The organism is Paenibacillus sp. B01 (assembly GCF_009649995.1).
GTDB lineage: Bacteria > Bacillota > Bacilli > Paenibacillales > Paenibacillaceae > Paenibacillus_O > Paenibacillus_O pasadenensis.
The window spans coordinates 4,885,172-4,942,134 of the sequence record NZ_CP045802.1 but is presented as its reverse complement, the minus strand read 5'-3'; the positions used below and the strand labels follow the sequence as shown (position 1 = coordinate 4,942,134).

The following is a 56,963-nucleotide window of genomic DNA, read 5'->3' as shown; positions in this document are numbered from 1 at the left end:
AGCCCAACCGCCCTCCGCTCGGCATCCTGCCCGTCGGCACGACCAACGACTTCGCGCGGGCGCTCGGCATCCCGCGCAACCTGGAGTACGCGTGCGAGCTCATCACCCGCCAGTACAGCCGCCCGATCGACGTCGGCCGCGCCGGCAAGAAGTATTTCATCAACATCGCCGGCGGCGGCTCGCTCACCGAGCTCACCTACGAGGTGCCGAGCAAGCTCAAGACGATGATCGGGCAGCTCGCCTATTATATGAAGGGTCTCGAGAAGATGACCCGCCTGCGGCCGATGGAGCTGCGCATCGAGGGCGACGGCATCGAGGACATCCACGAGGAGATCATGCTGTTCCTCATCTGCAACAGCAACTCCGTCGGAGGCTTCGAGAAGCTCGCCCCGGCGGCGACGCTCGACGACGGCCTGTTCGAGGTGCTCGTGCTCAAGAAGTGCAACCTGGCCGAGTTCATCCGCATCGTCACGCTCGCGCTGCGCGGCGAGCATTTCAACGACTCGCACATCCTGCACTTCAAGACGAACCGCCTCACCGTCACGACGCCGGACTACGCCCAGCTCAACCTCGACGGCGAGTACGGCGGCACGCTGCCGTGCACGTTCACCGTGCTGCCCTCGCATCTGAACATCTTCGTCGACGAGGAAGGGAAGACGCATTATTGAGGCGGCGCTGGCTTCGGGCGCGGCACAGCTAGGCAGCTGGGCGGCTCCGCCCGCCGGCTTCGCCGAGTCCGGCGAAGCCGCTGAGTCCGGCGAGTCCGCCGAGTCGGCTGAGTCCGTCGAATCCGCTGAGTCCTGCGAGTCGGCTGAGTCTGGCGAGTCGGCTGAGTCCGTCGAGTTCGCTGAGTCCGTCGAGTCCGTCGAGTCCGCTGGGTCCAGCGAGTCCGCTGAGTCCGCCGGCTTCGCCGGCTCTCTGCGGCGCAGAACGCAGGCGCAGTTGAACCGGCCATAGTTCTTGAGCTTGAGCTGCTAGCGCCTGCGCTCTAACGACGAGTCAGCTCGTTAGAAGCCCCTTTTGAGGGAACGCCGATTTCTTACGACTCCTGAGCTTGTTAGACGCGTGCGGAAGCCCGTTTTTCCCATTTTCAACCCTAATTCGTCACTCTAACAGCATCATTCGTCGTTAAAATGGGAAGAGCTCGAAAAAGGGGCCGCTAACGACACCACGAATCATTAGCACCATGAAAGCTCGAAGCTCGACTCCAATTTCAACGGCTTGCACGCGTCCTCGCCTCCTTAGGCGCCGGGCTGCCTGCAAGCCTTTACTACGCATAGAGAACGGATGAACGAATGATGAAACCTACCGTACCGGTCGGAAAGAACGAAACGGTCACGCTTGACATCACCGGCCTGACGCATGAAGGCGAGGGCGTCGGCCGCGCCGACGGCTTCACCCTGTTCGTGCAGGGCGCGCTGCCCGGCGAGCGCGTGAAGGCCAAGGTGCTCAAGGTCAAGAAGACGTACGGCTATGCCAAGCCGATCGAGTGGCTGCAGAGCAGTCCGGACCGCGTCGACGCGCCGTGCCCGATCTACAAGCAATGCGGCGGCTGCCAGCTTCAGCATCTCAGCTACGAGGCGCAGCTCGTCTGGAAGCGGCAGCATGTCGTCGATACGCTGGAGCGGATCGGCAAGCTGTACGTTCAGGGCGAGGGTGAGCGTTCGGCCGGAGCTGCGGCCGGCGGAGCCGGGGGTGAAGCAGGCGAGGGCGGATCGAGCGCTGATGCAAGTGCAGCCGGAGCAGGCGAGAGCGGAGCGGATTGGGCGGAGGTTGGAAATGGCGGCATCGTCGTCCATCCGACAATCGGCATGGACGAGCCGTGGCGCTACCGCAACAAGGCCCAGGTGCCGATCGGCATGGCGATGGCCGACCTGGAGAACGGCGCGGCCGGCAGCCTGATCGGCGGCTTTTACGCCCGCGGGTCGCACCGCATCGTCGACATGGACGCCTGCCTTATTCAGCATGAGCACAACGACGAGGCGGTGCGCCAGGTCAAGGCGATCGGCAACCGCGTCGGCATCTCCGCTTACGACGAGGCGACCGGGCGGGGCATCCTGCGCCATGTCGTCGTGCGGACGGGCTTCGTCACCGGCGAGATGATGGTCGTGCTCGTGACCAACGGGCCGCGCATCCCGCGCGTCGAGGACTGGATCGCGGGCATCCGCGAGGCGCTGCCGCAGGTGAAGAGCATCGTGCAGAACGTCAACAAGCGGCAGACGAACGTCATCTTCGGCGACGAGACGCGCACGCTGTGGGGCAGCGACGTCATCTACGACGAGCTGGACGGCATCCGCTTCGCCATCTCGGCGCGGTCGTTCTACCAGGTCAACCCGGCGCAGACTCTGCGCTTGTACCAGTCTGCGGTCGACTATGCCGGCCTGACCGGCCGCGAGAACGTCATCGACGCCTACTGCGGCATCGGCACGATCTCGCTGTTTCTGGCTCGTCGGGCGGGGCATGTGTACGGGGTGGAGATCGTGCCGGAGGCGATCGAGGACGCGAAGCGCAACGCCGAGCTGAACGGCATCGGCAACGCCTCTTTCGAGGCGGGACCGGCCGAGGTCGTCATTCCTCGCTGGCGCTCGGAGGGCATCCGGCCCGACGTCATCGTCGTCGATCCCCCGCGCAAAGGCTGCGACGAGCAGCTGCTCGACACGATCCTGGCGATGCAGCCGGAGCGCGTCGTCTACGTGTCCTGCAACCCGGCCACTCTGGCGCGGGATCTGCAGGTGCTGGAGGCGGGCGGATATCGGACGGTGGAAGTTCAGCCGGTGGATATGTTCCCGCATACGAGTCATGTGGAATGCGTGGCTTTGTTGGTGCAAGATTGAACAGGGGATGAGATCCCTTGTCCTGATTGAGTTTTTCTGAATGATACAGCATTTTGAAAGTTGTGATACAGGGGTCGAAAATTCCCCTTGATGTAAAATTGATGTAAAAGTCGAACCCAAAAGAACCTAGAGACGCTGGGATATCCCGAGCGTCTCTTCGGCGTCATTGTGCTGTTTTTATTGTGAAAAGCGAATCGAACTTATCCACAGCAGCTTGTAGCGGCTATTGGAAGTGCATGCCATAAATATTCATGGTTGTCGTAATGCTTCCGCCACCGAGTCGTTCCGAAATGATCTTGGCGTGGACACCCCTTGGTTAATCAGCAGTGTGGCGGACTTATGTTGAAGATCATGGAATCGGATATACCGAAGTTAGTTATTTTGGACAAATTGCCTGGACTATTGATACGAACGTTCATGATGAGTGTACATTCGCATGGGAGAATAGAAAAAACCATTCACCGTCACTCTAGGCATCCCCCATGTCACTCCCGTTCCTTGACTCTGTAGGCGTAGTATTCATCGATTTTTGAACATCATTCACAGGATTTCGTTTGATGATTCTCTAAAGCCATGAGGTTTGAAATCAAATGTGTCTATTCATTCTTATATGCTATAATGAATTATATTTTTTAGGAGGGGATATTTTCAGAGATTTGATAATAAGTTAAGTGTAATAAAAATCTGTAAACCGACGGTGATCAAGAATGGCGCAAAAGTATCAACCTATTTATGAGGCATTAATAGCTGGAAAAAAACCGGATGAAAGTCTTTGGATTGAGTTATTATCCCATTGTCGTTTTGAAGTTTGTAGAAGAATTAAATTCCACAACTTCGGCTTTCTTGAAAACGAAGATGATATTGACCGTCTCGTGCATGATTTTGGGTATGCGATTGCTAGGTCGATTCACCGATATGATTCGGAGAGAGCGACTTTCAAGACGTATATTAATGGCATTATTGATAACATGGTAATTGAGGCGTCGAAGCAGTTCAATAAGAGGAAAAGAGAAAAAAGTCTTGAAATCTTCCATTACTTCAATTCGGACGAATGGAAAAACAATTCTGAGAGCCATTCTATTCTTAAAGAAGAGGTTGAAGAATTGAATGAAATTCTTAAGCAGCTCACTACTCAGCAATATAATATCGTGAAGTTAAGACTGATAGAAAATTTATCTGTTGAAGAAACGGCTTTGCAACTAGGAATCTCAACAAAGATAGTAAGTAATCGACTCAATAAAGCCAAGGAGCGTATTAAAGCTCTTAAAGAACAGAATATTAATTCCCTCAAACATTGAACACAATGACATGGAAGAGGCTCTATCAAAAGAGCCTCCCTCCAAGTCATACTATAGATGAACGTTAAAGTATGCTTAGTATAAGATTTTTTAACTAGAATTTACTTTTAACAAATAGGTGATTACTCATGTTAATCGAAAATATGAACAGGTTTAAAGATATTTTGTTTAATAGACCTTCTACAGATCCGAGATACCTGGCACGATTATGTGTTTCAGAAGTAAAATATGAAAATAATCAGGACAATCAGGATAATTATCAATCAAATTGGTTTCAAGATAGAGAGGTCTTAAGTTTTGGAGAGTTACTGAGTGCATATATTGATTTAAATAAATTGACATTAAAAGAGTTTGCGCAACAAATCCAAGTTAATTTGGATGAGTTATTTGCAATATTAGATGATGAGAAACTTCCTTGGGAACTTGATTTGAATCTTCATCAACGTATCTTAGATGTATGCAGTTTTAAAAAAGAATTGTTTATCGAAACAATTAAAAAGCAGAGATTAAATTATGATAACTATTTGATTGGGACAAAAAATATGTCAGTAGCAGCAAGAGCTGATGCTGGTCTTGATGAGGAAGAAAGAAAAGAACAACTTTCAATTGCAAGAGATAAACTATGTGAAGATCGCTCAGAAAGAAGAAAGACAAGTTTCTTACATCAATACCAACAGCTGAAATAGCAAAGAAAATGCCGCCTAAAACAGGCGGCATTTTTTCTAAAATAATTTATTTATTAAATTGTGGGTCTGAAGACCAATCCACATGGACTGTTCACTTACCTCAAAGTGTTTTGCAAGTTCTTTTGGATTCTTTATTTGTTGTAAAGTGCTCTTCAACAAAAATCCTGGTATAAGCAAACCGGAAGCAAATGCGTTTTCCTCCTCCTCAATTGGTTTATCCGAATTTCCCCCTACATATGAGGAGTATTCCGTCCACTTGCGTACCCGTGATTTAATACGATATGTCCCAGCTCATGTGCTAATGTGAATCGTCCTCGTTGATGGCCCTGTGTGGAATTAATCATGATTTCTTTGCTATCCAAGTCTACGATTGCGCTGATCGATGGATCCAGCTCTAGCTCAATTATCTCAATTTGATATTTGCTGGTGATAATTTCCTTCACCTGTATTGGGGGATTGCCCCCGTACATCTTTGCAATTTTTTCACCGAGATTTCGAGCAGCTACTGTTTCCGATTTTTTATGCTCAGGCTGAAATTCAAACACGATAGATCCTCCAAACTTTTTCTAGTTTCACAGGGGAGATTCTTGGCGATCTGCTAATAGGTTATTGAACGCGAAAACGAGAGGAGGATGTCATCATGATATAGACGAGTTACTTCAGCTACCGCCGATCCCAGGACCATTCTCGGTAGTACAAAAAGTCCCTTAACTCAGCGTTAAAGGACCTCTCGGCAGGATCGGGCATAACTGGACTATCTTCTTACCAACGACATTTGGCGATGGGTGTTGGTAAGAAAGGAATCGATGCCTTGGCTTGTTATGATTAAGGCATTAATTCTACGTTCATGGGCTCGATTCCTGCTAATTTCCAAAAAAAATTATTGGAGGGTTCAACATGCAGGAAGAGAAGAAAGAACACCAAGTTCAAATTTATCTAAATTCTAGACCCCGTATTGTGGACAAGGAGAAGCTTTCGTTCAGAGATGTCATAGTTTTGTACTACGGTTCCTATGACGAAAATCCGAATGTCGCTTATACGGTTTCGCACAAACGCAATGAGCACACCCCATCCGTTTCGATGGTCGATGGTGATGAGGTTCAGGTTAAAGAGGGGATGATGTTCAGTGTCTCAAAAACTGATAAATCATAGCCCTGATTTAACGCGGTTGAAAGACGAAGGGTACGCCATCGAATTAAAGCATGGGTTTGCGTTGGTTCATGATGTACCTTACGTAAACGCTCAGCAGGAGGTAAGATTCGGGACTCTAGTCTCGGATCTTAACCTTACAGGGGATGTTACGACCACGCCCAATACTCACGTGATCTACTTTATTGGGATGCAGCCTTGCAAGAAGGACGGATCTGTAATTTCCTCTATCGAGCATGGGACTTCGATAAATCAAAAGCTGGCTGAGGGACTGGTTGTTAATCACTCCTTTTCTAACAAACCACCCGAGGGCTATGCGAACTACTATGAGAAGTTCACTCGGAACATTGAAATCCTTATGACCCCAGCACAATCGATGGATCACTCTGTTGATCCCCGAACCCGAAGAGTTTTTGAGTCGCATGACGATCAAAACTTTCATTACTTGGATACTAATTCCAGTAGGGTGAAAATTACCACTGTAGGGGATAAATTGCGCCATCTAAAGATTGGGATTATCGGACTTGGAGGAACAGGTTCCTATATTTTGGACTTTGTTTCCAAAACTCCTGTAGCTGAGATCCACCTGTACGATGGGGATGTTTTCTCGCAACATAATGCATTTCGAGCTCCTGGTGCTCCATCGATTACGCAATTATATGCACGAAACAGTAAGGTCGATTATTTTCTGGGTATTTATCAAAACATGCGTAAAAACATTTTTACGCATAGTGAATACTTAGACGATACGAACCTTGACCGTATTCTGGCCATGGACTTTGTGTTTATAGCGGTGGATAATGGCGCGATAAAACGAAAAATCATCGACAAGTTAACCGCTCATCAGAAGCCATTTATTGATGTGGGTATTGGCCTTCAAGTGGAAGAAGATTTGTTAGTTGGCGATGCGCGCGTTACAACTGCAATACCTGGAAAGTCTGAGCATGTTTATGATCGTATCTCGTTTGCTGATGGTGGGGAGGATGCCTACTCAACAAATATTCAGATCGCTGAACTGAACGCTTTAAATGCCGCCATGGCTGTAATTAAGTGGAAAAAGCATTATGGTTTTTATTTCGACTACACTATGGCGAACAACCAGGTGTATAATATTGCCAGTGGGGATATGACAAATGCCGACATCTTTAAAGCCTAAGACCCACTTTAGGAAAGTTTTCGCAACGACGATACCGGATACGCTTGAAAGCAATACGCTTTACATTAGTATGCTTTACAATACGGTTCTACACAAATGTGCTTGTGGATGTGGAGAAGAAGTCTCTACGCCATTGTCACCGTCTGGCTGGAAGATTTCCTAGAATGGGGAGACCGTTACACTGTATCCATCGATCGGTAACTGGTCGTATAGGTGCAAATCGCATTATTGGATTCGGGATAGTCAGGTTGTATGGGCCGCGGACTGGTCTCAGAATCAAATTAACGAGTCTCGAAAATTTGACGAACAGATTAAGCAGAATAAACATAAGGGCAGTGTGGAAAATAAAGCTCATGCCGAACAGGTGCCGAAGCGAACATGGCTGAAGCAATTCTTCAAGAGATTCTTCCAATAATGGAGTAGCACCAGTATGGTGTAAATGCTTTTTCTGTCAGCACTGAAGAATAGATTCCGAATCAAACGGCCGATGGTATGGATGATACCCATAAATATGAGGATTGGAGGGGCGCAATGAATCTCCTGGAGCAAATTCATGACGTTGTGACATCAAAGCAGAGTGCGAAAACCAAAGCCCGATTAAACGTCATTCGTCTGGAGAGCGACATACGCTCGCGGGTGGCAGATTACTATGAGCAAGGTGGATACACCGCGTTTGCAGCTGCGATAAAAACGTTAGAAGCACAAGGGGCGATACAACCGTTCAAGGGATCGGCCGTTAATGGCAGAACGCCCGCCCTTCCTTTACAATACTGGGTTCTCCCTCGGAACATCGAGCCGTCGTGGGATTCGTTGCAGATAATGAAGCTTAGTGACCATCTCCAGTTTGGGTTTTACAGACGGTATCCTGAATGGCAGACGTCTGACGAGTGGCACCGCATTGAGAGTGTCCATGCCTTTTTGCAATCGGCTGAGGAGCGGCAGTGGGTGAGCGTGGAAGAGCGAAGTTTGGAACTCTTTGGACACGAAAAGTATCTTTCGGAACCAGAGGGCAGCCAGTTTCTATCTCGCCTAGGCATCGACCATAGTGCCCTAAAAGCAAAACGTTGGGGTGAACCCTTTGTAATGTGGCTTAGGCCGGGTACATCACCGCATGAGATACGTGAGGTGCTGATCGTGGAAAACCTCTCGTTTTTCCACACCGTCGTCATGCTTCAAAGAAGGGGGTGTCTGAATTTGAGCGATCAGCCCGACATTATCATCTACGGCGAAGGGAAGAAGATCGAGCGTAGTTTTTCGTTTTTTTATGAACTTTTTCCGGTAGACCGCTCTTATTCGTTTCGGTATGTGGGGGATATGGACCCTGAAGGGTACGGTATCCTATATCGTCTTCACTACGGGTATCCCGAAGCGGGCGTATTGCCTGCCGCTGAAATCTATGAAGCTATGGCGCAGTTTCATCAGCATACGGTGTCGTGTGAGACCCAGACAAAGGACGAACGCTACCTGGCTTTTATGCTTCAGCACGTGACCCCTGACAGCCGAGCGGCTTCCTCTATGCGGGCATGTTGGGCGATGAATAAGCGAATCCCGCAGGAAGTGCTCACGGTGGAGACGTGGCGGAAAGGAACAGTCGGATGAACGAGGCATGGGATGGATTTGGCCAGCGTATGAGGCGGCTTAATCCCTTTTTTCTGCTAGGCAGCGGCATGGATTTAGGCGCGGCGCTCACCCCATATTTACAAGGAATTTTGTTCCGCATGATTTTAGAAATCTTCTATCGAGAGCTGAACGATCGTGAGGACAGACGCCGCAAGGAAATTGAAGTCATAGCGTCAGATGTCTTGCGCGAAATGGGGTTGACGGCGACGGACCAACAAATCGCGCGTCTTGTAGGTGGGCTGTTGTATCAAGGTCCTGAGCAGCTTAACAAGCCGTTTGAATCACCGTACTTTAATGAAGTGACTAGGGAGTGGGAAAAAACAGAGTTTCGATATGTCACAATGGACGAGCTGTTCACCGACCTGCAGTCAGGTGGGTCGATTGTGTACAAGCTGACTGACGAAGCTCAGGAAATGATTTTTATGAGCCGCGAAATCTCGGAAGAGTTTTCGATCACGATCGAGCAACTCTATAGCATCCAGCTTATCCGTAATGGAAATTATAAAAAGGCGACACGAAGCCTCGATATGCTTCTTAGCCGCGTCAGGCGACTCATCGCGGAGGAGGAAAGCTTTCAACGCGAAGTGGCAAACAACCCTAAAGTGCTGCTCTTCTCAGAGAACCTTCAGCGGGAAGAGAGAAAAGATGCAATCGAAAAACAATTTGACCAGGAGAAAAAAGAGTTCCGCAATATTTTGGGGCTGATCGATAAACTCGAACACAATCAGGATCGATTGGAGGAGAAAGACGATCTGAGCTTGCTTAGGGATAAAGTAGAATATACGCGCCAGATACACGACCGATTTGCGCGGCTTGTCATTCAAAGTATCTCCACCGAAATGCGTCTGAAAGCCGAAAATCCAGCCCTGTTTTGGGATAGAATGGCCTTGTCGTTCTCCGAACACATTTATCAGAATTGGATTCAGAAAGAAGGCGTTTATAACTTCGCGGCCATTGATCAACTGCTTGAACCGCTTTTTTCTCCGATAAATGAGTTTATGCTGCCACTCGATTGGGTGTGGGAAGAGCAGGAGGTTCTCTCGGAACTGGAGAAACCTGTAGAAGACGTTGACGAGGAAGAGGAGGAGGATCTCCTTCGGAAGCGAGTACTTAACTGGGATGCGATCGTATATGCTTGGGAGCCAGTCTTCGACCAGCTACTGGAAGATGGTGTCTTTACCCTGCGCGAGCTCACCGACCTCCCTGCATATGTACAGGAGCGGTGGCTGAGCGACCGGGAGACGCGGGAGCTGTGGATGATGTTCGGTAAAGAGCCGCTACGAATCGAGGTACTTCGCAACAAGACCTTTGAAGATGAACGAGAGATTCTCATCCATCACTTGATGCAAAAAAGCAACCGTTTCAAGGTGCTTGAAGGCAGTCTGATTTACACGGATTATGACCCGACGGAGAAACCACTTCGCTGGAATGGTATGAAAATTACACCCTTTTCACTGAAGTTAAAGGAGAATGCTTGAATGGATATTGAATCCATGAAAAAAGCCTCAGCCGTCTATTTTCATATGCTTAAGAAGAAAATGATCGAGGATAGTGATGAGCTCTATAATATGTACTTTGAGCCGACTGTGCGGGAGAGCGTCCGCATGCTGGCAGACCAGTCGGGCACCCAGGTCATTGAAGCCCATAAACGCCTCCATTTGATCGCTAAAGCGGGCGGTTCGGTATTTGCAACAAACTTTACGCACCTGCGCAGCAGGCACAAGGACATCGAGAATAAGAAACATTTTTACGCAGTATCCATCGTGATCATGGCTTTTATGGCAGAAATTGACCGCAATCAGGCTGCCAAGATCAAGACGAGGCGAGAAGGCGTGACCTTCTTTATGATCGAGCGGGCGGTCACATCGCTCATGGATCAATGGGAAGTGAAAATCGCCCAAGACAGTATGGCAGAAAAGCGTAGTGGTCTAGCCATGCGTGATATGGTCACTCTCTGGAAGAACCTGGAGCCGGAATCCGAGCGTGGGGTGTTTACGCGACCGAACAAAAAGACACGAATGGGCCTCATTAAGACGGCCTTCAAGTTGTTAGAGGACGAGGGGCTTGTTTACATAGCAGATCGGGACCAGCCAGGCATTAAGGCATTCCCCAGCTTGGAGTTGTTTGATCGTCTAGAGTATTTGTACGGCGACCAGGATCGGTACGAGGAGATCAAATCGATAGTTGCAAGGCAGGAGGAGTCGTATGCCTAGGTGGAACCGCGGCCGCATCACGGGCCTGAAATATGAGAACATGAAAAAACAGTACGAAGATATGGTGTTCGAATTCAACAATGGAGAAGAAGCGGTCCATACGCTTATTTCACTCATAAACGGGGGTGGAAAAGGCGTATTACTACAGGCTTTTTTTCAGTTGATGAAGCCTGGTACTGCATGGGGAGCGACCGAAAATCGGTTGTACCAGCAGTTTTTCTTTAATGAGAAAGAAAAATTTCAAGCGTACCCATTTCACATCGTCATGGAATGGGAGCTTGACGGGAACGATCGTCGGTACCTAATTACAGGCGGTGTATTCTCAGCGGAACGTCAGGCGACAAAGTCGGAAGATGAAAATGATTATGACATCAAGCCGAAGTTTCTATTATATGTAAAAGAAGTCGAGATTGATGACACAGGCTTGTTTGAATTTTTGCCGCTTTATGACGGTGGGCAAGCGATTAGTATGGATGTGCTGGAGAAGTGGCTGAAGGAGCAGGGCTTTGCTACATTTGAACGTGTAGCCAAGTATCACGAGGTGCTCAAAAGCTACGGTATCGACAAAAAAGATTGGGATACATTGAAAGAGATCAACAAAAATGAAGGCGGTGTCGGAGCCTATTTCGAAGGGGCTACTGATGATTACTCGCTCTTCCGCACCAAAATAGTGCCAATGATCAGTAAACGTCTTCAGCAGCAGGACAGCGGCCAGGATGATTTGGTGGAAATCTTTAAAAGTCAGGCAAGCATCGCAAAAAACCTGCCTATATTGCTCTCCCGTGAAAGTGCCTTTAAGGAGTTTCTGGCTGAGTTGGCGCCCCTTCAGCAGGAGGTCGGAAAAGGCGTTGAACTAGAGAAGCAGCAGACGGAGCACGAAAAAAGCGGTCAGCGTCTGCTTGCAGCCATTCGCCATGTGATAACAGGGCTTAATGATACGCTTGCCATTATGCAACAGCGCCTCGACGAAACTGGAAAATCCCTGCGTCAGCTGGCGTACGAAAAAGATAACCTCTACTATGCAAGGTTGGCACGCGAGGTGCAGGCGTTGCGAGTAAAAATGGTGGAAAACGAAGATCGACTCTCGGCGCTGGTGACGCGGAAAGAGGATATTGATTCGCAATATAAACACGTTGAGCTTTCCATTAAGTATAGGTATTGGGAGAAGGCGCAGCAGGCATTCGCGGAGGTTTGCCAGCGTATCGAGATGCTTGAAAACAGCGAGAGTGCGCGCGAGATTAAGGAACAGATGGATCAAGTCGCAATGGCTGCAGCAGAGCAATGGAAGATACTGGAGATTCATCTACAGGACGAGATCAACCGCTATGCTGCGCTTGAACAGAGACTCTTAGAAAATGAGAAGGCACAGGAAGAGCAGCGGGAGAAGCAGCGCACTAAATTGTCGCGACTAGAAATTGAACAAGAACGGCTTAACGATGAGAGTGCGACCTATGAAAGCAAAAAGAGAGCCTTTGTAAGCCGTTACGGTGAAGAGGTGGCCTACCAGATCGACAAGGCCCTGCAGCTATATCAGGAACGGAAGAAAGATACGGTGGACCTCATCGAGGAGAAAATGGTAAAGCTTACGGATACAGATGCCGCGATACTGGCAAACACCGCAGGACTTGCTTCTGCGGAAGAACGGTGTAAAGCCCTAGACGAGGAATGCGAGGCGCTGGCGGCAAAAATCCCCGAGCAGGAGCAAAAGGAACGGCAATTGCTTGACCGCGTGGCCACCTGGTTACAAGATCACGTGGAAACTGCAAGTCGTCTATCGGTGGAGCACACAGAAGAGCGGATCGCACGGCTGCTCACACATTATAAAAAGGACCTTGAATCCGCCAAGCATGCGCTGTGGCAGAAACAGATCGCCGTTTCCCTGAACGGCAAAGATTTCTGGATTGCGAACCCTGACCTGAAACGAATTTATGAGCGCCTCTCGGCCCATATGGATGTTTTTTATGGTACGCAGTTTTTACGTACGCTCAATGATAAGCAGCGTGAAGAGGAGCTCGCAAAACATCCGCTCTTGCCGTTTGGCCTTGTTGTTTTCAGCCAGGACTGGAAACGCACACGCTTGGAAGACGAACTGGCGGCAATGGATTTGCAGTCACCTGTACCGCTGTTCCTTCGGGAAGAGATGAAAGAGTCCGGGAGTGCTTCCTATGTACTAGTTAGTGGGCAGGCAGCCACACTCTCATTACACCTAGCGGCATACACGCGATACAAGGAAGGTGTGGAAGGGGAATGGCAGGCGGCGGCGTCGCATGTCAACGAGTTGGAGCGTTCGATCGCAGAGATCGAAGGGATCAATCGCGATTTGGTACTCCTTTTAAGTCATGACCTCGCCGACGAAATTTCATCGCAGCTCCAAGCGATGGAAGAAGTGCTCGAAGACCTGCGTCTTGAGCGGCAACGATACACGTCTCGTGAAGGTGACTTGCAGGAGATAAAACGAAAAATTAGCTACGACCTGGCGCGCCTTCAGCAGGAGGCGGCCAACTACGACGAAGTTTTACGGAACTTAAACGCCTTTCAGGAAGAATGGCGGTATCATGAGGTGCGTTGCGCCCGGTTAGCAGAGTTGGATATCGAGATTTCGAAGGCAAGGTCTGCGCTGCAAGCTACGGGCATGGTGGTCGAAACGCTGCACGGCGAGATTAACCAATGGAAACAGGCATACTGGGAATGGTCCAGGGATGTAAAGCAAAAGCTGGAGCAGTTAGCAATCGCTGTTCCTAATGCGGCATTTCCCGCACCAAAAACGAATGTAGACGCTACCGACGTCTCCGCGCCAACCCTTCGGGATGATGTCTTTCAGAAGGTTCTCGAATATGCTTCGCAGTTTAAACAATTGAACAGCAGCCGTGAAGAACAGAATACAGAGCTCGCGAAACTGAGTGTGGACCGTGGTCATAAGGAACAGAAGCTTATGGAGATGGTCGCCCAAATAGAAATGCTTACGCCTCAGTGGAGGGAAGCACAAATCCTCACCGAACCGCTCGAAGTGCTGGAAGGAAGGCAATCCAATCTTTCACTCCTACGTTACGAGCAAGACCGACTCATCTCGAATGTGGAAAAAAGTCTAACTGCCGAAAAAGCTAAGATGGAAGCAAAATGCGAGATGATGGAAGACCATGAACGAAAGATCGTAGAGAATCACGCACAGGCGGCACAGGCGTGGGATGAACTTGATCTAGATCAGAAAGAACGCGAAATAGTTGCTCGCAAATCCCAGGCAACGGAGCGTATGCGCATTCTGAATGAGCAAAAGACGGATGCGGAAGGACGAAAAACCGCGCTTGGGCAAAATGAGGCATCTCTCGCCTCGCACGTTGATGCAGATGGTATAACCTTCGGCGAGGACGATCTCCAAGCGGCTGAATATCAGGCGGGAAAAGCGGCAAGTGAGTGGCGTCAGGCACGCGTTGGATTAGTGAGCGAGCTTGATGGGCAACGTAAGCGCATCGGACGCAAGATAACGGCCATACAGGAATTAATCGAAGAGCGATCGTGGGATGCGCAACTCAAAAAAGGGCTTATCGGCTCATTTTCCCATGTCGAGGGCAAACGGTGCGACATAATATTGGATACAATGGAAGGCATGATCCGCTTCTGCGAAAAATCGATGACGGATCTCGAACGGGATAAGGCGCAAGCCCTGCAGGCCCAGAGCTATTGGGCGAACCGTGCCGCGATGAAGATCGTTTCGCTTTCCGATGCGATCAGGCATATGATAGCGAAGATGTCGGTCAAGAACGATTTCGGCATTTATCCGCTTGCGAAGTTAGAGGAGGACATCCTGCCGCGTCGGCCCGAGGATGTGGAACCGTTGTTAAAAGAGCATTTTGTGGATGCCATTGATAAGATCATCAAGCAGTTTGATGTGATTGACGACCACAACAAGAAGCTAAATGATGAAATCAAAAAGCTTGTGGGAGACGAGGAAATCCTGTTTGTCGGCCTGCGCCGCCGATACCCAACGCTGTTAGTGTATAACATGAATACCGAGAACGCGTTGACCTACAGCAGGCCACGACGGGAACATTACAAAACGTGGAAAACGATTAATGAGGGTTCAGCTACCACGGCGGATGGCAGCGGGGGTCAAAAGCTAGCAGCGCGAACGGTGATCATGATGATGTTACTTTCTATGAAAAATGATACAGACCAGTACTGGATGACTATGGTGTGCGACAACCCGCTCGGTCAGGCTGTTTCAGCGCATGTCCTCGATCCTATCTTCGAAGTCGCCAAAAAACTGAAATTCCAGCTGATTTTTGTGACGCCGCCCGAACTGGTGAAGACAGAAGTCAGCAAGCGGTTCCCTGTGTATTACAAGTTGGATTTCAGGGAACAGCGAGGGAAAGAATACTTGCAGCAGCAGGTCCAGTACAGCTACCGGATGTACGAAAAGAACCAAGTCATATAACGACTTGGTTCTTTTTAATACTTCTATACGCCATATTAACAGTGGTATGAACAATCGCTTCATGTATCCTCGAGGATTTTAGCCAAATCGAGTAGAGTCAGAACATATCGCAAATTTGATGCTGAACCATACCGTCAATTTGCTCTGTTGCAAGTTGGGTTTTTGTGCCTCAAATATGTGAGCGATTATTGTTCAATGAACCGAAGACGTCCTGGAATTCCTAGTCTTCTTCGTTATTGTCTTTGTGCTGTTTTAGGTATAAAGAATGATTCGAATTTATCAGCAGCTGCTTGGTCGGCAGTCCGGAGAGCGTGGCCGTAAATGTTCATCGTTGTGGTAATGCATCCGTGCCCGAGCCGTTCCGAAATGATTTTGGCATGAACGCCTTGATTAATTAAAATCGTAGCTGAGGTATGCCGAAGATCATGGAATCGGATGTAACGAAACCCGTTTTTCTTAACGAACTGCCGAAACCATAGATAGGGTCGCTCATGATGGAACGGTTGTCCGTCCGGATGGGAGAACATAAAGAACCAATTGCCGCCGCGCCATGCATCGCCAATATCATTTCGTTCTTGCATTCTGTATTCGTAATATTCCCTGAGTTCTTTTAGCATGGAACTGGGCAAAGCAACTTTGCGGATAGATTTCTTAGTTTTAGGCTGCTTCACGACGACTTCGCCTTTCAGAGCATGAATCATACTTTGTGAAACATCCAAAACTCCTGTGTTGAAATCAAGGTGTTTCCATTCAAGGCCGAGTAACTCGCTCCGTCGCAAACCGGATGTAAGGGCTAAAGTAATCATAACTCTCCAGTGGTACGGTTCAGACTGTAACGCTCGAAGCATCTTTTCTACTTCCGCTCCATCATAAGGGATAATCTCCTTTGAGAAGACTTTTGGTTTTTGCACATCATCGACTGGGTTTCGCTTAATTATTCTCCATTCAACTGCGCGTTTGAGAATGTTTTTTAAGATGCGGTGCTGAATTTCAATTGTTCCAGAAGCCAACCCTCCGTTTTTTTTTATCGCCGCGGCTGCCGTCCTTTTCAAGTTGATCAAGAAAGTTCAAGATGTGTAGGGTAATCTTCAGGAACGTTTGAAAAATAAGCCATGCCTGAATCGAATGTGAAAAAATTTGACGACAAACAGACGGCGTCAAGCTTTCTTCCCCGTTAACCAATAGAGCCCCAAAAAAACAACCCCTAGCGCTTGAACAAATATGTTCAAGTCTAGGGGCTGTTTTTTGTATTCCTGAAAGATAAATACGAATCCATTAACGTGGCTATTGGGAACCAAGCTGGGTAGCTTTTCAAAAACAATTTTACAATTGCTCCTGTGCGAATCAGGTCGATTCGCACGCAAATCATGCCGTATGGTGCCCGATTTGAACCTCAAAATGAAAGGGTTAGTAGAGGGCCTTATTTTACTCCCATATTGCTACCCAAAGTCGGTTTGAGGGGATGAATCTTGAAGTCGGATTTGTTGAGGTACAGTATGCAAATTGCGATGTTGAGGCAGTTATTGACACTTCCTTGATAAGTGAACAAGAATTCATTTTGATTAAAAATAGAATAATGCGAGACTATGGTATTTATCCTGAAGCTCTCCGCAGGCAGCGAGCCTGCAGGGGGCTTTTTGGCGCGATGCCTACGATGCAGCAGCAGCGCGTCAAGAAACTCGGCCGCGCCGACCGTTATTCCGAGCGCCTGAGGCAGGCTGCCTGTCGCATCCTCGGCCATCCAATCATTGACAAAAAAACCCTTGCCCTTTATCCTGAAACTAATCATATTAGTTTCTAATTCGGAGGTGGGACATAGTCATGGAAGCGATCAAAATGATCAACCTGGGCGTTCGTTTCTTTTTGGAGCTGGCTTTGCTCGCGGCGTTGGGAATCTGGGGGTTCCAGACGGGCTTCGGCTCGCTGGTCCGATGGCTGCTGGGCATCGGGGCCCCGCTCCTGACCGCTGTCGTCTGGGGCGCGTTCCTCTCGCCGAAGGCTTCGATTCCGCTCGACTGGACGGTCAAGCTCGCGATGGAGCTCCTTCTGTTCGGTCTGGGCGCGCTCGCGCTTTGGGCGGCCAGCCGGCCGACATGGGCGGTTGCGATCCTCGTCATCTGGGCGATCAACCGGATTCTCTTAGCCGTCTGGGAGCAGTAGGCGGGCCTTCGGTCCGCTTTGACGGCCAGACTCTGGAATGACCTTACAAAAAAGGGTTGACGAACCGACCTATCCCGCCTACTATTAGTAATTATTACAATCATATAGTAATATTTACGCATAAGAAGGGGGCGCCATGAATCGGGAAATCGAGTTCGTCAAGCTGAGTCCGACGCAGAACATGACCATCCTCATCCGCTCCCCGCTGCCGCCGGAAGCCCGACCGGCCGTGGCTGCGCGCATGATGGCCTATGACAGCGTGCATGCGGAGCAGGTCGGATTCATCGAAAAGCCGGAGCGGAGCGAGGCGGATGCGAGGCTTCGCATGGCGGGCGGCGAATTCTGCGGCAATGCCTGCATGGCGCTGGCCGCTCTCGTAGCTCGGGAGCGGAAGGTGAATTCGGATGCGGCGCTTGAGCTCCGCCTGGAGGCATCGGGGGCGGAGGGGCTCGTCCGCTGCGAGGCGAGCCGGATCGGCGAGAGCTATCGCTGCCGAGTCGAGATGCCGCCGCCGCTCAAGGTGGAATCCCGGACGGTGGCGATCGGAGGCCGATCGTATGCGATGGGGCTGGTCCAGTATGCCGCGTCGACGCATCTTTTGCTGGAGGTCGACCGCTTCGACGAGGACGTGCGGGGCCGAGCGGCCGAGCTTGCGCGGCTGCTCGGCGCGGTGCTCGACGCCAAGCTGGTCGGCATCCTGCTGTATCGGGGTGATACGGCGGAGATGCAGCCCTTGATCCATGTGCCGGAGGTCGGCAGCCTCGTTTGGGAGAGAGGCTGCGGGTCGGGTGCCGCCTCGCTTGGAGCCTACCTGAGCTGGAAGCAGGGCAGGCGCGTCGAGCTGGAGGTCCGGCAGCCGGGCGGAGCGATCAAGGCGCGGGCCGTTTGGACAGGCGGGGAAGGCTGCGCGCTGGATATCGAGGGCTCGGTGGACATTGTCGCCAGCGGTACGGCCTATGTAGCGTTTTGAACGACTCTAGGCATGAAGGAAGGGAGAGGATTCAATGATCGTCGGAACCGATTTGGAAAAGACGCTGGCCGAATTCGCGGAGGCGTTCGCCCGGCTGACGGCCGCTTACGACGGCTCGGGGGCTCATGCCGCCGACCTGCAGGAGCAGATCGACCGCTACTCGGAGCTGATCCTGGAGCCGGCCAGCGAGCCGCTCTGGGAGGCGCACGAGCAGCGCTCGCCGGAAGAAGCCGAGCGGCTGGCGGACGTGCTGCGCCACCGCTCGGCGCTGGCCGTCGCGCAGATGGAGAAGCATCGCGCGCTGCGGCTGCTGGAGGGCGAGGAGAGTCCGGCCGCCTATTTCCGCAACATCGAGTCCTGCATCGAGGAGGAGTTCGGTCATTTCGCGGTGACGCCCGAGTCCAAGGTGCTGATGGTCGGCTCCGGCTCGTTCCCGATGACTCCGCTGCTGATCGCGCGCCGCACCGGCGCCGAGGTGCTGGGCGTGGACATCGACGCCGAGGCGGTGGAGCTGGGCCGCCAGGTGGCGCGCAAGCTCGGCCCGGAGCTGCCGATCCGGATCGAGCATGGACAAGCGCATGAGCAGCGCGGCCTGGAGGAGGTGACGCATCTGATCTTCAGCTCGACGATTCCGGTGAAGTACGACCTGCTGGAGCGGCTGCATCCGCTCACCTCTCCGCGTGCGACAGCGGCGATGCGGTACGGCGACGGCTTCAAGTCGCTGTTCAACTACCCGATGCGCCAGGCCGCGGACAGCCGCTGGCTGCTGGCGGGCCGCGCGCTGCGGCCCGACCGGATTTTCGACATCGCCCTTTATACCAAGGATAGCGGCATGCCGGGAGGCGGACGATGAGCGCGCTCGGCCGGGTGCTCGTGCTCGGAACGGGGCCGGCCGCCGTGCAGCTGGCCGTGCTGTTCCGCCAGCGGCTGCAGGCGCCGGTCGGAATGGCCGGCAGGCGCTCGCTGCGGTCGGAGCCGTTTTTCGCCGCGGCGCAGCGGCAGGACCGACGGCTGCGCGCCGAGGTCCAGAACCGGCTGCATGAGCGGCTGGCTGGCGAATGCGCGCTGGAGTCGCTTCATGCCGGCATTGGCTCGGTCGAAGGGAGCTGGGACACGGCCGTGCTGGCCGTGACGGCCGATGCGTACGCCTCCGTGCTGGAGCAGCTGCCGGCAGAGGTGCGGAGCGGGCTGCGCCGGGTCGTGCTCGTCTCCCCGACGTTCGGCTCGGCGGGGCTCGTGCGCCAGCTGCTGAAGCGGCTGCGTGCGGCGCAGACGCGCGATGGCGGATCGGCGGCGGCCGATCCGGAGATCATCAGCTTCTCGACCTACTTGGGAGATACGCGGTGGTCGGCGGGCGGGCCGTCGGCCGCCGTGCTTACGACCGGCGTGAAGCGAAAGGTGTATGCCGGCTCCACGCAGGGGCGGACGGAGGCGCTGGACGCGCTCTGCGCCGCCTGGGCCGAGGCGGGCGTGAGGATCGAGACGCTCTCTTCGCCGCTCGAGGCGGAGACGCGCAATATCTCGCTGTACGTCCATCCGCCGCTGTTTTTCAACGCCTTTTCGCTGGATGCCGTGTTCGGCCGCGCGCAGTCGCCCGTCTACGTCTACAAGCTGTTTCCGGAAGGTCCGATTACGCCCGCGCTGATCCGCGACCTGCATGCGGCCTGGCTGGAGATCGGCGCGATTTGCGAGGCGTTGTCCGTGCCGCGCGTCAATCTGTTGAAATTCATGACCGACGACTGCTATCCGGTGCGGCCGGAAAGCTTGTCGCGGCTCGAGCTGGACCGCTTCCCGGAGCTGGACGCGGTGCATCAGCAGTATCTGCTCTACGTGCGTTACGCGTCGCTGCTCATTGATCCCTATTCGTCGCCCGACGAACAGGGACGCTACTTCGACTTCTCGGCCGTTCCGATCCGGCGCCTCTTCGTCGACGCCGACGGCCGCTGGGAGCTGCCGCGGATGCCCAAGGAGGACGTCTACCGCACGCGCATCCTGCAGGGCATCGCCCGCCGGCTCGGCGTCCGGACGCCGACGGTCGACCGCTTCCTTTCCCTGTTCGACGAGCGGCTGGCCGATGCCCGGCAGGAGCTGGAGGGACAGCCGCTGTCCGAGGCGCTCCTCGGCTGCGACGGCCGCGATCAGCTCGAGCTGATCGTCCAGGATCTGCCCGCGGCAGCCGCCTCGGGAACGGGCGCGCCATCCGCTCCACAAGCCTGATTTCATTCACCCATCCAGGAGGAACCATGAATCTTATAACGAGCAAGAGAAGAACCCACACATCAAATTCCGGATTCCGCGCCGCCCGTTGGCTGGCCGTCCCGGCCGCCGCGCTGATGCTGCTCGCAGCGGGCTGCGGAGTCTCAGAGGACAAAGCCGATCCGGGCGCGCGGGAAATCGTGTACGCGACGGCCAAGGACATCAACGACATGAACCCGCATCTCTACCCGGGCTCCATGGCGGCGCAAGGCATGATCTACGAATCTCTGATCGAAAAGACGGAGAGCGGCTTCGCGCCGCTGCTCGCGGAATCGTGGGAGGTGTCGGACGACGGCCTCGCCTACACGTTCCATCTGCGTCAAGGCGTGACATTCCATGACGGCGCTCCTTTCAACGCGGAGGCGGTGAAGAAGAACATCGACGCGGTGCAGGCGAACGCCGAGCGCCACGCCTGGATCAAGCTGTCGGCCAAGCTCAAGCAGGTCGAAGTCCTGGACGAGCATACGGTGCGGCTGGAGCTGTCCGAGCCGTACGCGCCGACGCTGCTGGAGCTGTCGATGACGCGGCCGTACGTGTTCCTTTCCCCGAACGACTTCAAGGATGGCGGGACGAAGGACGGCGTGCAGGGACATGACGGCACGGGGCCGTACCGCCTGGCCGAGCAGAAGCAGGACCAGTACGCGGTGTTCGAGGCCAACGAGGACTATTGGGCTGGGGCGCCTGCGGTGAAGCGGATTACGGCCAAGGTGCTGCCGACCGGCGAGACGACGCTGCTCGCGCTGCAGAAGGGGGAAGTGAACTTCCTCTTCACCGACGACCGCGGCGCGGACAGCCTGGACGTCGAGGCGATGCAGAGCCTCGTGGACACCGGCAAGTACCAGCTGCTGCGCAGCAAGCCGATGAACACGAAGCTGATCGCGGCCAACAGCAGCCGCGCCGACAGCCCGGTCGGCGAGCGGGCGGTGCGCGAGGCGCTCTGGCATGCCGTCGACCGCGACACGATCGCCGGGACGCTGCTGCACGGCACGGAGACGCCCGCAGAGGCGCTGTTCTCTCCGAATACCCCTTATGCGGATCTTGATCTACCCAAGCGGGCGTATGACCTGAAGCGCGCCGCCGAGCTGCTCGAGGAGGCCGGCTGGAAGCAGGGCGACGGCGGCGTCCGGACCAAGGCGGGCAAGCCGCTCGCGCTCCAGCTCGTGTACGATGCGGCGTCGCTGTCGCAAAAGACGGAGGCCGAGCTGATCCAAAGCGCCGGCGCCTCCATCGGGATGAAGCTGGAGCTGGTCGGAGAGCCTTCGCCGTCGCTGGCGGCCCGCCGCGCGTCAGGCGATTATGACCTGCTGTTCAACCAGACCTGGGGACTGGCCTACGATCCTCAGAGCACGATCGCCTCGTTCACGGCAGAGTCCTCCTACCGCCATACGACGAGCGGCATCGAGCGCGCCGAGGAGCTGTATGCCGAGATCGAGGAGGCGGCGCGCACGACGGACGAAGCGGCGCGCAAGCAGCTGTACCGGGACATCCTGAAGACGGTCCATGACGAGGCGGTCTTCATCCCGATCAGCCACGGCGGCGTGACCGTCGTCGCGCCGAGCGACCTCGACGGCGTGGCCTTCAAGCAGACGCAGTTCGAGCTGCCGTTCGAGCAGATGAAATTCCGCTAGGAGGAGGCGACGATGCTTCGATATGCGGCACGCCGGGCGCTGGCCGCGGTTCCGCTGCTGGCGGCGATCTCGTTTCTTGCTTTCCTGTTGAACCAGCTGGCGCCGATCGAGCCTGCCGTGGCGGTGCTGCACGCGCAGGGCGTCCCCCAGGCGACGGAGGAGCTGATCGCCGCCAAGCGGACCGAGCTGGGGCTCGACCGTCCGCTGCCGATCCGCTACGCGGAATGGCTGCTGTCCGCGCTGAAGCTCGATTTCGGCCAATCCTACGTCACGGGCCAGCCGGTGCTGGCGCTGCTCGGTCCCGCCCTTCTCCACACGCTTCAGCTGGCCGCCGTCTCCTTCGCCGTAATCGTGCTGCTGTCGATCGGCCTCGGCGTCTTCTGCGCCTTGCGCGAGGGCACGAGGCTTGACCAAGGAACGCGGGCGGCCGCCTTTTTCCTGACGGCGCTGCCGCCCTACCTGCTGGCGGCGGGGCTTGTCTGGCTGTTCTCCGTCAAGCTGGACCTGCTGCCGACGAGCGGCCTCGGCGGGCCGGCCAGCTTCGTGCTGCCGGCCGCCGTGCTGGCCGCCGGTTATGCCGGCGTCTATTTCCGCGTCATCCGCAGCTCCATGATCGCCGGCCGCCATGACGATTCGATCCTCTACGGCCGGGCATGCGGACTGCCGGAGCGGACGCTGACGCTGCGGATGCTCGTCCAGTCGCTGCGGCTGGCCGTCCCGATCTTCGCGATGGCGGTGCCGATCCTGCTCGGCAGCACGGTCGTCGTGGAGAACGTGTTCGCCTGGCCGGGCCTCGGCACGATGAGCGTCAAGGCGATCCTCAGCCGCGACTACCCGGTCATCCAGGCGTTCGTGCTGCTGCTGGCGTCTGCGTTTGTCCTCTTCAACGCCGCCGCGGACATCGTCGGAGCGCTGCTCGATCCTCGGCTCAGAAAGGAGCTGTGACATGAAGCGACTGCAACGTCTTTTGGCGGACCGGCTGGCTGCCGCTTCGCTGGCCGTGCTGGCGGCGATCCTGGCCGCAGGCGCGCTGGCGCCGTGGATCGCGCCGCATCCGCCGGACGAGGTGGACATGGCGCTGCGCTATGCGCCCTGGTCGCTCGACTATCCGCTCGGCAACGATCAGCTCGGACGCTGCGTGCTGTCGCGGGTGCTGCACGGCATCCGGCCGAGCGTGCTGTACGTGCTCGCGGCGGTGCTCGCCTCCGTCGGCTTCGGGACGGCGGTCGGCATGGCCGCGGGCCTGCTGGGGGGCCGGACCGACGCGCTGCTCATGCGGCTATGCGACGTCATGCTATCCTTTCCCGGCTATGTCATGACGCTGGCGGTGATCGGCGTGCTCGGCACGGGTCTGGAGAACATCCTGCTGGCGTTCATCCTGATGAAATGGGCCTGGTTCGCCCGCGTCGCCCGGACCGCGGTCCGGCGGCATGCGGACGCGGGCTACGTGCTGTTCGCCCGCACGCTCGGGGCCGGCCGGCTGACGCTGCTGCGCCGGCATCTGCTGCCGGCCTGCCTGCCGGAGCTGGCCGTGCTCGCGAGCGGATCGTTCGGCACGACGCTGCTGCAGGTGTCCGGGCTCTCGTTCCTCGGCCTCGGCATCCAGGCGCCGCATGCGGAGTGGGGCATGATGCTCAGCGAGGCGAGGCAGGCGATGTTCTCCCGTCCGGAGCAGCTGCTCGCGCCCGGCTTCATGATCGTGCTGACCGTCTCGGCCGTGAATTTCCTGTCCGACGCGCTCCAGACGGCGCTCGATCCGCAGGCCGGCGGACCGCGTACGGCGGCAGCCGCCTCCGGCGAGCCGGAGGCGGCCGCGGCGGCCTTGCTGCGCAAGGAGGCGATCTGATGAACGTGCTGGAAGTAGACGGACTGGCGATCGCAAGCCGCTCGAGCGGGCGTTTGCTCGTGCCGGGCCTTTCCTTTCGGGTGCGGGAGGGAAGCTGTCTCGCCATCGTCGGGGAGAGCGGCAGCGGCAAGTCGATCTCCTGCAAGGCAATCGCCAGGCTCAATCCGCCCGACCTGAGGCAGACCGGCAGCATCCGCTTTCGCGGGAACGAGCTGTCGGCTCTACCGGAGCGGGAGCTGCGGCGGCTGCGCGGACGGCGGATCGGCCTGATCCTGCAGCACGGCATGCGGGCGTTCGACCCCGCGCGGCGGATCGGCCGGCAGACGGAGGCGGTGCTGCGCACGCATCACGGCTGGAGCGCCGAGGAGGCAGGCGAAAGGATGGCCGCCGCGATGGAGACGATGCTGCTGAAGGAGCCGCGGTCGCTGCTGGAGCGGTTCCCGCATGAGCTGTCGGGAGGCATGCTGCAGCGGCTCATGATCGCGCTGTCGATCGTGCTGCAGCCGGATCTCGTCATCGCCGACGAGCCGACGACGGCGCTTGACGCCGCCTCCCGGTACGAGGCGGTGCGGCAGCTGATGCTGCTGCGGGAGCAGGCGGGCTGCTCGCTCATCCTGATCTCGCACGACCTGGCGGCGGTCGAGCGCATCGCCGACGACGTGCTCGTGCTGCGGCAGGGCGTCGCGGTGGAGAGCGGGCGGGCGCAGGATGTGCTGTCCGCGCCGCAGCATGCGTACACGCGCATGCTGACGGAGGCGAGGCGCTCGCTGACCGCTCGCTTCGAGCAGGCTTGGGGAGGCGATGTCCATGCTGGCTGCTGAAGGCATCGCCAAATCGTATTCGTCCCGTCCGGGCAGGCGGGCCCAGCGGCAGGCCGTGCTGGAGGAGGTGACGCTCCGTTGCGCCGAGGGCGAATGCCTCGGCATCATCGGCGCGAGCGGCAGCGGCAAATCGACGCTCGGACGGATTCTCCTCGGGCTGGAGCGGCCCGATCAGGGAAAGGTGATGATCGACGGACGGGAGCGGGCGCATCGCGGCGCGGTGAGCGCCGTCTTTCAAGACTACCGCTCCTCGATCCATCCGTTCTTCACGGTGCGGCAGGCGCTGCTCGAGCCGCTGCGGGGAAAAAGGCTCGGCCGCGCAGAGACGGACCGCAGGCTGGAGGAGATGCTGGAGCAGGTCGGGCTGGACGGCTCGTACCTCGAGCGCTATCCGCATGAGCTGTCCGGCGGGCAAGCCCAGCGGGTCTGCATCGCCCGGGCGCTGCTGACGGGCGCGCGCTGGATCGTGCTCGACGAGGCGGTCAGCTCGCTGGACGCCTCGGTGCAGGCGCAGGTGCTGGAGCTGCTGGAGCGGATCCGCGGCATGCACGGCATCGGCTATCTGTTCATTACGCATGATCTGGAAGCGGCGGCCTTTTTATGCGACCGCATCGCGATCCTGCACGAGGGGCGGATCGTCGAGACGCTCGACCGCGGCCGGCTCGGCGAGGCTCGGCATCCGTACGCGCGGGAGCTTCTGGCCCTGTTCCGGAGCGGCCTCGGGACAGGGACGGACGCCTTGGACGCGGATAAGGAGGGAAAAGGATGAAAAAGCCTCTGGCGGCCGCGCTGTCGGGGCCGTTCCTGCGGCTGTACAGCCTGACGCTGCTGTACTTCAGCGCCAATGCGATTTTGAACGTGCTCATCCCGCTGAAGGGCGAGTCGCTCGGCGCGAGCAACGCGGCGATCGGCGTCGTGATGGGGGCCTATCTGTTCACGACGATGCTGCTGCGCCCGTGGGCGGGCCATCTGATCGGACGCCACGGCCCGATCCGGGTGCTGCGCGCGATCCTCGTCCTGAACGCGGCCGCGCTCGCGCTGTATGCGTTCACGGGGCTGGAAGGCTACTTTGCCGCGCGCGTCCTGCAGGGCGTCTGCACGGCCTTCTTCTCGATGGCGCTGCAGCTGGGCCTGATCGATGCGCTTCCGGAGAAAGAACGCTCGCAGGGCATCTCGATGTACTCGCTTTGCGCGACGATGCCGGGCATCGTCGGGCCGCTGCTCGCGATCGGCCTGTGGCAGGCGCAAAATCCGGCGCTGCTGGCCGCCGTGCTGCTCGGTCTCGGCGCCGCGACGGGCTTGGTCGGCTTCACGGCGAGGCTCGGCAAGCCGGCCGCGCAAGGGAGCGGCCCGGATGGCGCGGGTCCGGCCCCGCAGGCGGGCCGCGCATCGGCCTCGCCGCAGCTCGGCGCAGGGGGCGGCGCCGCGCTGCGGCGCTCGTTCCGCGAGCTGGCCGAGCAGCCGCAGCTGCGGCGCTGCAGCCTGCTCATGCTGGCCGGCTCGGTCGTGTTCGGCGCCGCGACGACGTTCATTCCGCTGTATGCCGCGCAGGTGAGCGGCGGCAGCGCGGCCGCCTACCTCATGCTGCAGGCGGGCGTCGTGGTGGCGGCGCGGTTCTGGCTGCGCAAGCGGATTCCGTCCGACGGACGCTGGCATCCTTCGTTCATGGCGGCGGTGCTGGTCAGCCTGGCGGGCGCGGCGCTGTGCGTCGGCCTCGCCGCCTACGGCGGCGCTGCGGCGTTTTATCTGGGCGCGCTGCTGATGGGGCTCGCCCAGGCGATGCTTTATCCGGCGCTGACGACGTATCTGTCGTTCACGCTCCGTCCCGAGAGCCGCAACGTGCAGATGGGGCTGTTCATCGCGACGGCCGATCTCGGCGTTTCGCTGGGCAGCATCGTCATGGGGCCGGTCGCCGATCTGTTCTCCTATTCGACCATGTACCTGCTGTGCGCGGCTCTGGCGGCCTCGCTGCTGCTCGTCTCCGCTCGCGAGACGCGCAGCCGCGCCCGCGAGGCGGAGCTTCCGCAAGGCTTGGCCTAGATCTAGACTAATCAGGACGCTTCGAAAAGCCGGAAGCCGCCTTCGCTCTCATGCGAAGGCGGCTTCCGGCTTTTAGGCCCGGTCGATTACGGCCCGACCTTGCCCTGCGGATCGAGCACGGCGAAATTGTAGTTGACCGAGCGCACGACCCGCTCGCCGCGAGCGTTCACGCCCTCCACGTCGAACGACAGATTGTAGACGCCGGGCTCGTAAGGGGCGGTCAGCGAGACAGAGGCGGCCGAGCCGGCGATGGCGGTGTCGGGAAGCGTGCGCAGCGAGGCGGAGGAGCGCCCCGGGATCGACTTCGTCAGCGACGGCTTTTTGAACAGCCCTTGCACCGGCTTGCCGAGATCGACGGAGAGGGCGACAGGCTCGCCCGGGCGGTAGAGCTTTTTCGGCGCGGCAATCCGCATCGTGCTGGAGCTGTCCAGGCGGGCGAGGGCGAAGTAGGCGTCGCCGCTGCCGCCCAGCTGCAGCTTCCACTCGCCCGCCTCCGGCTGGTTGATGTGGAAGACGCGCCGGACGGCGCCGGCGAACACGTCGGCGGACGCCGAGTCCGGCGGAGCGGCCTCCGCGGCGTGCACTTGGCCCGACGGCGACAGCAGGATGGCCGTGCTGCCCGCCTGCGCGGTCATCACCTCGAGCGACAGCGACGTCAGCCCGCTCTCGAGCGGGAACGAAGCGGATGCGGAGCCGTCCAGCGCTCCGCCGCGCAGGATGAGCCCGGCCGGCTCGTCTGCGCCCGCTTGGCGGGACCCGGATGCCGCCTCCGGCACTGCTTCGCCGGCGACCGGTCCGCCGCCGGACGCCTGCAGCCCTCCGGCCAGCGAGGCGGCCGGGAGAGCGAGCTTCGGCCGCACGAGGCTCCACGTCTGCGAAGCTCGCGCCATCGCGCTATGGGAAATATTTTTCGTGAAGCTTTGGATGCCGTACGGCAGGCCGAGCGCCGAGTAGAGCGAGACGGCGCCGTCATCCTCTCCGGGCAGCACCGCGTGGGCGAACCAGTAGCTCGTGAAGATGCCGTCGTCGCCCATGCCGCCCGACATGTAGGTGCGGGTCGCCTGGACCTCCGGCCGCGCGTCGGTCTGCGAGCGGAAGCCCGCCATGTACGACGTCTGCAGCGAGTATACGGCGTCGTCCTGCTGGCCGATGATGGAGCCGAGCCAGGACGTCCAGCTGCCGTAGGCCATGTCGGCGAGCTCGGAGCCGAGATTGGGCGTGGACAGCTGATGCACGACGTTCACATACGGGGAGGCGCCGTAGTGGACAAGCGCCGTCTGCGTGTCGATGCCGCCTTTGGAGTGGGCGATGATGTTCAGCTTGGGCACGTTGTAGTAGGCCGCAACCTTGCGGATGACGGAGGCGAGCAGCGCGCCGTTGGTCCACATGCTGCCGCCGTCGCCGTCCGCGTCCTTCAGCTGCACGAAGGCGGTGCGGTAGCCGGCGTTGTAGGCGGCTTCATAGTAGCTGTCCTCGAGCGTCCAGCGGTCCATCGTGGAGTGCAGTCCTTGGACGAACAGCAGCACCGGCTTGGACGAGGATTGCGGCGGCACCGCTCCGGTGTACCAGTTGCCGGCTTGGCCGGCGGCGTTTTCTTGATGGAGCTGGGGGGCGGGAGGAGCGGCGTGGACCGGAACGGCTGCCAGCAGGCTGAGAGCGAGCAGGGCGGCGGCGGCGAGCGGCGCTTTGGAGCGGACGGAGGCGGAGAGGCGGCGGATGGACATCAATCGGATTCCCCTTTCGAAGGAAGGATGCTTGCCTTTCCATATTAAGGAATCATTGTCAGCACGGTATATGCGTCGAGTGAATAAAGGGTAAACGCTCCGTGCCGGCCGTCTGCGGCTCGGCCGCGATGGAAAGGCGGCTCCTTGATAGGTATCCGTTTTCATGCCGCGGCATGCCGAACAAGCCTGCTTCGAGTCCAGACGCTCGAGGCAGGCTTGTTCGGCATGCTCGGAGAGCAGAAGCCGCCTGTGCTCAGGCAGAGACGGTTGGCCGCATCCGAGCGGCAGCGCGCTGGCCGGCAGCCGGCGGAGATCAGGCCGCCCGCTTCTTCACCGGGCCGGAGGCGCGGTCGACTCGCGCACGACGAGCCGGGTCGGCAGCAGCGTCTCGGTGCGGGGGCGCGATGGATCGTCGAGCCGCCGGAGCAGCTGCTCGACCGCGCAGCTCGCATAGAGCGGCAGGTCGACATCGACCGTCGTGATCGGCGGCGTGGCGAGGCGCGACAGATAGCCGTTGTCGAAGCTGACGACCGACGCGTCGCCGGGCACGGACAGGCCGAGCTGCTGCAGGGCGGAGCTCGTCATGAAGCCATAGCCGTCGTTGACGCAGAACCAGGCGGTGGCGAGGCGGGCCGCCGGCTCCAGCCGCCGCCGCACCTCGTCGCTGTCCTCGGCGACATCGGTCAGCAGGCACGGCTCGGGCAGCTCGAGGCCGAGCTCCCAAGCGGCCAGCCGCACCCCCTCGAGCCGCTCGTAGTAGCTCGGGGAAAATTCGATGCTGCCGACGAAGCCGATGCGGCGATGTCCGAGTCCGTGCAGATGGCGCACCGCCTCGTAGGCGCTGAAGCGGTTGTTCGTCAGGATCGAGTCGGCGGCGAGCTCCGGATGATGATGGTCGATCAGCACGGCGGGAATGCCGGTGCCCAGGACGGCCTTCAGATAATCATTGGTGATGTGGGAGAGGATGAGCACGCCGTCGACCGTCTTGTTCTCGAGGAATGGCGGCAGCTCCAGCGCCTCGGCTTCCTTCGGGCTGACGGACTGGATGACGAGCTCGCAGCCGCTTCGCTTCAGCTCCCGGTCGATGCTCAGATAGATGTCGCCGAAGAAGCCTTTTTGGGAAAAGGCGAAATCGGAGGCGAGCAGCGCGATCGTGCGCGACGCCGCCCCGGGCTCCGGCGACTGGCCTCGGCGGCTGTACGTGTAGCCCATCTCCTCGGCCGTCTTCTGGATGAGCTGCCGCGTCTCGTCGCTGACGCCGGCCTTGCCGGTCAGCGCTTGCGAGACGGAATTTTTGGAAAGATTAAGCCTGTCGGCAATCGCTTGCATCGTTACTTTCGTCTTCACGTTCGTCAACCCCTGTTACGGACTAGCTTCATTGTTCCGGTTGCGCGCCGGCCTGTCAAGGCAAGCGGGAGCTCGGAGCCGGAACGGGCTGTCCTTCCTCCATTGTAACGTTACAAACTTAAAATGTAAATCAGATCATTCCGTTTACATAAAGCTGATCCATAAGTTTGTCACTTGACATGAACCGTTTTCAAGCCCATAATGGACCCCGTAACCCCTTACAATCAGCATTACTTTTATCATGACAACTTTACAGAAATCATGACAACTTAAAGGGAGGCACAACAAAGATGAAAAAGAGAGTCCCTATGGTCCTGTCCGTCGCGCTGATGGCCGGCCTGCTGTCGGCCTGCTCCACCGGCCAAGGCGGCCAGTCCGGAAGCGAAGGCGGAGGAGAGTCGTCGGGCGGCGTGACGACGATCGAATTCTGGGCCGCGCCGAACCCGACGCAGCAGGCGTTCTGGCAGGAGATGGCCGATGCGTACGAGGCGCAGAACGGCAAGGTGAAGATCAACGTGAGCGCGATCAAGGAATCGCCGACCTCGGAGGCGAGCATCCAGGCCGCGCTGGCGGCCAAGAGCGCGCCGACGATGTCCGAGAACATTAACCGCGGCTTCGCGGCCCAGCTGGCAAGCAGCCAGGCGCTCGTGCCGCTCGATACGCTGGAGGGCTTCGACGAGATCGTGCAGGGACGCAGCATGACCCAGACGATCGAGCCGTGGACGTTCGCGGACGGCCACCAGTACGTGCTGCCGATCTACTCCAATCCGATGCTGTTCGGCTGGCGCCTCGACATCATCCGGGACCTCGGCTACAGCGAGCCGCCGCAGACGTACGGCGAGATCCTTGAGCTGACCAAGAAGCTCAAGGCCAAGCACGGCGATAAGAAATACCTGTGGGCCAAGCCGGATCTGGCCGACCCGACGGCGTGGAAGCGCTGGTTCGACTTCTACATGCTGTATGACGCGGCCTCCGGCGGCAACAAGTTCATCGAAGGCGATGCCTTCACCGGCGATGAGAAGGCGGGCGTCGAGGTGCTGTCGTTCGTGGACGACCTGCGCAAGGAGAAGGGGCTGCTCGCCCGCCAGGTGACCGACCCGTTCGAGAACGGCACGGGCGTCTTCACCGACGTCGGTCCGTGGACGTTCACGACCTGGGCGGAGAAGTATCCGAACCTGAAGTACAACGAGACGTACGCGCTGACGATGCCGCCGGTGCCGGACGGCATGGACCCGGCCGACAGCAAGACGTTCGCCGATACGAAAGGGCTCGTCGTGTACGCCTCGGCGACGAAGGAGCAGCAGGCGGCGGCGATCGACTTCATCCAGTGGGTGTACGGCGACGCCAAAAACGACGCGGCCTGGTTCGAGAAGACGAACCTGCCTCCGGCGCGCGACGACCTGTCGACGAACGAGTCGTTCCAGGCGGTGCTGGACAAGAGCCCGCAGCTGAAGCCGTACGCGGAAAACGTGCCGAACGCCGTGCCGCCGATGGACAATGCGAAGTACAACGACCTCCAGACGATCATCGGCACGGAGGCGTTCAATAAAGTCGTCAAGGGCGAAATCGCCCCTGCGGAGGGCTGGGCGGCTATGAAGGCCGCGCTGGAGAAAGCCCTGGACTAAGGGAGGTCTTCTCGTCATGGACCAACGCAACAACAAGCTGGGCTGGCTGTTCGCCAGCCCTTACCTCATCTATTCGCTGCTGTTCTTCTTCATCCCGCTGATCTGGTCGATCTTCCTGTCCGTCACCGACTGGGATCTGATCGCGCCGACGTTCAACGTGGTCGGCTTCGAGAACTTCCTCGAGGCGCTGCGCTCGCCGAGCGTGCATGCGGCGTTCTGGAACACGTACAAGTTCATGATGATCTTCGTGCCGCTGGTGACGGCGCTGGCGATCGGAGTGGCCGTGCTCGTGCATGGACTGCCCCGGTTCAAGGGACTGTTCCTGATCGGCTTCTTCCTGCCCTACCTGAGCTCGGGCGTCGTCTCGGCGCTGATCGTCAAAGGACTGCTGTCCTACACGAGCCCGGTCAACGAGTTCCTGCGCGGCATCGGGCTGGACATCAACTGGCTCGGCTCGCCGCTGTCCGCGCTGTTCGTCGTCGGCCTCATCCTCGCCTGGAAGTTCACCGGCTATTATGCCCTCATCCTCACCTCGGGCCTGGAGAGCATCGACAAGGAAGTGTACGAGGCGGCCGCGATCGACGGCGTCAAGGACGGCCAGCGGTTCTGGCGGATCACGCTGCCGCTGCTGTATCCGTCGCTGTACACGACGCTCATCCTGGGCTTCGGCGTCACGTTCGGCATCTTCACCGAGGTGTACCAGCTGACGGGCGGCGGCCCGGGCAACGCGACGAACACCTGGCAGATGGAGATCTTCAAGCAGGCGTTCTCCAACATGCAGGTCGGCTACGCGTCGGCGGTCGCGCTGCTGGCATCGGTGGCGACGTTCATCTCGATCTTCGCCATCCGCAAAATTCTGGAGATATGGGGGAAGCGAAATGGTTGGGTCTAAACGCCGCAGCGGCTCGAGGCGAGCCATCCGCTATCTCCTCGCCCTCGCGCTCCTGCTCGTCATGGTGTATCCGTATCTGTACATGGTGCTGAGCTCGTTCGCGGACTGGACGCAGATCGACAAGCAGCTGCTGCCGACGAAGTTCACGACGAAGTCGTACGAATGGCTGTTCAGCGGCGGCGAGGCGGGCGTCACACGGCCGTGGCTGAACGCGTTCCTGAACAGCGTCGTCGTCTCGGCGGCCTCGACCGCGCTGATGATGCTGTTCGGCATCATGGTCGCCTATGCGCTGTCCAAGCTGAACTTTTTCGGTCGCCATGCGATCAACAACTTCGTCCTGTTCCATATGTTCTTCCCGGCCATCATCCTGCTGGTGCCCACGTTCCTCATCATCCAGCGGGCCGGCCTGTACGACACCTATCTCGGCCTGATCGTGCCGAAGGCGGTCAGCCTGTGGGCAATCTTCATGTACACGAACTTCTTCAAGGCCGTGCCGTCGACGTTCATCGAAGCGGCCAAGCTCGACGGAGCGTCGGATCTGAAGATCATGTTCCGCATCATGCTGCCGATGTCGAAGTCGATCACGACGGTCATCTTCCTGTTCCTGCTCATGGAGCGGTGGACGGAGCTGCTGTGGGACATGATCGCGGTCAAGAGCGATTCGATGCTGACGCTGAACGTGCTGCTGTCGCAGATGTTCGGGCCGTACGGGTCGTACCCGGGTCCGCTCTATGCGGCCTCGACGATCCTCACGCTGCCGATCATCGTGCTGTTCCTGATCTTCAGCAAGAAGTTCCAGGAGGGCATGCAGTTCAGCCTGAAATAATCGTCCCGGCTCCGGCCGGGCTTCGCGGGAGGAGAATGGATTCATGAGCCAGCTGCAACCGGCTCCGGCGCCATGCGCCGAGCTGCTGAGAGAATACCGGGCCGCCGGCCCAGCCGCGCGCGAGCCGCGCCGCATCCCGTTCGCAGGCGTCGGCGGCAAGGACGTCTACAACATCGCCGCCCCGTTCGAGGACGAGGGCCGGACGGTTCTTCCCGGACGCGTCGAGTCGCGCGACAGCGAGCATTCCGACATCGTCTTTTTCGCCGAAACGGACGGCGCCTGGCTGCCGATCGAGGGAGCGCCGGTCCTGCGGCTGCAGGACCCGTTCCACAGCCGCATCGGCGGCGAGCTCGTCGTCGGCGGCGTGGAGATCTTCCCGCATCCCGAGCGGGCCGACGCGCTGATGTGGCGGACCGTGTTCTACCGGGGCCAGGGGCTCCGCGACCTGCGCCGCTTTTTCGAAGGACCGGACGGCATGAAGGACATCCGCCTCGCGGAGCTTGCGGACGGGGGCGTCGGCGTGTTCACGCGGCCTCAGGGAGAGAAGGGCGGCCGCGGCAAGATCGGCTACGTCCGCGTCGGCTCGCTGGACGGCCTGACGGTCCGGGCCATCGACGAAGCTCCGCTGCTCGAGGGACAGTTCGCCGAGGGCGAATGGGGCGGAGCCAACGAGACCCATCTCCTGCCGGGCGGCCGCATCGGCGTGCTCGGCCATATCGCCTGCTTCGATGATGCAGGCGGCCGCCACTACTATCCGATGGCGTTCGAGTTCGATCCGGCATCGGAGGCTTGGAGCGGCCTGCGCCTGATCGGCGAGCGACGCGACTTCCTGCCGGGCCCGGCCAAGCGGCCCGATCTGGAGGATGTCGTGTTCAGCGGCGGCCTGATCCGCGGCGGCGACGGCAGAGCCGTGCTATACGCGGGCATCAGCGACGCCGACGCGCAGACGCTGGACATTCCGGACCCGTTCGCCGGCCGGTAAGAGCCCGGGCGGCATGCAGCGAGAGCCTGCACAGCTTAGACCACGAAGGAGCTGCTACGCATGAATGTTTACCGATATGAGCAAAATCCGCTGGTGACGCCGGCCGACGTGAAGCCGCATCGCGACGATTTCGAGGTGATCGGCGCCTTCAACGCCGGGGTGGCGGAATACGGCGGGGAGGTCATCCTGCTGCTGCGCGTGGCGGAGCGGCCGATCAGCCCGGACCGTTCCGTCGTGCTGGCCCCTGTCTATAACGTGGAGAAGGGCGAGCTCGACCTCGTTCCGATCCGCAAGGACGACGAGAGCTACGACTTCTCCGATCCGCGCGTCATCGTGCGGCGCGACCAGGCGCCGGCGTTCGAATACTTGACGTCGCTGTCGTACCTGCGCATCGCCCGCAGCCGCGACGGACGGAATTTCACGATCGACGACGAGCCGTTCATCTATCCGTCGCAGCCGCTGGAGAGCTTCGGCATCGAGGATCCGCGCATCACGCAGATCGGCGATACGTACTATATCTATTTTTCGGCGGTGTCGCCGGTCGGCATCGGCGAGTCGCTCGTCTCGACCAAGGACTTCAAGACCGTGGAGCATCACGGCATGATCTTCGGGCCCGACAACAAGGACGTGCTCATCTTCCCGGAGCGCATCGGCGGCAAGCATTACGCCCTGCACCGGCCGACGACCAAAAGCTGCGGCCGCCCGGAAATGTGGATCGCCGAGTCGGACAACCTGCTCTACTGGGGCAACCACCGGCATCTGATCGGGCTGCGCGAAGGCATGTGGGACAGCGGCCGCATCGGCGGCGGCGCGGTGCCGATCCGCACGGACCGCGGCTGGCTGGAGCTGTACCATGGCGCGACCAAGGACCACCGCTACTGCATGGGCGCGGTGCTGCTCGACCTGGACGATCCGTCCCGGGTCGTCGCCCGCTCGGGCCGGCCGATCCTGGAGCCGGATGCCGCCTACGAGGCGGACGGCTTCTTCGGCGGCGTCGTGTTCTCGTGCGGCGCGCTGGTCGACGGCGATGTCGTCCGCATGTACTACGGCGCGGCCGATACGTCGATGGCCTGCGCCGAGCTCAGCCTCGCGGAGATTTTGGACAGCCTGGAGCCGGTCTGAGGCGATGGGGCGTCCGTCGCCGTCCTGCCGGGACGGCGGCGAGTCCCTGATCGGGCTGGACAGGGCGCAAGCCCAAAAAAGCATGGTTCCCTTTCAAGGGAGCCATGCTTTTTTGCTGTCTGCTCGCCGCGCCTCGGAGCATCCTCCAGACCAAGTCCGCCCGCCGATCCGCCGGCGGCCAAGCGGGACGGCCAAGCGGGACGGCCAAGCGGGACGGCCAAGCGGGAGCGGGCGCGCCTCGCTGAAGCGGCAGCCCGGCCTACGTGCCGAAGCGCTTGCGGTAGCCGCATTTGCGGCACAGCTCCTCGACCGCTTCGCGGCGGGAGAAGCCGTCATACAGCTTTTGCGCGCGATCGCCCTGGATGATGTCGGAGAAGCTCGCCTGATTGATGTTGCCAAGGTTGATGATGCCTTCGCCGTCGAGGCAGCAGGGCACGACGGTGCCGTTCGCCAGGATGGCGGCCTGGTTGCGCAGGCCGTGGCAGAAGCCTTTGCCGTCATCCTCCTCGGCGTTCAGGTCGGGCCACTCGAACTCGTGGTCCTGGTTCAGGTAGAAGCGGTCGGCCAGCTTGAGCCCCGAGCCGCGCTTGAACTGCTCCTCGATCGGCTCCGTCAGGCCGAGCTCGCGCTCGATGATCGCCAGCACCTCGCGGTTGCGCTTCAGCTCCAGATTGGTCGCATTGTCCTTGCGCAGGTTCCAGAGGCGGAGCGAGAACAGGACGTCCGTCGACGCCAGCGCTTCCTGGATGAACGTCAGGATCGTCGTGACGTACGCTTCCTTGTCGGTGGAGCCGGCATGGCCGTCGAAGCTGTGCAGCGAGAAGTTCATCTGCCGCAGCGCCGGCTTGCCGAGCAGCTTGGCCTTGTTTTTTTCGATCAGCGTGCCGTTCGTCGTGATGTTCACCTTGAAGCCTTTGTCGTGGCTGATGTCGAGCAACTGGTCGAGCTTCGGATGCAGCAGCGGCTCGCCTTTTACATGAAGGTAGACGGAGTCCGTATAAGGCTTGATCTCGTCCAGCCGCTTGGCGAAGTCCTCGGGCTTCAGGAAGCTTTTTTCCCGCAGCGTCGGCGGACAGAAGTGGCAGGCCAAGTTGCAGACGCTCGTGATTTCGATATAGAATTTCTGGAATTTCTTCATCGGTGCGGGCCTCGATTCGGTGATGCGGGATGATGGCGGCGGCGTCTGCGAATGGATGAAAGGATGCAGAGCCCTCGAATATCATACCATTTCGGGACCGATTCGGCACCGGAAATCGGCCGCCGGCGGACTGTTCGAGAGAGTCGGATGCGTCCGGCGGTCAAACGGCTGGAGCCGCTTTTACGGCCGCCGGGCGATCAGCGTGCTCATCGCATGCCGATGCGGGATGCCGGAGGAATCGCAGTCGAAGACGATTTCCGAGCTGTCCTCGACGAGCCAGTCGTGATAATGCGCCAGCAGCTCGCCCGAGCGCCATGGGTAGGCGTACGGCTCCGGTTCCGGCGGCGGAGCGATGAACGGCTTTTCCACGAATACGTTCAGGACATGCAGCCCGCCGGGAGCGGTGCGGCTCTTGATGCGGGAGAACAGCTCCTGCCGGACGTCCGGCTTGATGTAGTGCAGGACGCCGCTGGAGAAGTAGATATCGTAGTCCGCCTCCGGCCGGAAGTCGTTCACGTCGGCCTTGAAGGCATCCACCCGCACGCCGGTCCGCTCGGCCAGTCGTCTCGTCTTCTCCACGCCGGCGTCTGTGACGTCGAAGGCGGACGTCTCATAGCCGTTGCGGGCGAAAAACACCGCGTCCTTGCCTTCTCCGCAGCCGATGTCCAGCAGCTTCAGCCGGCGGGCAGGAGGAGCGAGACGCAGCACCTTGAAGCAGGCTTCGTTCGGCTCCGTGCCCCAATAGTAGTCCTCGCTGGCGCGGTACGCTTCCTCATAAAGGGTGACGTTCCGATCCCCCGCACCATAGCCGAGCAGCCGGTCGACGCTGACCTCGAGCAGCCGGGCCAGCTCGGGGAGGAGGGCGAGATCGGGCAGCGAATGCGCCGTCTCCCATTTCGACACGGCTTGATACGAGACGCCGAGCCGCTGGGCGAGCCCGTCCTGAGTCAGTCCTTTTTCCTTGCGGTACGATTGGATGTTGCGGGCGACTTGCTCTTTCATGCGTTCACGCTCCTTCTGGCTCCGATTGTAGGGGAAGGCCGCTCCGTGCCGCAATAACGCCGTCGTCGAGCCGGAAGGGCGGTTCTACCGCCGGTTGAGCGCGGAAGGGCAGCGGAGCGGAGGCAGGTCAGCCGAGCAAACGAGGGGAGGCGGTGCGGCTAAGCGGACAAGGGAAGAAGTTCCCTTGCTGCGGCGCGGAGGCAGGTCAGCCTTGCGGCTTGGGCAGCTCCCGCAGCCGCCGATCCGGATCGGCGTGGATATGCGCGACGCCTTCGCGGCACAGGCCGTACGGCTCCCAGCGGCAGTCGCGGCAGATCGTCGCGATGTCGTCCGGCCGCACGCGCGCGGCGACGGCCTCGCAAATCGCGCTCCAGCTCCGGACGTCGCCGGGCTGCATGACGACCAGCCCGGCGATCTCGGCGTCCTTGCGGTAGACGCTGGCATTTTCGCAATGCGAGGGCTGGTCCGCGGGAAACGCCGCGCAGACGGCATCTGGGCCGACGGTCAGCCGGATTGTCGTCTCCGGGTCCCGGCGCAGCCGTTCGTAGATGCCGGTCATGTTGGCGCAGAAGCCGTCGGAATAGCCTTTGCCGCGATAGCCGAGCAGGCAGAGCAGATGATGGCCTCGGAGCTCGATGGGGGTCATGGGCAGTCCGCCTTTCCTGGAATAGTCAACTAAAACTATATCACAAGAGGTTGACTGTGTGGGCAGATGAAAGAAGGAAGCTCGATGGAGAAATAGGGCTCGGTCGGACAACATGTCTATGCTACAATTAAGTCCATGGAAGGAGAGATGGATGATGCCTATAATCAAGCCCATTTCCGATCTAAGCAATTACAAGGAGCTGCTTCGCGACCTTGCTGAGGATGAGCCTGTCTTTTTAACAAAGGACGGACATGGCCGGTATGTGCTACTGGATATAAAGGAGTACGAGAAGCTAAAGGCTTCTCTCCAGCTCATGACAGAGCTCGCCGAGGGAGAGAGATCCGGCAAAACGGATGGATGGATGAGTCTCCAGGACGTAGAACGGGAATTTGGACTTTAGGGATGATGGAGCTTCGGATTTCACCTGCTGCTCTGGAGGATATGAAGGACATCAGGCGCTATATAGAGGACGACTTGTCCAATGCGGATGCGGCATCCCGCCTCATGAGAGCCATCGTCGCAAAAATGCGTTCAATCGCCGATTACCCGCAGGCTGGCAGCCAAATTTCCCGCTTTGCGAACATTCCATCAGACATACGTTTCATGCCGGTCCAGAATTATTTCATCTTCTATCGGACTGAACAAGAGGCTGCGTACATTCTCCGGGTAATCTACGGCAGGAGGGACTACATTCGGATATTATTCGCAAGTGTCGATGAAGACCGGACGAAAGCCGATGACAGCCAAGATAAAAGCCTCCTGCCTGAGCCTTGAAGGCCGCTGGGAGGCTTTTTGCTTGTCGTTTTTAAAAACCAAGTTGACAACTTGGTTAACTTGTTTTATTCTTGCTTCAGGCTTCATTCAACCGTCGTTCATTCAATGAACGATCGTTCAACGAGCATTCATTATCTTATGGCCAAACTAATTTCGGCTGCCGACTGGACCGCCAGAGGCTCCAGCTCCTTCACCCGACCTCGGGGAAGGCGCGGGAGCCTTTTTGCATCCATCCGTAGGTCCGAGGAAAGGAGCGGCATGAGCGACTCTAATGACAATCGCCAAGTTCCATCGCCAGCACCCGACCGCGAGGAGCTCAAGCTCGAAGCCGACTGGCTGTTCCGCAAGCTCGTCCGACGCTTCGTCAAGGAGCGCGACAAGATCGCGCTGGAGGGCGTCTCGCTGCCGGGGCTGCTCGTGCTCGGCACGATTTTGCAGGAGGGCGAGCAGCGGCTCGGCGAGCTGGCGGAGCGGCTGGACTTCACCTCCGGCGCGGTGACCGCCCTCTGCGACAAGCTGGAGAGCGCCGGCTACGCCGAGCGCAGGCGCAGCGCCTCCGACCGCCGCTCGATCGCGCTCGCGATCACGCCGGCCGGCCGCAAGCTGCTGGAGCGCACCCGCGAGGCGGGCGCCCATACGGTGGAGCTGCTGTTCGGCGGCCTCGGGCCAGCCGAGCTGGAGCTGCGCATCGAGCTGTTCCGCGAGCTGCTGCAGCGGCTGGACGGCTTCGCCGAGCGGGTGACGGAGCGGCACGAGCAGGCCTCCGCACGGGCTGCCGCGCCGTCCACTGCACCGGATGCCGCACCGTCCACGGCACCGTCCGCAGCGCCGGCTTCATCGCCGTCCGCCTTGGCGGAGCCGCCGGCCAAGCCGGCAGCGCCGCAGCGCCGCAGTCCTTTCATCGGCTACTGATCGCCTGCACCGCCACCATCCCCACACGACAAGGAGAATGAACATGGGACATCCGACGATCTATCCGACCGGCACGACGGTCTATCTGCCCGAGAAGGCCTGGAGCGGCTACACGATCTTCCAGGCGGCCGACACCGGCGCGCTGCTGATCGACATGAACGGCCGCGAGGTGCGGCTGTGGAAAGGGCTGCGGGGATTCCCGAACAAGCTGTTCCCCGGCGGCTATGTGCTCGGCAGCACGGCCGAGCGCGATCCGCGCTACGGCTTTCAGGACGAGAAGAATCTCGTGCAGGTCGACTGGGACGGCAACGTCGTCTGGAAATTCGACCGCTACGAGTATATCGAGGATCCGGAGAACGCGCCGCAGTGGATGGCCCGCCAGCACCACGACTACCAGCGCGAGGGCAATCCGGTCGGCTACTACGCGCCGGGGCTGGAGCCGAAGACCGACTCCGGCCATACGATCATCCTGGCGCATAAAAACGTGACCAAGCCGGAAATTTCCGACAAGGAGCTGCTCGACGACACGATCATCGAGGTCGACTGGGAAGGCAACGTCGTCTGGGAATGGGCGGTCAGCGACCATTTCGAGGAGCTCGGCTTCGACGAGGCGGCGCGCGAAGCGCTGCGCCGGGACCCGAACACCCGCGGCTTCGGCACGTTCGCCGGCGACTGGATGCACATCAACTCGGCGTCGGTCCTCGGCCCGAACAAGCACTATGACGCGGGCGACGAGCGGTTCCATCCGGACAACATCATCTGGGACGCGCGGGAGACGAACATCACGGCCATTATCGACAAGAAGACCGGCGGCATCGTCTGGAAGCTCGGCCCGGACTACTCCGGCGAGCTGGCGCATATCGGCTGGATCATCGGCCAGCATCACGCCCATCTCATCCCGCAGGGGCTGCCGGGCGAAGGCAACATCCTTATCTTCGACAACGGCGGCTGGGGCGGCTACGGCGCGCCGAACGCCGAGGCGCCGGACGGCGTGAAGGTCGCCCGCCGCGACCACTCGCGCATCCTGGAGATCAACCCGGTCACGCTGCAGATCGAGTGGCAGTACACGCCGACCGAGGCCGGCTTCCAGGCTCCGCTCGACTCGTACCGGTTCTACAGCCCGTACATCAGCAGCGCGCAGCGGCTGCCGAACGGCAACACGCTCATCACCGAGGGCGCGGACGGCCGCATCTTCGAGGTGACGCGCGAGCATGAGCTCGTCTGGGAGTACATCTCCCCTTATAAAAACAAGCGCAACTCCAACATGGTGTACCGCGCCTACCGCGCGCCGTACGAGTGGGCGCCGCAGGCGGAGCGTCCGGTCGAGACGGCGATCGAGCCGCTCGACGTCGCGGACTTCCGGCTGCCGGGGGCGGCGGGACGCGGACCGGCGGCCGTCGTCGAGGTCGAGGGCACGGCCGAGTACGGCGAAGGCGCGCTATGCGTCGCCCGCATCGACGAGACGATCGCCAAGGAAGAGGCAAAGGAGCAGGATCCGACATGAGAATCCGACTGAACCGGCTGGCGGGGACGCTCGCCGCAGCCGCGCTCTTCGTGCTGCTGCTGTCCGGCTGCGGCAGCGAGGCCGAGGGCAGCGGCGTCGACAAGGTGAAGCTGAAGATCGCCGACATCTCCACGAACATCACGTTCCGCGTCGCGCTGGAGAAGGGCTTTTTCGAGAAGCATGGCGTGGACGCCGAGCTCGTGACGTTCGCGACGCCGGCCGAGGGCGTGAACTCGCTGTTCATCAAGCAGGTCGACGTCGCCTTCGGCGCGGACTTCCCGCTGCTGAACGCGGTGAGCAAGGGCGATTATGCGATCTTCGCCTCCTCCGGCACGGCGACGGATCTGAGCGCGAGCGACTGGAAGCTGTTCGTGCGGCCGGACGTGAAGAGCGGCGCCGATCTGAAGGGCCGGAGCTTGAGCTTCCTGCGGGGCACGTTCCTGCCTTACCTGTGGGACGTCTATCTGGGGGAGCAGGGGCTGAAGCTGGATGACGTCAAGCTGATCGGCCAGGGCGGTCTCGACGAGGCGTACGTGGCGCTGCGCAAGGGCGAGATCGACGCGGTCTGGGTATTCGGCGCGATCAACCACGAGAAATTCTCCGCGATCGAAGGCGTCCATGAGCTGAGCGACATGTCCAAGACGCCGGTCCGGCTCGGCACCGGCCTGATCGCTACGAACGAGCTGCTGCAAAAGGAGCCCGAGGCGGTGACCGGATTCCTGAAAGCTCTCGACGAAGCGTCGTCCTACGCCCAGGCGAATCCGGACGAGACGGCGGACATCCTTTACAAGACGGTCAAGCAGCCGCGGGAAGCGACGCTCAAGGACTTGCCGAAAAACCCGTGGAGCATCGGCTTCACCGACAAAGCCTACGAAGGGCTGAAAAGCCAGAAGAAGTACATGGTCGACAATGGCATCATCCAGCAGGACTTCGACCTGGACAGCAAGCTGAAGCTGGATCTCGTGCGGGCGGCATTCCCGGACCGCGTGATCGAATTGAAGGAATAGAGGAGGCGATGGGCGGATGGGTACGGCGATGAGGAAGGCGCAGGGGCAGGCAGCGGAGGAAGCGGCCGAGAGAAGGGCGGCGAAGGCGGCAGCGATGAGGACGGCGCGCACGTCGGGGCCGGCAGCGGCGCAGCAGCGGCAAGCGGCGGAGGCGGGCCATGAGATCGACATCCATCAGCTGAGCAAGAGCTACCCGCATGCGGGGGGAGGCGAGCCGCAGCACATCCTCCGCGAGGTCGATCTGACGGTGCGGAGCGGGGAGTTCTTCATCCTGCTCGGCCCGAGCGGCTGCGGCAAGTCGACGCTGCTCGGCCTCATCGCCGGCTTCGTCGCCAAGACGAGCGGCCGGCTGCGCGTCGGCGAGCGCGAGGTGGAGCGGCCGGGGCCGGACCGGGCGGTCGTGTTCCAGCAGGCGGATTCGTCGCTGTTTCCGTGGCTGACGGTGCGCGAGAACGTCGAGTTCGGGCTGCGCATGAAAAAGACGAAGGCGCCGGAGCGCCGCGCCATCTCGGACCGGTACATCGGGCTCGTCGGCCTGACGGGCCACGAGGACAAGTTTCCGCGCGAGCTGTCCGGCGGCATGAAGCAGCGCGTGCAGCTGGCGCGCGTGCTGGCCAACGATCCGGCGATCCTGCTCATGGACGAGCCTTTCGGAGCGCTCGACGCGATGACGCGCCGCACGATGCAGCGGGAGCTCGTGCGCATCTGGCGCGATACGGGCAAGACGGTCATCTTCGTCACCCATGACATCCAGGAGGCGCTGCTGCTCGGCGGGCGCATCGGCATCATGTCGCCCGGCCCGTCCTCGCGCATCAGCGACATCTACGACGTGGCGCTGCCCTATCCGCGCGACATCGCGGACCCGGCGTTCCATGAGCTGCATGCGCGCATCCAGGGGCATTTCGACGAATAGGGGGAGACGGCCATGACCATCACGGACAAGACGAAACGGGTCCTGCTGCAGCTCGCCTTCTGGGCGGGGCTGCTGGCGCTGTGGCAGGGACTCGCCTCGGCCTACGGGCCGGAAGTCCTGCCGGGGCCGGCGCAGACGGCGCGCGGCGGCTGGGAGCTGCTGGCGGACGGCACGCTGCCGTCGTACATCGGCATCAGCTTCACCCGGGTGCTGCTCGGCTGGAGCCTCGGCAGCCTGATCGCGATTCCGCTCGGCCTGCTCATCGGGCGGGTCGGAGCGATCCGCGCCTTCGCCGAGCCGTTCCTGAACTTCATCCGCTTCATCCCGCCGATCGCGTTCATCACGCTGTTCCTGATCTGGTTCGGCATCGGCGAGACGTCCAAGGTGATGCTCATCCTGTACGCGACGCTGTTCATCGTGCTGCTCAATACGCTTACCGGCGTGCTGTCCGTGGAGGAGGACCGGATCCGCTCCGCGCGCAGCATGGGCGCATCCGACTGGCAGATCGTGCGTCATGTCGTCGTTCCGGCGACGGTGCCGTACATGTTCACCGGCATCCGGCTGGCGATGGGCACGTCGTTCATGGCGATCATCGGCGCGGAGATGATCGCCTCCAACGAAGGCGTCGGCTATCTCATCTGGAACTCGCGGCTGTTCTTCCGCACGGATTGGATCTTCGTCGGCCTCATCAGCCTCGGGCTGATGGGCTTCGTCACCGACCGCGCGGTGGCGCTGCTCGGACGCAAGCTGCTCGGCCGGTACGGCGTCGTGAGCACGGGCAGCCTGCGGCGGTAAAGGGGATGGAGCGGGCTTGCAGCAAAAAGCGCATGGAGTTTCCATGCGCTTTTTTGGCTTTCCTCTATTTTCGTTGCGGCAAAATCAAGTCGAGGTCAAGGGGGAGAGGCTCTTGCGGCGCATTAGGAATATAGAATCAACCTATTTGTATGATTAATCGCACCAGGCTACAGCCAGCCGATCGGCGGCGTCGTCGCGTACGACGGACAGATCTCGCCGTCGGGCGTCGGCTACGACATCGCCTGCGGCAACAAGGCCGTGCGCACGACGCTGCTCGCGAGCGACATCAAGCCGCGCCTCGGGCGCATCATGGACGGCATCGCGGCGAACGTCTCGTTCGGCGTGGGCCGAGTGAACGGCGAGCGCGTCGACCACGAGCTGTTCGACGATCCCGACTGGGACGTCTACCGGACCGTCGGCAAGCAGGAGCATGACAAGCTGAAGGCGCTGGCGCGGGATCAGCTCGGCACGGTCGGCAGCGGCAACCATTTTGTCGACTTGTTCGAGGAGGAAGGAACGGGCCGGCTGTGGGTCGCCAACCACTTCGGCAGCCGAGGCTTCGGCCATCGGACGGCGAGCGGGTTCCTGAACCTTGCGGCGGGACGCCGGTTCATGGATCGGGCGCCGGGCGAGAGCATGGACCAGCCGCCCGTGCTGCTGGAGCTGGCGGACGAGCTCGGCGACATGTACGAGCGGGCGATGCGGCTCGCCGGCCGCTACGCGTACGCGGGACGCGACTACGTGATGGACAAGGTGCTCGGCCTGCTCGGCGCGGAGGCGGACTTCGCCGTGCACAACCACCATAACTTCGCTTGGCGCGAGATGCATGAGGGTCGGGAGACCGTCGTGGTCCGCAAAGGCGCGACGCCGTCGGCGCCGGGCCAGCTCGGCTTCATCGGGGGCAGCATGGGCGACATCTCCGTCATCGTGCGCGGACGGGATACGGACGAGAACCGCGACGCCTGCTGGAGCACGGTGCACGGCGCGGGCCGCGTCATGAGCCGCACGCAGGCGGCGGGCAAGATGAACTGGAAGACTCGCCGGCGCCTGGGCGGCGAAATCAGCGAGGAGCGGATGCGCGAGGCGGTGCGGGCTTATGGCGTCGAGCTGCGCGGCGCGGGCACGGACGAGAGTCCGTTCGTCTACCGGCAGCTGCAGCAGGTGCTCGATGCCCATGCCGGCACGATCGAGGTGCTGCACCGGCTGCGGCCGATCGGCGTCTGCATGGCCGGCGCGGATGAGCATGATCCGTACAAAGATTGAATTTTCCTCCAGATCTGCCGATAGATAGAAGGGCGCTTCGCAAGAAGCGGAATCTATCACCAGCCTGGAGGGTCTACGGAAATGAAACGAATGATCGGAGCCGCGGCAGCGGCTGCGCTGCTGACGATGGCGGCGGCATGCGGCGGCGGGAATTCCGAAAATGGCGGGAACGAAGGCGCGGCATCGAGTCCGGCGCCGAGCTCGGCGGCATCCGCGGCGCCGGCCGCATCCCCGGCCAAAGGCGTCGAAGTCGACAAAGGGCTGCTGAACCACGAGATCACGCTGCCGGCTTCTTTTTTTGAAGGCCAGGAGCTGGACGCGGCCATCGAGGCCGCCAAGAAAAACGGCGTGACGGACGTGAAGCGCAACGAGGACGGCTCCGTCACCTACAAGATGCCGCGCAGCGTGCACGGCAAGATGATGGACGAGATGAAAGCCAGCCTGCTGACGTCGATCGACGAGCTGAAGGCCGGAGAGACGTTCCAGTCGGTCAAGGACATCGAATACAGCAAGGACTTCTCGGAGTTCACGCTGATCGTCGACCAGGCGAAGTTCGAGGGCTCGTTCGACGCGTTCGCGGCGATAGGCGTGGCGCTTCCGGCGATGTACTACCGGCTGTTCGACGGCGTGCCGCAGGACGAGAACAAGGTGACCGTCAAGATGCAGGATCAGGCGTCGGGCGAAGTGTTCCAGACGGTCGTCTATCCGGACGCGATGGAAGCGATGGGCCAATAGCGCGACAGCTCAATAGGAACCGCATCGGAGCGCAAGCGCGTTTCGGGGACGGATAGGACGGATAGCAAAGCCGGGGCTTGGCAGACAAGCCCCGGCTTTTTGCCGTCTCCAGATCGGCCGCTCGGCCGCGCCGGCCGGATCGTCCGGAGCAGGCGGTCATGAGCCCGCGAGTGCCGCTTGCGGGCGTGCGGCGGGTTTGTCCTGACAGCGGCGCCGCGAACGGATACAATGATCCCAGGGCATCCAAACTTTTCCTCGGACGAGGAAGCCGGGAGGCGGAGCGGTCATGGAGAACAGGGAGAAGCAGCGGCTGGCGTTCCGGGAGGACGGCACGTTCACGATCGTGCAGTTCACCGACTTGCATTGGCAGAACGGAGAAGAGCGGGACCTGCGGACGAGGGCGCTCATGGAAAAGGTGCTGGAGGCGGAAAAGCCGGATCTGATCGTCTTCACCGGCGATCTCATCTACAGCGAGTCCTGCGCGGAGCCGCTCGAATCGGCCCGCCAGGCGACGGCTGCCGCTGGCGCGAGCGGCAGCCCTTGGGCAGCCGTGCTCGGCAACCACGATGCCGAGGCGGGCTCGGGCGTCACGCGCGAAGAGCTGCATCGGACGCTCATGGGACTGCCGGGCAGCCTGACCGGCGATACGCCGGGGGTGACCGGCTGCGGCAATTATGCGCTGGAGATCGACGGCCCGGGAGGAGGCGCGACGCTCTATTTCCTCGACAGCGGCGACTATTCCCGGCTGCCGGGCGTGCCCGGGTACAGCTGGCTCGCGCGCGACCAGGCGGAATGGTACGCCTCGCGCTCGCGCGAGCGAGCGAGGCAGGCAGGGGGCGCGGCGCCTCCGGCGCTGATGTTCTTCCACATTCCGCTGCCGGAGCATGCCGAGGCGTGGGAGGCGGAGGGCTGCCGCGGAGAGCGCCATGAGGCGGTCTGCTGCGCCGGCGTGAACGGCGGCATGTTCGCCGCGCTGCTCGAGGGCGGCGACGTGTCCGGCGTATTCGTCGGGCATGACCATATCAACGACTACGTCGGCGAGCTGCACGGCATCTCGCTCGGCTACGGCCGGGCGACCGGGTATGCGACCTACGGCAAGGAAGGCTTTCCGCGCGGCGCGCGCGTCATCCGGCTGACCGAAGGGCGGCGGGACTTCGACAGCTGGCTGCGCCTCGAGGGCGGCGAGAAGGTTTGGCAGACGCCGGCGAAGCGGCCGGCGGCCGGCGAAAAGGCCTAAGACGCCGAAAATACGAACCGAATGGGGCGGCGGACGAGAAGCTCGAACGCCGCCTTTTCCGCTTTTGACGGAGCTCCGCCGCTGACGAAGAAACCGTTATCATCACGCTGCCGCTATGCTATACTGGCGCAGAAGCTGGGCTCGGACGGCGCCGGATGCGCCAAACGAGCCTAACAACAAGCATCCCAAGGGAGGAATCACCATGTCCGGACTGCTCGGCACGAACGTCATCACCCAAATCGGCATTCTCGTCCATGACATCGACAAGACCAGCCGCGTCTACGCGGACTTTTTCGGGATGGACGTCCCGCCGGCGATCCTGACGGACGCGCCGGAGATCGCGCGCACCGAGTTCGAGGGAGCGCCGAGTCCGGCCCGCGCCCGGCTGGCTTTCTTCGACATGGGCTCCCTGCAGCTGGAGCTGATCGAGCCGGACGAGCATCCGAGCACATGGCGCAACTACTTGAACGAGCACGGAGAGGGCGTCCACCACATCGCGTTCCAGATCGAAGGCATGGCCGAAAAAATCTCCGTGCTGGAGGGCAAGGGCTACGCGCTGCAGCAGAAGGGCGAGTATACCGGCGGGCGCTACGCCTACATGGACACCGCGCCGGACCTGAAGGTGCTCGTCGAGCTGCTGGAGAACGACTAGACGGCAAAGGGAGGATCCTGACATGAACATCCTGATTACCGGAGCGGGCCGCGGGCTCGGCCTGGAGCTGGCGGCCGAGTGCCTGGGGCGCGGCCACCATGTGCTGGCGGGGCTGCGCCGGCCGGAGCAGCCGAGCCCGGAGTTCCGGGCGCTGGCTGACCAGCATGGCGAGCGGCTGGAGCCGGTCCGGCTCGACGTCGCGGACGAGGCGGGCATCGCCGAGCTGGCCGCGCGGCTGAGCGGACAAGGGCGGCAGCTCGGCGCGATCGTCAACAACGCGGCCGTCCTGGAGGCTCGCGAGACGCCGATCGAGCGGCTCGATCTCGCCTTCATGGAGTCGACGATGGACATCAACCTGTACGGTCCGATGCGCGTCGCCAAGCATCTGCTGCCGCTGCTGACCGAACCGGACGCGGCGCTGATCAACATCTCCTCCGAGGCGGGCAGCATGACGAACGCCTATCCCGGCGATTATCCGTACACGCTGTCCAAAGCCGCGATGAACCTGCTCACCGAGCAGCTGTCGCGCGTGCTCGCCGAGCGCGGGGCGATTGCGCTGAGCGTGCATCCGGGCTGGATGCGCACCGACATGGGCGGCGAGCAGGCCAAGCTCGATCCGCGCGAGAGCGCCCGCGGCATCGCCGACCTGATCGAGCGCCGCGTCGAGGTCCCGCCGGGCTTCCGCTTCGTCGACTATTTGGGGAGGCCGATGGCGATCTGATCCGGGCGGCGGGCGGCAGCAAGAGCGTCATCAGGCGCGCGTCAAAACGCCGGGCCTTGTTCAGGCCCGGCTTGTTCGCGTTCTCCGCTTGAGCCCGCCGCTCGCGTCGAGCCCGCTGGCGGCCGCAGGCTCGGCGGCGGCCGCTACACGACGCCTTGCAGAATCATCGCATCGGCGACCTTCCGGAAGCCGGCGATGTTGGCGCCGGCGACGAGGTTGCCCTGGAAGCCGTAAGCTTCGGCGGCGTCGACGCTGTTGCGGTAGATGTCACGGATGATGGCGTGCAGCCTGCGGTCGACCTCCTCGAAGCTCCATGACAGACGCATGCTGTTCTGCGCCATCTCCAGGGCCGATACGGCAACGCCGCCGGCATTGGCCGCTTTGGCCGGGCCGAACAGCACGCCGGCCGCCAGCAGCAGATGCACGGCTTCGAGCGTGCACGGCATGTTGGCGCCTTCGGCGACGGCGATGACGCCGGCGCTCGCCAGCTGCCGCGCGGCGGCCGCGTCGAGCTCGTTCTGCGTGGCGCAAGGGAGCGCGATTTCGCATGGCACGCTCCAGATGCCGCCGCTGCCGGCATGGTAGGACGCATGCGGACGCTCGCACACGTACTCGCTGATGCGGCCTCCCTCGGAGAGCTTGATCCGCTTGACGAGCTCGAGGTCGATGCCGCGAGGATCGACGATGTATCCCGCCGAATCGCTGCAGGCGACGACGAGGGCGCCGAGCTCCTGCGCTTTTTGCATGGCGTAGATCGAGACGTTGCCGCTGCCGGAGACGACCGTGCGCCGTCCGTCGAGCTCCAGGCCGCGCGAGGCGAGCAGCTCCTGCACGAAGTAGATGCAGCCGTAGCCGGTCGCCTCCGTCCGTCCGAGGCTGCCGCCGTACTGGACGCCCTTGCCGGTCAGCACGCCGGGCTCGTTGCCGCCGCGGATGCGCTTGTACTGGCCGAACATGTAGCCGATCTCGCGCGCGCCGACGCCGATGTCGCCCGCCGGCACGTCGACGTCGGGGCCGAGGTACTTCTGCAGCTCGGTCATGAAGCTCTGCGTGAAGCGCATGATCTCCAGGTCCGACTTGCCCTTCGGATCGAAGTCCGAGCCTCCCTTGCCGCCCCCGATCGGCTGGCCGGTCAGCGCGTTCTTGAACGTCTGCTCGAAGCCGAGGAACTTGATGATGCCGGCGTTGACGGTCGGGTGGAAGCGGATGCCGCCCTTGTACGGACCGAGTGTGCTGTTGAACTGCACGCGGAAGCCGCGGTTCACCTGCACCCGTCCCTGATCGTCCACCCACGGCACGCGGAAGGAGACGAGCCGGTCCGGCTCGACGAGGCGCTCCAGGATGGCATGCTTGCGATACTCCGGATGGCGGACGAGCACGGGCTCCATGCTTTCGAGAAATTCCTGGACGGCCTGATGGAACTCGGGCTCCTGGGGATTGCGCCGGACGACGCTTTCATAGACGGACTGCAGGTAGGCTCCGGCCTCGGAACCGGCGGACACGGAAAAGCTCATGATGAACGACCCCTTTGTCAAAGTAGTGGCGAATGCGTCTTGCCAGGAACTTGCGGACTTGCGGACTTGCGGAAGGAAGGCTTAAAGCAGCTCCCGGCGCAGCTGCTCCGGCGATTTGGGCGAGAGCAGGCCGAACGGAATGTCGAATACGGTGCGCGCCCCGGTCTGCCCCTGCTCCCGCAGGCGGCATACCGCGCGGGCGTAGGCGACGAGCACGCTCGCCGTGAACTCCGGGTTGCTGCCGAGCTTCAGGCCGAACTCCATGAGCTGGCCCGTGCCCTCGCCGGTGGAGCCGCTGCGGATGACGAAGCCCCCGTGCGGCATGCCGCTGTGATCGCGCTGCAGCTCCTCGTCCGTAATGAATTCCACCGTCGTGTCGTAGTCGGCAAAATAGTTCGGCATCGTGACGATCGCTTCGCGGATCGAAGCCCGGTCCGCGCCGGTCTCGGCGACGACGAAGCACTGCCGCAGATGCTTCTCGCGCGTCGCCAGCTCCGGCCGCTCTCCGCTGCGCACGCGCTCGACCGCGGCCTCGATCGGCACCGTGTACTGCACGCCGGCCTTCACGCCGGGGATGCGCCGGATGGCGTCGGAGTGGCCCTGGCTGACGCCTGTGCCCCAGAACGTATCGGTCGAGCCCTCCGGCAGGATCGACTCCGCCAGCAGGCGGTTCAGCGAGAACAGCCCCGGGTCCCAGCCGGTCGAGATGAGGCTGAGATTGCCCCCGGCCCGTGCGGCGGCATCGACCCGCTCGTAGAACTCCGGGATGCGGGCATGCGTGTCGAAGCTGTCCACGGTGCTGAATGCCGCCGCCAGCATCGGCGTCTGCTCCGGCAGATCGCTCGCCGAGCCTCCGCACAGGATCATGACGTCGATCCGGTCCCGGTACAGCTCGGCGTCCGCGATCGTTGCAAATACGGCATCGCCGCAGGCCGATTCCATCGAGGCAGGATCGCGCCGGGTGAAGATCGCGGCCAGCTCGAGATCGGCGTTTTGGCGGAGCGCTTTATGGACGCCTTTGCCCAGATTTCCGTAACCGACGATGCCGATTTTCCACTTTTTGTTCATCGTTTTCGCCCCTTTTTCAGTCAATCTGTCTTGTGCAGGCATTAGGAGGAGGATAGACAAAGTTGACATCACATGTCAATGGTTTAAAGCGAAAAAGCTTGATTTCATTCTTTTCCGATCGTGTGACGGGTCCTTGATCCGCTCGCAATCGGGTCTTATCGGACCGTAAAAGAAAACCGTGATCAGCGCGTTGTCGCTGTGCTATACTGGCGCAAAGCTCGACTTGCCGCGAGGGCGGCCGACGGCGATTTGAATCCGAGCCGGGACAAGGAGGAGAACGAGATGTTTCCCCATGAGGAAGGCCTGCGCCTGGCGCAGGAGCGGGGCGTGACGAGCGTGCTGGAGACGGTCGACGTCTCCACGGGCGCGCGCCGCGCGAGGGCCGAGTTCGAGGCGCTGATCGAAGCGCCCAACTGGACGCCCGACGGCAAGCGGCTCATCTTCAACAGCGGCGGCAGGCTTTATGCCTTCGAGCTGGAGGGCGGAGCGGTCGCCGAGATCGGGAGCGGCTTCGCGGACCGCTGCAACAACGACCATGTGCTGTCGCCGGACGGACGCCGGATCGCGGTCAGCCATCATACGGAGGGGGACGGCCGCTCGCGCGTCTACGTTCTGCCGGTCGAAGGCGGGGAGCCGCGGCTCGTCACGCCGCTCGGGCCGAGCTATCTGCACGGCTGGTCGCCCGACGGCCGGACGCTCGCCTACTGCGCCGAGCGCGGCGGCGCCTACGACATCTACGTCATCGGCTCGGACGGCGGCGAGGAGCGGCGCCTCACCGACGCTCCGGGACTCGACGACGGGCCGGAGTACGCGCCGGACGGCCGAATCTGGTTCAACAGCACGCGCTCCGGGCTCATGCAGCTGTGGCGCATGGAGCCGGACGGCAGCGGGCAGCGTCAGATGACGTTCGACGAGCATCGCAACAGCTGGTTCCCGCATCCTTCTCCGGACGGACGGCTCGTCGCCTATCTCGCCTACCGCGCGGGAGACGTCGAGCCGGCCGACCATCCGCCGAACCGGCAGGTCGAGCTGCGCCTGCTGCCGGCTCTAGGCGGCGAATCCCGGCTGCTGGCCGAGCTGTTCGGCGGTCAGGGCACGATCAACGTGAATTCATGGTCGCCGGACAGCCGCGAGCTTGCTTTTGTCAGCTACCGGCAGGCCGGCGGAGAGATGGGGAAAGAGAAGGGGGAACGGACATGAGCGGACTTGCCATCGGAGAGGCGATCGCGCGCATCCAGCGGGAAGCGGGCGTCAAGCCGGAGGAGGGGACCGTCGACACGCTCAAGACCGGCGATCCGACGCAGCCGCTGCGCGGCGTGCTCGTCTGCTTCACGGCGACGGCGGACGTCATCCGCGCGGCGGCGGCAAGCGGCGCGAACCTGATCGTCACCCACGAGCCGACCTGGTACAACCATCGCGACGAGACGGACGGGCTGGAGGACGATCCGGTCTACCGAGCCAAGCGCGCGCTCGTCGACGAGCACGGCATCGCCATCTGGCGCTTCCACGACGACTGGCATCGCCGCCGGCCGGACGGCATCCAGGAAGGCATGCTGCGCCGGCTCGGCTGGCCGGCTCCGACGGACGGCGGACACGGCGCCGTCGTGCAGCTGCCGGAGCAGACCGTGCGCGAGCTGGCGGCGCAGCTCAAGGAGCGTCTGGGCGTGCCGTACGTGCGCGTCGTCGGCGATCCGGACTGGACCGTCTCGCGCATCGCCATGCAGGTCGGCGCGCCGGGCGGAGAGCGCCAGCTGCGGGCGGCTGCGCGCGATGATGTCGACGCCGTGCTGTGCGGCGAGACGGTCGAGTGGATGACATGCGAGTACGTCCGCGACGCGGCGCTGCTCGGCCGCCGGCGGGCGCTGCTCGTCGTCGGGCATTTCCATAGCGAGGCCGCCGGCATGGAGCATCTGGCCGACTGGATTGCTCCGCTGCTCGGCGGCGCGCCCGTGGCGTACGCGCCAAGCGGCGACCCTTACCGCTACCTGTAAGCGCGGAGAGGCGCTTCGGACGGTCATCGTTTCATCTTTTCCCGAATGTGGTAATGATTAGGCGAATTTCATCGCTGCTCATCCCATTCAGGCGAAGAGGAGGAAGAGATGATCGGACAGCGTATGAAGTGGCGCAGCGGGCTGCGCTCGCATGTCGAGCGGCTGCTCGGCGGAGCCGGGCGCTGGCTCGCGAAGCATCCGTACGTCCTGCATCTGTACGCCCTGCTTTCCTGGGCGGCCTTGCTTTATTTCCTGAGCACCCTGTTCTTCTATCCCGAATCCCGCAAGCTGGGCGTGCAGTACCTGTGGTCGATCTACGTCCTGCTGCAGTTCTGGTGGCTGTGCCGGAGCAAGACGCTTTCCTGGCGCTCGGTCATGCTGTTTTTCCTGGCCGGCGCCTGGCTCATCGTCCCGCTCACCGGGTTCACGGTCAGCCTGCTGACCGCCTGGACGGGCAGCGATACGGGCGACCTGTGGAGCCGCGCCTTGCTGACGCCGATCGCCGAGGAGGTCGTCAAGCTCTTGCCGCTGGCGGCTTACCTGCTGTTCTCCCGGCGCGCCTCGGCGCTCAGCCTCGGGGACTACGCGCTCATCGGCGGCGCGGTCGGGGCGGGCTTTCAGTTCATGGAAGAGACGGCGCGCCGCTGGACGACCGGACACATCTTCCCTTACGGCTACAGCTGGATCAGCGGCAAGTTCATCCACTGGAACGTCGGCGAGCTGTTCCCCGGCTACCTGCAGCTGACCCGCGGCCCGGCGTACATCAGCTACAGCCACGCGATGCTGGGCAGCCTCGCGGCGCTCGGGGTCGGCCTGGCGATCCGCTTCCGCGGCAAGCTGAGAGGCGCCGCTCCGGCGGTGCCGGCCGCGCTGCTCGCCCTAGCGATCTTCGACCATGCGGCCTACAACGCCAGCTACGACTTGCCCGACATTCTGCAATGGATCGGGGATCGGACCGGCAACGGCCATGCGACCAAGCCGCTTTATCTGCTGCTGCTTGCCGGCGCGGTCGGGTACGACTACGTCCAGCTGAACCGCATCCGCGACCGGCTGCCGATGCTGGAGCGGGAACGATGGCTCGATCCGCTGAGCGAGCTCGCCCGCAGCGGCGCCGCCTTGTTCTTCCGGCGCGGACGGTTTCGGGAGCAGCTGACGTTTTTCCGGGAGCGCAAGCGGCTCGGCTGCACGCTGCTCTACGGCAACGAAGAGGCGCTCGGCGCCGAGCCGGACATTCGCCGCGAGACGCGGCGGCTGGCCGCGCTGCTGGGAGCCGCCGCGCTGCTGCTGGCGGCGGCCTCGCTCCACCTCCATGCGCTGCTGCAGGCGCCGGATGCGGCGCACGGCTGCTTCGCCTGCATGTTCGAGGATCTGCAGCAGTGGTGGGACCGGCGTTCCTTCTGGGAAAAGACAGCCATGGCGGCGGGCATGCTCGCGCTATCCCTGCTGTTTCTGGAGCTCTGGCCGGCGATCGGCCTGATCTCGACCGTGACCGGCCTGTTCGGCAGCGGCGCGACGATCGGCGCGTTCCTGCGCGATCCGCGCAGCTTCCTGACGCCGGGGCGGCTCGCCGCGCTCGGCGTCGATCTGGCGCTGAGCCGGATCCCGCTCGGCCGGCTCGCGAAGCGCATTCCCGGCCGGTTCGGCGAGTGGCTGCGCAAGCATCTCGACGCGCGGACCGTCGAATACGACATCGCCAAGCTGCAGAACACGTCCCGTTTCCGCGCGGGGGCGCTGGAGCATATTCTCGATGGCGAGCTCAACCGCCGCGGGCGGGGCGTCGGCTACCACTACGAGGGGATGCCGACCGCTCGCGGGCGGGTCATCCCTGGCACGGAGTCGCCTCCGAACGCGCACGGCGTCTATCAGGCGCAGGTCGAGATCGACGGCGTGCCGAAGACGGGCAACCAGGGGATGTCGACCTTTTTCCCGAAAGACATGAGTCCGCAGCAGATCGTCGACTCCATCAACGAGGCGTTCGCGAACCAACGCCATGTGACGGGCAACACGTACACGGGCACGACCTCGTCCGGCATGCGGATCGACATGTATCTGGACCGGAGCGGCAGCATCATCTCGGCCTTCCCGCATTATTGAACGGCAAAGGAGACGAACGATAGCGATGAAGTACCCCTATGCGATCGAAAAATTGAACCACGGCGGGCAGGAGCTGACCGTCATGAGGCTGCCGGCGGAGCTCTCGCTCGTCGAGACGTTCCTGTTCACCGACGTCAATCGGGCGAGCGGGCCGCAGTATCTGGACGCGATCGGCGCGGTGCTGCGCGGCGAGTCCGACGGGCGCGAGCTCTCGGGCAACGCCTGCACGCTGGAGATCGGCCGGGAGCGGACGCGGGTCGTCGATGAGCTGGCCGACGAGGACAGCTGCTGCGAGCTGGAGACAGAGGAGCTGCAGCGGCTGATCGAAGCGTGGATGCGGGAGATTTAGGCTCGGGCGCAGCGGCCCGGTCCGTTGGAGGCGTGGACGGCGCTCGCGGCGGAATGAAGGAGAGAAGGGCTGATCAACAGCCCTTTTTTGCGTTGTCTGCTAGGGCGTGGGAGAGGATGTTGATCAGCCTGCTGGACGGGTCGCTGGCGGATTGCTGCAAAAGGCGCCTATCATTTAATGGGATTCAACTTTCGTATAATTAGGAACAAGGCGCCGGAAGGGTTTCCATCCCTTTCCTTCGAATGGTAGAAAGGATTACCGCATCCAGGCTTGCCGAGAGAAAGGATCGATTTCATGCTGTTTTTCTACCAAGCGTTCCGCAAGATCGTCAGGCTTGACGGCCGGACGCTCGCCGTGTTCGCGGCGATTTTTTTCCTCCTCAGCCCGTTCGTCATTCAGGCGCTGGAGCCGGAGAAGTTCACGAGCTGGTTCCGCTCGCTCTGGTGGGTGATCGTGACGGCGACGACGGTCGGCTACGGCGATTATTTCCCGGTGACCGCTCCGGGCATGGTGTTCGGCATCGTCGTCATTTTCATCGGATTGTTCCTGATCGGCTCCATCGTCGGCAAGACGACGGAGAATTTCGTGAGCTGGAAAAAGCAGAGGGAGGAAGGCAGATTGGCTTACCAAGGCAAGGATCACTACGTCGTCATCGGCTGGTCGGAGGAAAAGATCCGCGACATGATCGAGGAGCTGCTGCTCGCCGATCCGGCGCGGGAGGTCGTGCTCGTCGCCAAGCTGGAGAAGACGCCGATGGCGGAGCATCGCGTTCATTACATCCAAGGCGACGCCACGGAGTACGCGACGCTGGACCGGGCGAACGTCTGCGCGTGCAAGGCGGTCGTCATCTTTTCCCCGGAGGGCGTGCATAATTCGTCGTTGGCGGACGGCCATACGCTGCTGATCGCGACGACGCTGGAGAGCTATGCGGCCCGCCAAGGCAAGGAGATCTACACGATCGCGGAGATCCTCAAGGAAAGCCACCGCCACAGCTTCCGCCATGCGAAGGTGGATGAGCTGA

The 56,963-nt window shown here is 60.8% G+C and carries 52 protein-coding genes and 2 pseudogenes (2 of these 54 running past the window's edge); 44 read left to right on the top strand and 10 right to left on the bottom strand.

What is annotated here, in order from left to right; all coding sequences use genetic code 11:
- The 4 genes from GE073_RS21245 to GE073_RS21230 all read left to right on the top strand — a co-directional run.
- Positions 1 to 668, top strand: the 3' portion of a protein-coding gene (locus GE073_RS21245) for a diacylglycerol kinase (RefSeq protein ID WP_028598703.1). The gene continues 250 nt to the left of window position 1, outside the view; the window shows 668 of its 918 coding nt (coding positions 251-918); its start codon lies off the left edge, out of view; its stop codon occupies positions 666 to 668.
- A gap of 630 nt (positions 669 to 1,298) precedes the next feature.
- Positions 1,299 to 2,834 (top strand): 23S rRNA (uracil(1939)-C(5))-methyltransferase RlmD, encoded by a 1,536-nt coding sequence (rlmD, locus tag GE073_RS21240; protein WP_228551693.1) that lies wholly within the window; start codon positions 1,299 to 1,301, stop codon positions 2,832 to 2,834.
- Between the two features lie 707 nt (positions 2,835 to 3,541).
- A complete protein-coding gene (locus GE073_RS21235; RefSeq protein WP_153784280.1) occupies positions 3,542 to 4,132 on the top strand; it encodes an RNA polymerase sigma factor in 591 nt (196 codons plus the stop codon).
- Between the two features lie 128 nt (positions 4,133 to 4,260).
- On the top strand, positions 4,261 to 4,818 hold the full coding sequence (locus tag GE073_RS21230; protein ID WP_153784279.1) for a hypothetical protein: 558 nt from the start codon (positions 4,261 to 4,263) through the stop codon (positions 4,816 to 4,818).
- Positions 4,819 to 4,854: 36 nt separating this feature from the next.
- Here GE073_RS21230 and GE073_RS26105 read toward each other — a convergent pair whose 3' ends face one another.
- Positions 4,855 to 4,995: a hypothetical protein gene (locus tag GE073_RS26105; protein ID WP_416362099.1), complete on the bottom strand. Its 141-nt coding sequence runs from the start codon at positions 4,993 to 4,995 to the stop codon at positions 4,855 to 4,857.
- Between the two features lie 53 nt (positions 4,996 to 5,048).
- Positions 5,049 to 5,363: an ImmA/IrrE family metallo-endopeptidase gene (locus GE073_RS25855; RefSeq protein WP_153784278.1), complete on the bottom strand. Its 315-nt coding sequence runs from the start codon at positions 5,361 to 5,363 to the stop codon at positions 5,049 to 5,051.
- A 352-nt stretch (positions 5,364 to 5,715) separates the two neighbouring features.
- Here GE073_RS25855 and GE073_RS21215 point away from each other — a divergent pair, with 352 nt between their 5' ends.
- The 7 genes and pseudogenes from GE073_RS21215 to GE073_RS21190 all read left to right on the top strand — a co-directional run bounded on the left by GE073_RS21215 (position 5,716) and on the right by GE073_RS21190 (position 15,388).
- A complete protein-coding gene (locus GE073_RS21215; RefSeq protein WP_153784277.1) occupies positions 5,716 to 5,970 on the top strand; it encodes a multiubiquitin domain-containing protein in 255 nt (84 codons plus the stop codon).
- Positions 5,945 to 7,123, top strand: a complete 1,179-nt coding sequence (locus tag GE073_RS21210) for a ThiF family adenylyltransferase (protein ID WP_153784276.1) — start codon at positions 5,945 to 5,947, stop codon at positions 7,121 to 7,123. Before GE073_RS21215 ends, GE073_RS21210 begins: the two co-directional genes overlap by 26 nt.
- Positions 7,101 to 7,538 (top strand): annotated as a pseudogene (locus GE073_RS26100) (DUF6527 family protein). Before GE073_RS21210 ends, GE073_RS26100 begins: the two are co-directional and overlap by 23 nt.
- A 116-nt stretch (positions 7,539 to 7,654) precedes the next feature.
- Positions 7,655 to 8,722, top strand: a complete 1,068-nt coding sequence (locus GE073_RS21205) for a Wadjet anti-phage system protein JetD domain-containing protein (protein ID WP_194843436.1) — start codon at positions 7,655 to 7,657, stop codon at positions 8,720 to 8,722.
- Positions 8,719 to 10,221: a hypothetical protein gene (locus GE073_RS21200; protein WP_153784274.1), complete on the top strand. Its 1,503-nt coding sequence runs from the start codon at positions 8,719 to 8,721 to the stop codon at positions 10,219 to 10,221. The genes GE073_RS21205 and GE073_RS21200 overlap by 4 nt, the downstream gene beginning before the upstream one ends.
- Positions 10,222 to 10,956 carry a DUF6063 family protein gene (locus GE073_RS21195; protein ID WP_153784273.1) on the top strand — a complete coding sequence of 245 codons (735 nt, stop codon included), beginning with the start codon at positions 10,222 to 10,224 and terminating at the stop codon, positions 10,954 to 10,956. It begins immediately after the preceding gene.
- Positions 10,949 to 15,388 carry a coiled-coil domain-containing protein gene (locus tag GE073_RS21190; RefSeq protein WP_153784272.1) on the top strand — a complete coding sequence of 1,480 codons (4,440 nt, stop codon included), beginning with the start codon at positions 10,949 to 10,951 and terminating at the stop codon, positions 15,386 to 15,388. Before GE073_RS21195 ends, GE073_RS21190 begins: the two co-directional genes overlap by 8 nt.
- Before the next feature lie 233 nt (positions 15,389 to 15,621).
- Here GE073_RS21190 and GE073_RS21185 read toward each other — a convergent pair whose 3' ends face one another.
- Positions 15,622 to 16,449, bottom strand: a complete 828-nt coding sequence (locus GE073_RS21185) for a site-specific integrase (protein ID WP_153784271.1) — start codon at positions 16,447 to 16,449, stop codon at positions 15,622 to 15,624.
- A 401-nt stretch (positions 16,450 to 16,850) separates the two neighbouring features.
- Between GE073_RS21185 and GE073_RS21180 the strand changes: the two genes are divergently transcribed.
- The 11 genes from GE073_RS21180 to cntE all read left to right on the top strand — a co-directional run bounded on the left by GE073_RS21180 (position 16,851) and on the right by cntE (position 27,109).
- Complete coding sequence (locus GE073_RS21180; RefSeq protein WP_153784270.1) at positions 16,851 to 17,189, top strand: hypothetical protein; 339 nt, start codon at positions 16,851 to 16,853, stop codon at positions 17,187 to 17,189.
- Between the two features lie 20 nt (positions 17,190 to 17,209).
- Positions 17,210 to 17,548 carry a YrdB family protein gene (locus GE073_RS21175; protein ID WP_153784269.1) on the top strand — a complete coding sequence of 113 codons (339 nt, stop codon included), beginning with the start codon at positions 17,210 to 17,212 and terminating at the stop codon, positions 17,546 to 17,548.
- A gap of 136 nt (positions 17,549 to 17,684) precedes the next feature.
- Entirely contained in the window at positions 17,685 to 18,518 is an 834-nt protein-coding gene (locus GE073_RS21170) for a histidine racemase CntK family protein (RefSeq protein ID WP_153784268.1), read from the top strand.
- A 34-nt stretch (positions 18,519 to 18,552) separates the two neighbouring features.
- Positions 18,553 to 19,371, top strand: a complete 819-nt coding sequence (locus tag GE073_RS21165; RefSeq protein ID WP_153784267.1) for a class I SAM-dependent methyltransferase — start codon at positions 18,553 to 18,555, stop codon at positions 19,369 to 19,371.
- Positions 19,368 to 20,735 (top strand): opine metallophore biosynthesis dehydrogenase, encoded by a 1,368-nt coding sequence (locus GE073_RS21160; protein WP_153784266.1) that lies wholly within the window; start codon positions 19,368 to 19,370, stop codon positions 20,733 to 20,735. The genes GE073_RS21165 and GE073_RS21160 overlap by 4 nt, the downstream gene beginning before the upstream one ends.
- 116 nt (positions 20,736 to 20,851) lie before the next feature.
- On the top strand, positions 20,852 to 22,402 hold the full coding sequence (gene cntA, locus GE073_RS21155; RefSeq protein WP_153784794.1) for a staphylopine-dependent metal ABC transporter substrate-binding lipoprotein: 1,551 nt from the start codon (positions 20,852 to 20,854) through the stop codon (positions 22,400 to 22,402).
- A gap of 12 nt (positions 22,403 to 22,414) precedes the next feature.
- Positions 22,415 to 23,347 (top strand): nickel/cobalt ABC transporter permease, encoded by a 933-nt coding sequence (gene opp1B / locus GE073_RS21150; protein WP_153784265.1) that lies wholly within the window; start codon positions 22,415 to 22,417, stop codon positions 23,345 to 23,347.
- A gap of 1 nt (position 23,348) precedes the next feature.
- Entirely contained in the window at positions 23,349 to 24,248 is a 900-nt protein-coding gene (opp1C, locus tag GE073_RS21145; RefSeq protein ID WP_153784264.1) for a nickel/cobalt ABC transporter permease, read from the top strand.
- Positions 24,248 to 25,069 carry an ATP-binding cassette domain-containing protein gene (locus GE073_RS21140; RefSeq protein WP_153784263.1) on the top strand — a complete coding sequence of 274 codons (822 nt, stop codon included), beginning with the start codon at positions 24,248 to 24,250 and terminating at the stop codon, positions 25,067 to 25,069. Before opp1C ends, GE073_RS21140 begins: the two co-directional genes overlap by 1 nt.
- Entirely contained in the window at positions 25,056 to 25,838 is a 783-nt protein-coding gene (locus GE073_RS21135) for an ABC transporter ATP-binding protein (protein ID WP_153784262.1), read from the top strand. The genes GE073_RS21140 and GE073_RS21135 overlap by 14 nt, the downstream gene beginning before the upstream one ends.
- A gap of 8 nt (positions 25,839 to 25,846) precedes the next feature.
- Positions 25,847 to 27,109, top strand: a complete 1,263-nt coding sequence (gene cntE / locus GE073_RS21130; RefSeq protein ID WP_153784793.1) for a staphylopine family metallophore export MFS transporter CntE — start codon at positions 25,847 to 25,849, stop codon at positions 27,107 to 27,109.
- 86 nt (positions 27,110 to 27,195) lie between these two features.
- Here cntE and GE073_RS21125 read toward each other — a convergent pair whose 3' ends face one another.
- Both GE073_RS21125 and GE073_RS21120 read right to left on the bottom strand, forming a co-directional pair.
- Positions 27,196 to 28,833: an esterase/lipase family protein gene (locus tag GE073_RS21125; protein WP_153784261.1), complete on the bottom strand. Its 1,638-nt coding sequence runs from the start codon at positions 28,831 to 28,833 to the stop codon at positions 27,196 to 27,198.
- A gap of 330 nt (positions 28,834 to 29,163) precedes the next feature.
- Positions 29,164 to 30,180, bottom strand: coding sequence for a LacI family DNA-binding transcriptional regulator (locus tag GE073_RS21120; RefSeq protein ID WP_028598752.1), 1,017 nt, complete (start codon positions 30,178 to 30,180; stop codon positions 29,164 to 29,166).
- A gap of 290 nt (positions 30,181 to 30,470) precedes the next feature.
- On the opposite strand from GE073_RS21120, the gene GE073_RS21115 reads away from it, so the two are divergent.
- The 5 genes from GE073_RS21115 to GE073_RS21095 are packed head-to-tail and all read left to right on the top strand — an operon-like array spanning position 30,471 to position 35,627.
- On the top strand, positions 30,471 to 31,805 hold the full coding sequence (locus GE073_RS21115) for an ABC transporter substrate-binding protein (RefSeq protein ID WP_153784260.1): 1,335 nt from the start codon (positions 30,471 to 30,473) through the stop codon (positions 31,803 to 31,805).
- 16 nt (positions 31,806 to 31,821) lie between these two features.
- Complete coding sequence (locus tag GE073_RS21110) at positions 31,822 to 32,697, top strand: carbohydrate ABC transporter permease (protein ID WP_028598754.1); 876 nt, start codon at positions 31,822 to 31,824, stop codon at positions 32,695 to 32,697.
- The gene (locus GE073_RS21105) at positions 32,684 to 33,523 is read left to right on the top strand and encodes a carbohydrate ABC transporter permease (RefSeq protein WP_028598755.1); all 840 of its coding nucleotides are present in this window, start codon (positions 32,684 to 32,686) and stop codon (positions 33,521 to 33,523) included. Before GE073_RS21110 ends, GE073_RS21105 begins: the two co-directional genes overlap by 14 nt.
- Before the next feature lie 43 nt (positions 33,524 to 33,566).
- Positions 33,567 to 34,505: an MTP-1 family protein gene (locus GE073_RS21100; RefSeq protein WP_153784259.1), complete on the top strand. Its 939-nt coding sequence runs from the start codon at positions 33,567 to 33,569 to the stop codon at positions 34,503 to 34,505.
- A gap of 60 nt (positions 34,506 to 34,565) precedes the next feature.
- Positions 34,566 to 35,627, top strand: a complete 1,062-nt coding sequence (locus GE073_RS21095) for a BtaManbiosPhlase (RefSeq protein ID WP_153784258.1) — start codon at positions 34,566 to 34,568, stop codon at positions 35,625 to 35,627.
- Positions 35,628 to 35,886: 259 nt separating this feature from the next.
- On the opposite strand, the gene GE073_RS21090 is transcribed toward GE073_RS21095, so the two are convergent.
- The 3 genes from GE073_RS21090 to GE073_RS21080 form a co-directional block, all read right to left on the bottom strand.
- On the bottom strand, positions 35,887 to 36,765 hold the full coding sequence (locus GE073_RS21090) for a radical SAM/SPASM domain-containing protein (protein ID WP_028598758.1): 879 nt from the start codon (positions 36,763 to 36,765) through the stop codon (positions 35,887 to 35,889).
- Positions 36,766 to 36,945: 180 nt separating this feature from the next.
- Positions 36,946 to 37,767 (bottom strand): methyltransferase domain-containing protein, encoded by an 822-nt coding sequence (locus GE073_RS21085; protein ID WP_153784257.1) that lies wholly within the window; start codon positions 37,765 to 37,767, stop codon positions 36,946 to 36,948.
- A 205-nt stretch (positions 37,768 to 37,972) separates the two neighbouring features.
- A complete protein-coding gene (locus GE073_RS21080; RefSeq protein WP_153784256.1) occupies positions 37,973 to 38,413 on the bottom strand; it encodes a DUF1284 domain-containing protein in 441 nt (146 codons plus the stop codon).
- Between the two features lie 154 nt (positions 38,414 to 38,567).
- Here GE073_RS21080 and GE073_RS21075 point away from each other — a divergent pair, with 154 nt between their 5' ends.
- The 12 genes and pseudogenes from GE073_RS21075 (at position 38,568) to GE073_RS21020 (ending at position 48,926) form a co-directional block, all read left to right on the top strand.
- On the top strand, positions 38,568 to 38,813 hold the full coding sequence (locus GE073_RS21075; protein ID WP_153784255.1) for a type II toxin-antitoxin system Phd/YefM family antitoxin: 246 nt from the start codon (positions 38,568 to 38,570) through the stop codon (positions 38,811 to 38,813).
- A gap of 2 nt (positions 38,814 to 38,815) precedes the next feature.
- The gene (locus GE073_RS21070) at positions 38,816 to 39,187 is read left to right on the top strand and encodes a type II toxin-antitoxin system RelE/ParE family toxin (RefSeq protein WP_228551692.1); all 372 of its coding nucleotides are present in this window, start codon (positions 38,816 to 38,818) and stop codon (positions 39,185 to 39,187) included.
- A gap of 258 nt (positions 39,188 to 39,445) precedes the next feature.
- A complete protein-coding gene (locus tag GE073_RS21065; RefSeq protein WP_153784253.1) occupies positions 39,446 to 40,099 on the top strand; it encodes a MarR family winged helix-turn-helix transcriptional regulator in 654 nt (217 codons plus the stop codon).
- Positions 40,100 to 40,142: 43 nt separating this feature from the next.
- Entirely contained in the window at positions 40,143 to 41,603 is a 1,461-nt protein-coding gene (locus tag GE073_RS21060; protein ID WP_153784252.1) for an aryl-sulfate sulfotransferase, read from the top strand.
- The gene (locus GE073_RS21055; RefSeq protein WP_194843433.1) at positions 41,600 to 42,610 is read left to right on the top strand and encodes an ABC transporter substrate-binding protein; all 1,011 of its coding nucleotides are present in this window, start codon (positions 41,600 to 41,602) and stop codon (positions 42,608 to 42,610) included. Before GE073_RS21060 ends, GE073_RS21055 begins: the two co-directional genes overlap by 4 nt.
- 94 nt (positions 42,611 to 42,704) lie before the next feature.
- Positions 42,705 to 43,523 (top strand): ABC transporter ATP-binding protein, encoded by an 819-nt coding sequence (locus GE073_RS21050; RefSeq protein WP_153784792.1) that lies wholly within the window; start codon positions 42,705 to 42,707, stop codon positions 43,521 to 43,523.
- A gap of 12 nt (positions 43,524 to 43,535) precedes the next feature.
- Positions 43,536 to 44,318, top strand: coding sequence for an ABC transporter permease (locus tag GE073_RS21045; protein WP_153784250.1), 783 nt, complete (start codon positions 43,536 to 43,538; stop codon positions 44,316 to 44,318).
- A gap of 165 nt (positions 44,319 to 44,483) precedes the next feature.
- A pseudogene (locus tag GE073_RS21040) lies at positions 44,484 to 45,581 on the top strand (RtcB family protein); the annotation flags it as partial.
- An 81-nt stretch (positions 45,582 to 45,662) separates the two neighbouring features.
- On the top strand, positions 45,663 to 46,316 hold the full coding sequence (locus GE073_RS21035) for a hypothetical protein (protein ID WP_153784248.1): 654 nt from the start codon (positions 45,663 to 45,665) through the stop codon (positions 46,314 to 46,316).
- Between the two features lie 286 nt (positions 46,317 to 46,602).
- Complete coding sequence (locus GE073_RS21030; RefSeq protein ID WP_153784247.1) at positions 46,603 to 47,553, top strand: metallophosphoesterase family protein; 951 nt, start codon at positions 46,603 to 46,605, stop codon at positions 47,551 to 47,553.
- Between the two features lie 202 nt (positions 47,554 to 47,755).
- Entirely contained in the window at positions 47,756 to 48,205 is a 450-nt protein-coding gene (locus tag GE073_RS21025) for a VOC family protein (protein ID WP_153784246.1), read from the top strand.
- Between the two features lie 22 nt (positions 48,206 to 48,227).
- Entirely contained in the window at positions 48,228 to 48,926 is a 699-nt protein-coding gene (locus GE073_RS21020) for an SDR family oxidoreductase (protein ID WP_153784245.1), read from the top strand.
- A gap of 143 nt (positions 48,927 to 49,069) precedes the next feature.
- Here the strand turns inward: GE073_RS21020 and gdhA are convergent, their stop codons facing one another.
- The gene (gene gdhA / locus GE073_RS21015) at positions 49,070 to 50,440 is read right to left on the bottom strand and encodes an NADP-specific glutamate dehydrogenase (protein WP_153784244.1); all 1,371 of its coding nucleotides are present in this window, start codon (positions 50,438 to 50,440) and stop codon (positions 49,070 to 49,072) included.
- An 81-nt stretch (positions 50,441 to 50,521) separates the two neighbouring features.
- Entirely contained in the window at positions 50,522 to 51,508 is a 987-nt protein-coding gene (locus tag GE073_RS21010; protein WP_028598769.1) for a diaminopimelate dehydrogenase, read from the bottom strand.
- 282 nt (positions 51,509 to 51,790) lie between these two features.
- Here GE073_RS21010 and GE073_RS21005 point away from each other — a divergent pair, with 282 nt between their 5' ends.
- The 5 genes from GE073_RS21005 to GE073_RS20985 form a co-directional block, all read left to right on the top strand.
- Entirely contained in the window at positions 51,791 to 52,708 is a 918-nt protein-coding gene (locus GE073_RS21005) for a TolB family protein (protein ID WP_052333181.1), read from the top strand.
- Positions 52,705 to 53,499, top strand: coding sequence for a Nif3-like dinuclear metal center hexameric protein (locus GE073_RS21000; protein ID WP_028598770.1), 795 nt, complete (start codon positions 52,705 to 52,707; stop codon positions 53,497 to 53,499). Before GE073_RS21005 ends, GE073_RS21000 begins: the two co-directional genes overlap by 4 nt.
- A gap of 108 nt (positions 53,500 to 53,607) precedes the next feature.
- On the top strand, positions 53,608 to 55,593 hold the full coding sequence (locus GE073_RS20995) for an EndoU domain-containing protein (RefSeq protein WP_101808167.1): 1,986 nt from the start codon (positions 53,608 to 53,610) through the stop codon (positions 55,591 to 55,593).
- A 25-nt stretch (positions 55,594 to 55,618) separates the two neighbouring features.
- On the top strand, positions 55,619 to 55,942 hold the full coding sequence (locus tag GE073_RS20990; protein WP_101808166.1) for a hypothetical protein: 324 nt from the start codon (positions 55,619 to 55,621) through the stop codon (positions 55,940 to 55,942).
- Positions 55,943 to 56,236: 294 nt separating this feature from the next.
- A protein-coding gene (locus tag GE073_RS20985; RefSeq protein ID WP_101808165.1) for an ion channel crosses the window boundary here: on the top strand, positions 56,237 to 56,963 show its 5' portion. It continues 341 nt past the right edge of the window; 727 of the gene's 1,068 nt are visible here — the first part of the coding sequence; its start codon is at positions 56,237 to 56,239; the stop codon falls past the right edge of the window.

Excerpts from the sequence above, each read along its gene's own strand:
- GE073_RS20995 (WP_101808167.1), top strand. The coding sequence starts at position 53,608 with ATGATCGGACAGCGTATGAAGTGGCGCAGCGGGCTGCGCTCGCATGTC.
- GE073_RS21140 (WP_153784263.1), top strand. The coding sequence starts at position 24,248 with ATGAACGTGCTGGAAGTAGACGGACTGGCGATCGCAAGCCGCTCGAGC.
- GE073_RS21115 (WP_153784260.1), top strand. The coding sequence starts at position 30,471 with ATGAAAAAGAGAGTCCCTATGGTCCTGTCCGTCGCGCTGATGGCCGGC.
- GE073_RS21135 (WP_153784262.1), top strand. The coding sequence starts at position 25,056 with ATGCTGGCTGCTGAAGGCATCGCCAAATCGTATTCGTCCCGTCCGGGC.
- GE073_RS20990 (WP_101808166.1), top strand. The coding sequence starts at position 55,619 with ATGAAGTACCCCTATGCGATCGAAAAATTGAACCACGGCGGGCAGGAG.
- GE073_RS21080 (WP_153784256.1), bottom strand. The coding sequence starts at position 38,413 with ATGACCCCCATCGAGCTCCGAGGCCATCATCTGCTCTGCCTGCTCGGC.
- GE073_RS21200 (WP_153784274.1), top strand. The coding sequence starts at position 8,719 with ATGAACGAGGCATGGGATGGATTTGGCCAGCGTATGAGGCGGCTTAAT.
- GE073_RS21100 (WP_153784259.1), top strand. The coding sequence starts at position 33,567 with ATGAGCCAGCTGCAACCGGCTCCGGCGCCATGCGCCGAGCTGCTGAGA.
- GE073_RS21190 (WP_153784272.1), top strand. The coding sequence starts at position 10,949 with ATGCCTAGGTGGAACCGCGGCCGCATCACGGGCCTGAAATATGAGAAC.
- opp1C (WP_153784264.1), top strand. The coding sequence starts at position 23,349 with ATGAAGCGACTGCAACGTCTTTTGGCGGACCGGCTGGCTGCCGCTTCG.
- GE073_RS21180 (WP_153784270.1), top strand. The coding sequence starts at position 16,851 with ATGAATCTTGAAGTCGGATTTGTTGAGGTACAGTATGCAAATTGCGAT.
- GE073_RS21035 (WP_153784248.1), top strand. The coding sequence starts at position 45,663 with ATGAAACGAATGATCGGAGCCGCGGCAGCGGCTGCGCTGCTGACGATG.
- GE073_RS21230 (WP_153784279.1), top strand. The coding sequence starts at position 4,261 with ATGTTAATCGAAAATATGAACAGGTTTAAAGATATTTTGTTTAATAGA.
- GE073_RS21165 (WP_153784267.1), top strand. The coding sequence starts at position 18,553 with ATGATCGTCGGAACCGATTTGGAAAAGACGCTGGCCGAATTCGCGGAG.
- GE073_RS21110 (WP_028598754.1), top strand. The coding sequence starts at position 31,822 with ATGGACCAACGCAACAACAAGCTGGGCTGGCTGTTCGCCAGCCCTTAC.
- GE073_RS21055 (WP_194843433.1), top strand. The coding sequence starts at position 41,600 with ATGAGAATCCGACTGAACCGGCTGGCGGGGACGCTCGCCGCAGCCGCG.
- GE073_RS21085 (WP_153784257.1), bottom strand. The coding sequence starts at position 37,767 with ATGAAAGAGCAAGTCGCCCGCAACATCCAATCGTACCGCAAGGAAAAA.
- GE073_RS21050 (WP_153784792.1), top strand. The coding sequence starts at position 42,705 with ATGAGGACGGCGCGCACGTCGGGGCCGGCAGCGGCGCAGCAGCGGCAA.
- GE073_RS21170 (WP_153784268.1), top strand. The coding sequence starts at position 17,685 with ATGAATCGGGAAATCGAGTTCGTCAAGCTGAGTCCGACGCAGAACATG.
- GE073_RS21030 (WP_153784247.1), top strand. The coding sequence starts at position 46,603 with ATGGAGAACAGGGAGAAGCAGCGGCTGGCGTTCCGGGAGGACGGCACG.
- GE073_RS21175 (WP_153784269.1), top strand. The coding sequence starts at position 17,210 with ATGGAAGCGATCAAAATGATCAACCTGGGCGTTCGTTTCTTTTTGGAG.
- GE073_RS21070 (WP_228551692.1), top strand. The coding sequence starts at position 38,816 with ATGATGGAGCTTCGGATTTCACCTGCTGCTCTGGAGGATATGAAGGAC.
- GE073_RS21045 (WP_153784250.1), top strand. The coding sequence starts at position 43,536 with ATGACCATCACGGACAAGACGAAACGGGTCCTGCTGCAGCTCGCCTTC.
- GE073_RS21010 (WP_028598769.1), bottom strand. The coding sequence starts at position 51,508 with ATGAACAAAAAGTGGAAAATCGGCATCGTCGGTTACGGAAATCTGGGC.
- gdhA (WP_153784244.1), bottom strand. The coding sequence starts at position 50,440 with ATGAGCTTTTCCGTGTCCGCCGGTTCCGAGGCCGGAGCCTACCTGCAG.
- GE073_RS21065 (WP_153784253.1), top strand. The coding sequence starts at position 39,446 with ATGAGCGACTCTAATGACAATCGCCAAGTTCCATCGCCAGCACCCGAC.
- GE073_RS21095 (WP_153784258.1), top strand. The coding sequence starts at position 34,566 with ATGAATGTTTACCGATATGAGCAAAATCCGCTGGTGACGCCGGCCGAC.
- GE073_RS21205 (WP_194843436.1), top strand. The coding sequence starts at position 7,655 with ATGAATCTCCTGGAGCAAATTCATGACGTTGTGACATCAAAGCAGAGT.
- GE073_RS21235 (WP_153784280.1), top strand. The coding sequence starts at position 3,542 with ATGGCGCAAAAGTATCAACCTATTTATGAGGCATTAATAGCTGGAAAA.
- GE073_RS21060 (WP_153784252.1), top strand. The coding sequence starts at position 40,143 with ATGGGACATCCGACGATCTATCCGACCGGCACGACGGTCTATCTGCCC.
- GE073_RS21195 (WP_153784273.1), top strand. The coding sequence starts at position 10,222 with ATGGATATTGAATCCATGAAAAAAGCCTCAGCCGTCTATTTTCATATG.
- GE073_RS21000 (WP_028598770.1), top strand. The coding sequence starts at position 52,705 with ATGAGCGGACTTGCCATCGGAGAGGCGATCGCGCGCATCCAGCGGGAA.
- GE073_RS21160 (WP_153784266.1), top strand. The coding sequence starts at position 19,368 with ATGAGCGCGCTCGGCCGGGTGCTCGTGCTCGGAACGGGGCCGGCCGCC.
- GE073_RS21020 (WP_153784245.1), top strand. The coding sequence starts at position 48,228 with ATGAACATCCTGATTACCGGAGCGGGCCGCGGGCTCGGCCTGGAGCTG.
- GE073_RS21075 (WP_153784255.1), top strand. The coding sequence starts at position 38,568 with ATGCCTATAATCAAGCCCATTTCCGATCTAAGCAATTACAAGGAGCTG.
- GE073_RS21090 (WP_028598758.1), bottom strand. The coding sequence starts at position 36,765 with ATGAAGAAATTCCAGAAATTCTATATCGAAATCACGAGCGTCTGCAAC.
- GE073_RS21025 (WP_153784246.1), top strand. The coding sequence starts at position 47,756 with ATGTCCGGACTGCTCGGCACGAACGTCATCACCCAAATCGGCATTCTC.
- GE073_RS21125 (WP_153784261.1), bottom strand. The coding sequence starts at position 28,833 with ATGTCCATCCGCCGCCTCTCCGCCTCCGTCCGCTCCAAAGCGCCGCTC.
- opp1B (WP_153784265.1), top strand. The coding sequence starts at position 22,415 with ATGCTTCGATATGCGGCACGCCGGGCGCTGGCCGCGGTTCCGCTGCTG.
- GE073_RS21005 (WP_052333181.1), top strand. The coding sequence starts at position 51,791 with ATGTTTCCCCATGAGGAAGGCCTGCGCCTGGCGCAGGAGCGGGGCGTG.
- GE073_RS21105 (WP_028598755.1), top strand. The coding sequence starts at position 32,684 with ATGGTTGGGTCTAAACGCCGCAGCGGCTCGAGGCGAGCCATCCGCTAT.
- rlmD (WP_228551693.1), top strand. The coding sequence starts at position 1,299 with ATGAAACCTACCGTACCGGTCGGAAAGAACGAAACGGTCACGCTTGAC.
- cntA (WP_153784794.1), top strand. The coding sequence starts at position 20,852 with ATGCTGCTCGCAGCGGGCTGCGGAGTCTCAGAGGACAAAGCCGATCCG.
- GE073_RS21215 (WP_153784277.1), top strand. The coding sequence starts at position 5,716 with ATGCAGGAAGAGAAGAAAGAACACCAAGTTCAAATTTATCTAAATTCT.